This window comes from Streptomyces sp. TRD_SC_5, assembly GCF_056836825.1.
On the sequence record NZ_JBWZZS010000001.1, the window covers coordinates 2,832,259 to 2,888,995 of the forward strand.

Genomic DNA, 56,737 nt, shown 5'->3' on the forward strand with positions numbered 1-56,737 from the left:
GTGCCGAGCCCGAACTGGTCGTGCGTGACCCGGTCCCCGACCGACAGCGCGACCACCGGCTTGTCCGACGTCCGCCGCGTGGCGAATCCCGAAGCGCCGCCGCCCCCGCCTCGCGAGCGCGAGGCCAGCGAGGACGACAGCGACGAAGCGACACCCGACACCGGCCCGGCCGGCGCCTGCGCGCCCTTGCGCTTCCAGGTCAGGTACGTGTCCGGGATCTCCTCCAGGAACCGCGACGGCGGGTTGTACGACGGCTGCCCCCACGCACTGCGCATCGACGCGCGCGTCAGATAGAGCCGCTCGCGGGCGCGCGTGATGCCGACGTACGCGAGCCGCCGCTCCTCCTCGAGCTCCTTGGTCTGGCCGAGCGCGCGCATGTGCGGGAAGACGCCGTCCTCCATGCCCGTCAGGAACACCACAGGGAACTCCAGCCCCTTCGCGGTGTGCAGGGTCATCAGCGTGATGACGCCCGACCCGTCCTCGTCCTCATCGGGAATCTGGTCGGAGTCGGCGACGAGCGCGACCTTCTCCAGGAATTCGGCCAGCGTCCCGGGCTCGTCGCCCTCCCGCTCCTGCTCGAACTCCAGGGCGACGGCGGCGAGCTCCTGAAGGTTCTCGATGCGCGTCTCGTCCTGCGGGTCGGTCGACGCCTGCAACTCGGCGAGGTAGCCGGTCCGCTCGAAGACGGCCTCAAGCACGGTCGCGGGCCCGGCGCCCGACTCGACGATCGTACGGAGCTCCTCCATCAGCGTGTTGAAGCGCTTCACGGCGTTCGCCGAGCGGGCCGCCATGCCGTACGCCTCGTCCACGCGCCGCAGCGCCTGCGGGAAGCTGATCTTCTCGCGCAGCGACAGCGCGTCGATCATCGCCTCGGCCCGGTCGCCGATGCCCCTCTTCGGTACGTTCAGGATGCGGCGCAGCGGAACGGTGTCCTCGGGGTTCGCCAGGACGCGCAAGTACGCCAGCACGTCCCGGACCTCCTTGCGCTCGTAGAAGCGCACGCCGCCGACGACCTTGTAGGGCAGCCCGACGCGGATGAAGATCTCTTCGAAGACACGGGACTGGGCGTTCGTACGGTAGAAGATGGCGACGTCGCCGGCCTTCGCGTCGCCCGCGTCCGTCAGCCGGTCGATCTCCTCGGCGACGAACTGCGCCTCGTCGTGCTCGGTGTCCGCGACGTAGCCGGTGATCAGCGAGCCGGCGCCGGCGTCCGTCCACAGGTTCTTCGGCCGACGGTTCTCATTGCGCTCGATGACGGCGTTGGCCGCGGTGAGGATGGTCTGCGTCGAGCGGTAGTTCTGCTCCAGCAGGATCGTCTTCGCGTCGGGGTAGTCCTCCTCGAACTGGAGGATGTTGCGGATGGTGGCACCGCGGAAGGCGTAGATCGACTGGTCGGCGTCACCCACGACGCACAGCTCGGCCGGGGCGTGCTCGGCACCGGACGGGCCCACCAGTTCGCGTACGAGCGTGTACTGAGCGTGGTTGGTGTCCTGGTACTCGTCGACCATGACGTGACGGAAGCGCATCCGGTAGTGCTCGGCGACGTCCGGGAACGCCTGGAGCAGGTGCACCGTGGTCATGATGATGTCGTCGAAGTCCAGGGCGTTGGCCTCGCGCAGCCGCGCCTGGTACATCGCGTACGCCTGCGCCAGCGTCTTGTCGAAGCCGTCGGCGGCCTGGCCGGCGAAGGTCTCTTCGTCTATCAGCTCGTTCTTCAGGTTCGAGACCTTGGCGCTGAAGGCCTTCGGCGGGAAGCGCTTCGGATCGAGGTCCAGATCGCGGCAGACGAGCGCCATCAGACGCTTCGAGTCGGCGGCGTCGTAGATCGAGAACGAGGACGTGAAGCCGAGCTTCTTCGACTCGCGGCGCAGGATGCGCACGCAGGCGCTGTGGAAGGTGGAGACCCACATGTGGCCGGCGCGCGGGCCGACGAGCTGCTCCACGCGCTCCTTCATCTCGCCCGCGGCCTTGTTGGTGAAGGTGATCGCGAGGATCTGGCCGGGGTGCACACCCCGCTTGGCCAGCAGATACGCGATCCGGTGGGTCAGGACGCGGGTCTTGCCCGAGCCCGCGCCGGCCACGATGAGCAGCGGCGACCCGGCGTGCACGACGGCGGCGCGCTGCTCTTCGTTCAGCCCGTCGAGCAGCGCGGCGGCGTCCACGACGGGGCGCGGCGCACCGTCCCGGTAGTGCGAGTCCCTGGCCGGCGGGGGTACGTCGAAGGCTCCCCCGAAGAGGTCGTGCGGGACCTCCTCCGGGGCGTGGTCCTCGGGGGGCGGCGGGGCTGTGTCCTTTGCGTACTCCGAGTGCTGGAGGTCGGCCAGGAAGCTGTCGTCAAAGAGGCTGCTCATCGTCTACCAAGCTTAGGCGGGACCACCGACAGCCCGCCCCGGATTCTCCCGGCCCGCCGAGATCGGCACGGAGGAATCCCCGCGCCCCGCCGGCGCCCCGCACGCGCCCCGCCAGCGCCCCGCACGCCGGTGCACGTCAGTGCACTCGCAGCCCGACGAGTGTGACCTTGCGCACCCACTGCGACCCTCACCACCGCGCCCGCGTACCGCGCAACGGAACGAACTCGGCCAGGTCACGAAAACGTATCGGGCATATCGAACATCGGGCTTCCCAGCGGTCACAACTCTTGGCTAGCGTGCCGAGTCGGGCGGCTCGTACCCCAGCCGGCGAACAGCGCCGGAGCGGGCAGCCCACGCCGAATTCGGCCTGCCCGCACGGCAGTCCGGAACCGGGGACCCACACGCACCACCTGGGGTGAATCGGTCCGCATTCCCACGGACCGTAGGGCACCTTCCGTTTCTCCGCCCGAACCCGACAGCTAACCCGGTAGGCGGTCCACGGAAGGAGATGCCGGCCTTGGCGTCGCATCGCAAGCCGCGTACCCGGGTTACCCGTGTACGCACCACCGCACCCGCACTGGGTATCACGACAGCCGCCCTCGCCTCCGTCGGCCTGCTCGCCCAGACAGCGGGCGCGGCGCCCGCCGCGCCGACGGCTCCCAAGCCGACCGTCGAAGAGGTACAGAAGAAGGTCGACGACCTCTACCGGCAGGCCGGCACGGCCACGCAGAAGTACAACCTGGCCAAGGAAGCCACCGAGCAGCAGCGGAAGTCCGTGGACGGCCTGCTCGACGCCGTGGCCCAGCGCACCGAGAAGCTGAACGAGGCGCGGCGCAAGCTCGGCAATTACGCGGCCGCGCAGTACCGGTCGGGGTCGGTGACCCCGACCGCCGCGCTGCTCCTCGCGGACAGCCCGCAGGCGTACTTCGACCAGAACCGGCTGATGGACCGGATGACGGAACGCCAGAAGACGGACGTCACCGACTTCGAGAGGCAGCAGGCGGCGGCGTCGAAGAAGCGCGCCGAGGCGACACGGAGCCTGGAGAGCCTCACCGAGTCGCAGGCCTCCCTCAAGTCCTCGAAGCAGGACGTGCAGAAGAAGCTCGCGGAGGCGCGTGAGCTGCTGTCGCGGCTGACCGCGCAGGAGAAGGCGCGGCTGGCGGAACTGGAGAAGAAGCGGGAGGCGGAGGCGCGCCGCAAGGCCGAGGCGAAGGCCAAGGCGGAGGCCAAGGCGGAGGCGGAAGCCGAGGCGAAGCGCGAGCGCGAGCGCGGGCAGGAGAAGGCGCAGCAGGACGAGAGCGACACGGGCACAGGTACGGGATCAGGCACAGACACTGGCGCCGGAACGCCCCCCGGCACGGGCACGTCCCCCGGTACGGGCACGGGCACGGGCGCCAGTGACGCGTACGCCGCCAAGGCCGAGAAGGTGCTGGCCTTCGCCCGCGCCCAGATCGGCAAGCCGTACGTCTGGGGCGCGGCAGGCCCCAGCTCGTACGACTGCTCCGGTCTGACCCAGGGCGCGTGGAAGGCCGCCGGCGTCGATCTCCCCCGTACCACCTGGGACCAGGTGAACGTCGGCACCCGCGTCACGACCGACAACCTCAAGCCGGGCGACCTCGTCTTCTTCTACGACGACATCAGCCACGTCGGCGTCTACATCGGCGGCGGCAAGATGATCCACGCCCCGAAGCCCGGCGCGTACGTCCGCGAGGAATCGATCTACTACATGCCGATCTACGGCAGCGTCCGCCCGGCATAACCCGGGGACGTACAGCCTGCTGCAGGGCCGCATTTGAGTTGGCCTTTTCTCTCATCGTCCTGTCCTTCGGTTGGACAGGACGATGAGAAGCCGATCCCGCCTTCAGCGGCTGCTGTCGAGGGCGGGGCCAACCACTCGGGTGACTGTCGTCCCCCGACGGGGAACTGACCACCGCTCCCGACCGTCTCCTCACCGACACTGCACTCCGCAGCCGCGACGGCCTGCGAACGGCCCGCCGACGCGATCGAACGGTCGGCGGCGCGACGGGCCCAGCCGGAAATACGGGAGCGGCGGGAGCGGCGAGAACGCCGGGGAACGCCGAGAGAGCCGGGAACGGCCGGGCTCAGGACCAGAGCACCGCGATGAAGATATTGGCGACGGTCAGTCCGCCGACCGCCCCGAAGAGCGCCTTCTCGACCTTCTCCTCATCGCGCTTGACGTACACAAGGCCGAGGATCACCACGAGGATCGCGAGCTTGATGCCGATCTTGAGGTTGTTCACTGTCTGGTCGTCGGCCTGGTTGAGGCCCACCAGCGCCACGCCCGTGACCAGCATGGTCAGCGCGCCGTGCAGCATCGCAGGGCTGAAGCGAGCGGTGCCGGCGCCCATCGCCTTCATCTGGGTCAGGAAGCCGCCGAGCAGCGAGGCGATGCCGATGATGTGCAGACCGACGAAGACATTGATGAGTACGTCCATGAACCGGAGCCTAGCTCTGGCCATAGCAGGCCGGTCGGCCAGGTTCCCCTGCCATCGACGTATCGGTCGCGGAAGAGCGGAATGCTGGCTTCCGGGGCGAGTTCGCTTCTCAACCGCGTTCACGCAGAGGCCGAATTCGAGCACTGTCGGTCATTCCGCCGCTTCCCCGTGACCCCCAGGTTTAGCGTCCTTCCCCAGGTGACCGACTCCCCACCGCCGCTCCTCCCCGGAACGGCAGTCGGAAACCCCGCCGAGAGTCCGGCGGCGGCCCGTTCCCCTGTGCGGGCCGCCGCCGGATGCGAGCGGCTCGACGTACAGCGACGTACGACGTCGTACAGGACGGAAGGACGTGGACGCCCTCGTGGCCACGCACCGAAAGCCCAAGCAGCGCACGCTCACCGGCAATACCGCCCGCACCGCCGTCACCTTCGCGCTCGCCGGAGCGGCGAGCGCAACCGCGTTCGACGGCCTCGGGCACGCGGAGCCCGCCCTCACCCCCGCTCAGGTGAAGGCGAAGGTCGACCAGCTGTACCACGAGGCGGAGATCGCCACCGAGAAGTACAACGGCGTGAAGGAGAAGGCGAGGGGCGCCGACGAGTCGCTGAACGAGCTGCGCGACGAGGCAGCCCGCAGGACGGGACGTCTCAACACGGCGCGCAACGCGCTCGGTTCGCTCGCCACGGCGCAGTACCGCACCGGCGCCGTCGACCCGGCGGTGCAGCTCGCGCTGACTTCCGACCCGGACCAGTACCTGGAACGCGCCGCGATCGCCGACCGCGCCGGCGACCGGCAGGCCGCGGCGGTGTCCGGGTTACGGCAGCAGATCGGCGAGATCGCGCAGCTGAGGGAGGAGGCGGGCGACCGGCTGGCCGAACTCAAGTCTCATCAGAAGGACTTGCGCAAGCACAAGTCGAAGATCCAGGACAAGATCGGCACGGCCGAGAACCTCCTGTCCCGCCTCACGGCGGAGCAGCGCGCACAGTACGCACAGCAGGACGGCCACGGAGCCTCGCCCGCGGCCGCCCGCCGAGCCGACGGGGGCAGCCGCTCCGACCGGGAGGCGCCACGCGGCGGCCCGGCGCAGGCAGCGCCCAACTCCCGTGCGGGGCAGGCCGTTTCCTTCGCGTACGGAGCAATCGGCAAGCCGTACGTCTGGGGCGCCACGGGGCCGTCCGCCTTCGACTGCTCGGGCCTGACACAGGCGGCCTGGAAGGCGGCGGGCGTCTCGCTCCCGCGTACGACGTACACGCAGATCAACGCCGGACGTCGCGTCTCACGCTCGGAGCTGGCCCCCGGGGACCTGATCTTCTTCTACTCCGGCATCAGCCATGTGGGCCTCTACATCGGCAACGGCCAGATGATCCACGCACCACGCCCCGGCGCGCCGGTCCGGGTGGCCCCGATCGACCAGATGCCGTTCGCGGGGGCGACGAGGCCGGCGTAGGAACTCACGGCGGCATAGGTTCAGTTCCGACACGGTGTTGGACGGCGGTGCGTCGCAGTCGCCGCCGGTTACGTCGGCGGACCCCGGCGCCGGGGCGGGCGTACCGATGCTGCAAGAGCCCAGGGGGAGCACGGCCCGCCCGCACGCAGCGCGGGACGTTGGGGTCCCGTTGCGGACCTCCAACTCCGTCCCCAGCGGGCTGCGGTACCCATGACCGGACTCCAGATCCACGAGGTGGCAGCTTGCGGACGCCCTGAGGAGCTTCCAGGTGCAGTGCGCGTCCACAAGCTGTTCAACGCCGGGGCGGCCCCAGCACAGCCGCATCGTGCATGGTCTGCGCGAGCCGGACGGCGGGTGCCAGGCCGGTGGGCCATGTCACGGATCCGGAGTCGCTCACGAAGTGGATCACCGCAGCCTCTGGTGACGGTGCGGTGCGGTGCGGTGCCGCTGGAGACGGTGCGACAAGTCGGCTTCGAAAGGCCTGGACGGGGTATGCGGCGTACATGGAGCAGGTGCGTGCACGCAAGGCCGCGCGGCATACAGCGCACGCCGTACGCCATGTGTGCATGCACCTGCACACGCACGTGCACACACCACGACCGTGAACGGAGGGGCCGACATGCCGGGCATCATCAACCGGATCAAGCAGTACGCACGCAGCCCGCAGGGGCGCCGGACGATCGCGCAGGCCCGCACAGCGGCTTCCGACCCCCGGAGGCGCAGCCAGGCGAGGCAGCTGCTGGGGCGGCTGCGGGGCCGGAGGCACTGAGGGCAGGGCGGGGCGGGGCGGGGCGCCGGGTAGGGGCTTCTGCCCCGCTCCAGCACCGCCCCCCGCCCCCGCCCCAGCTCACTCGCTGTCTGTTTGTGTTTGTGTTTGTGTTCCTGCTTCTGTGTCCGCGTCTGCCGTGACCACCCAGTCGACGAGCTGGATGATCACACCGTTGGGGTCAGTGACCTGGAAGAGGCGCTCACCCCAGGGCTCCTCGCGCAGCTCCATGCTGATCTCCACGCCCGCGTTCTTCAGGCGCTCGTACTCCGCGGGAAGGTCGTCGACGGTAAACGCGACGATGACACCGGCGGCACGCTGGTCCCGAAACCCCTCGGGCAACACCTCGATTCCCCGCCGCAGGAAGATCACGCCAGGCGCGTCCTCCCGCTCCAACGACGCGAACCCATCGGCCGCCATGGCCTCCTCGAACCCGAAGTGAGTGGTGAGGAAGCCGGCAGAAGCGGTTACGTCGTCGACGGTCAGCGATATGGCGGCAGCGGTGATCTTCACGTGTCCTCCGGGGAGTTGGTACGGAGGGCAAACATTAGCGGGGGTAACTACAGGAGGGCGTTCTCACCCGAACAGCACGCTTCTGGGGGTTTCGGGCCGTCCCGAGCGCTCGAGTGTCGGTGGGCCGGGGCGCCGCGTCAAGGGCGCTCCCTACGGTCGCGTCGCCTGCGGCGATTTCGCTTCGCTCCACCCTTGACCCACCACCCCGTCCCACCGCTAACGCTCAACAGGGGACGGCCCAAGAAAAATGCCCTGCACGACAACTGGGATACGGGCGCAGGTGGGTTCGGTGGCTTTCGGGTTGGTGGGTGGGGCGCGGTCGGTCTATGGGGTGGTGCGGCCCCAGTCTCAGCGGATGCGGCGACGGCCGTTGGTTCACCATCCCCAAACCAGACGCACACGAACACCCAGGTGGGGTGGACGGCCGACCGTCCGGGCCGACCTGCGGACTCATGGGTGCGCGGGTGGGGCGCGACAGTTGAATGGGGCGACTCGGGCCGGTTCGGCGTCCACCCCGCCCGGTGACCGGTCGAGCTACAAGCACGGGGCCGGGCTTGGTGGGTGGAAGGGAACCCAGGGGCGAGTCGTCGGTCCAGACCGTGGCCCCTTCCCGGGCCGGATGCCACACCAGCGACGCGGAATGCGCCTCGGGTGTTCCTATGTCCGAGCCGACATCCGGTGAGACCGCCAGTTGTCGGCTGGAAGTTCCGCTCGGCCCGGGCAATGACTCAGGTCGCTTACGGGATTCGGCACGGACGTCCGTTGTTGGTGAGCTGCGGTCGCCCGATGCGACGAACTCGACACTTGGCGAATCTGGGCGCCCCTCATACAACACCTGTCACAGGCGTTGCGCTTTCCAGCGTCACGGGAGCGTTTCGACCCATATTCGTGGCGGCGGGACCGATCGGAGGCTGCTGCTGGGGCGGTTGGCTCCATTGGTGTGACTGGGGAGCGTGGTGGGGAGGGCCGCGCCGCTTGCGGGTGGGGGCGGCAACGCGGGGTGGTTCGAGAGCAATTGCCTTGAGGCGGCCGACGCCGATGTGCAACGGTGCGCCCATGTCGAACGACCGTCGTACCCCGCTCCCCAAGTCCGTCGAGGAGGCCATCGCCGCCGAACAGGCAGCCGGCCGCCGGCCCGGCCATCAGCAGCGCCCGCGCCTTCGCTACCTCTACTTCTGGGGCCACCGTCCCACCCCCGGCTCCGCCGCCGGCCCCGGCTGCCTCAGTCAGTGGTGGCCCGTCGAATTCACCGAGGACGGTCACACCTACCGCTCCGCCGAGCACTACATGATGGCGTACAAGGCCCGGCTGTTCGGTGATGCCGAAACCGCCGCCAAGATCCTGCGGGCCAAGTCCCCCGGCGAGGCGAAGACCCTCGGCCGCCAGGTCGCCGGCTTCGACGAGGGGACCTGGCGTGAGCACCGGTACGGAATCGTCGTACGCGGCAGCATCGCCAAGTTCCGTCAGCACCACGCCCTCCTCCAGTACCTCCTCGCCACCCGCGACCGCGTCCTCGTCGAAGCCAGCCCGCTCGACGCGATCTGGGGCATCGGCCTCACGGCCGACGATGCCCGCGCCACGTCACCCTCAACGTGGCGCGGACTCAATCTGCTCGGCTTCGCTCTGATGGATGCCCGCGAGGCGTTCGCCGGCGAAAGGGAATGAACGGGAGCGGTCACGAGGTCGTGCTCGCGCGCCTCGCCGGGAACCCATGCACCCGCGCCGCAAGCACAACCCCCAGCACCGGCACCAGCAGCACCAAGATGCTCCAAGGAAACGAAGAAGAGCCGAAACGGTCCAGGAGTACGCCGCCGACCAGTCCACCACCCGCCATCGCCGCGTTCCACAGGGTCACCAGCATGGCCTGCACCGCATCCGCCGACTCGCCCGCCGCGTCACCCGCAGCGGTCTGCAGCAGCGTCGGGGCGCCGCCCCACCCGAGCCCCCACAGCGTCACCGCGACGTACACCATGGCCGGACTGTCGGCCCGTACCGCCAGAATCGCGGCCGCCACGCCGAACAGCACGACGCTCCCGATGGTCAGCGCCCGCAGCCGGCGGTTGATCCGAGCGCCCACGGCCCAGATGCTCACCAGCGACGCGGCCCCGAAGACCAGCAGCACGAGGTCCGTCGAGTCGCCCATGCCGAGGCGGTCCAGGAACGCGGCGATGAAGGTGTAGAGGATGGTGTGCGCCAGTACGAAGACCAGCGTGACGAACAGGACCGGCGTGACGCCGGGGATGCGCAGAGCCCGCAGAACCGGAGCCCGGCGGCCGTCCTCCCGCCGCTGCCCGGGATAGTCCGGAACCGTCGCAGTGATCCACGCGAGCAGGGCCACCGTCAGCCCGGTCATGAGCAGGAACGCCACCTGCCAGCCCATCGCCTTGCCCAGGAAGGTCCCCGCGGGCACCCCCAGCGACAGCGCCACCGGAATGCCCGCCATGGCGATCGCGATCGCTTTGCCCTGCAGGTGTACGGGCGCCATGCGGCGGGCGTAACCGGCGAGCAGCGCCCAGGCCAGGCCCGCCGCCACTCCGGCGACGAACCGGGCCACCATGGTCAGGGAGTAGTTCTCCGAGAGCGCGGTGACCGTGTTGGCCGCGGCGAATCCCGTCATCGCCGTGAGCAGCAGCCGCTTGCGCCGCCACCCTGCGGTGGCGGCGGTCAGGGGGATCGCAGTGAGCGCGGTACCGATCGCGTAGATCGTCACCGTCTGACCGGTCGCGGACTCGCTGACCCCCAGGTCCGCGCTCATCGCGGGCAGCAGACCGGCGGGCAGGGTCTCGGTGAGGCTGGTGATGAAGACGGCCGTGGCAAGTGCCAGCAGGGCGGGCAGCGGCAGCAGCTTGCGATTCTTGCTCTCGAATTCGGCTTCGGGGCGGGTGAGTTCAGTGGTGTGGTGTGTCATGCGCGTTATGGTCGAACCCTCACATTGATGTGAGGGTCAACTCGACGAGACGGACGACAGGCGTGAGGTGGGTCACATGCGCATCGGTGAGCTGTCGGAGCGCACCAACACACCCCGGCGACTGCTCCGCTACTACGAGGAGCAGGGGCTCATCGCCGCCGACCGTTCCCCCAACGGCTACCGCGAGTACGACGAACGCTTCGTCGACCGGGTCATGCAGATCAGAGGCCTGCTCGACGCCGGGCTGCCCACCCGGATCATCAAACAGATCCTCCCCTGTCTCGACAAGCCCCGCATCATCCACTTCCCCGACGCGACACCGGAGATGCTCGCGACTCTGCAACGCGAACGCGACCGGATGACCGAACGCATCGAGTGCCTCACCCGCAACAGGGATGCCATGGAGGAGTACCTCGACGCGGTGAGCGGCACCAAGGCGTCGTAACCGTCACACCAGCCGGCGTGCCGTGGCCCATCGCGTCAGCTCGTGCCGGTTCGAGAGCTGCAGCTTGCGCAGTACCGCCGACACGTGCGACTCCACCGTCTTCACCGAGATGAAGAGCTGCTTCGCGATCTCCTTGTACGCGTAACCCCGCGCGATAAGCCGCAGCACCTCCCGCTCCCGCTGCGTGAGCCGGTCCAGGTCCTCGTCCACCGGCGGCGCGTCCGTCGACGCGAACGCGTCCAGCACGAAGCCCGCGAGCCGGGGCGAGAACACCGCGTCGCCGTCCTGCACACGGAAGACCGAGTCGACCAGGTCCGTGCCCGTGATCGTCTTGGTCACGTAACCGCGCGCGCCGCCCCGGATCACACCGATCACGTCCTCCGCCGCGTCCGACACCGACAGCGCCAGGAACCGCACCGGGTTCTCCGCCGCCCCCATCAGCGGCGCGCACCGGCGCAGGACTTCGACGCCTCCGCCGCCCGGCAGGTGGACGTCGAGCAGGACCACCTCGGGGCGGGTCGCCGTGATGACCGTGACCGCCTGGTCGACGTCGGCGGCCTCACCGACCACCTCGACGCCGGTCGTCTCGGTCTGCCCGATCTCCGCCTGCACTCCCGTACGGAACATCCGGTGGTCGTCCACCAGCACCACCCGTACCCTGCGTGCCACGCTGCTGCCCTCGGTCGTGGTCGTCTCGGTCATGCGTCCGCCGCCCTCTCCATCTCAAGCTCGACTTCCGTGCCCCCGTCGGGCGCGGAACGCAGCCTCGCCGTGCCGCCGTTGCGCTGCATACGGCCGATGATCGATTCTCGTACGCCCATACGGTCACCCGGCACCGCGTCCAGATCGAACCCCGGCCCCCGGTCCCGTACGGAAACGAAGACCGTCCGGCCCTCGACCTCCGCGTAGACCTGCACCGCCCCGCCCTCGCCACCGTACTTGGCGGCGTTCACCATTGCCTCGCGTGCGGCCTGCATCTGTGCCACCAGCTTGTCGTCGAGCGGGCAGTCGCCGACCACCACGACCTCCAGCGGTACGCCGTGCTTGTCCTCGACCTCCGCCGCCGCCCGCTTGACCGCCTCCGCGAGGGTGGCCGGTTCCTCGGACTCGTCCTTGCCGTTGCCCTCCGGCTTGTAGAGCCAGTTGCGCAGCTCCCGCTCCTGGGCGCGGGCGAGGCGCCGCACCTCTCCCGGATCCTCCGCGTTGCGCTGGATCAGCGTCAGGGTGTGCAGCACCGAGTCGTGCACATGCGCGGCGACTTCGGCGCGTTCCTGGGCGCGGATGCGCATCAGGCGCTCCTCGGACAGGTCCTGGGTCATACGGACCAGCCAGGGCCCGGCCAGGAGCGCTATGCCGGTGATGACCGCGAGCGCCGCCGTCAGTACGTTGCCGAGCTGCGCCGCGGATCCCCGTACCACCAGGAACGCCGTGAGCCCCACGCCGACCAGCGCCACCCCCGCCAGGCCGCGCGCGAGTTGCAGCATCCGGCGGCGGCGGGGCGTCTCCGTCCAGTGGGCGCGGCGCGCGTTGTCCGCCTGACGCCATACGAGTACGACGCCGAGGCCGATCAGCAGGGCCGGCCAGACGTACCGCCCGGCCTGGCCGCCCACCTCGACGTTGGTGACGAAGGTGACGGCGCCGACGAGCACCGCGAAGAGCGCGAAGACCTGGCCCTTGTCGGGCTTGCGCAGCTTGCGGCGCCCGTCGGGTGTGGTCTCGAAGGCCGAGCGCGGCGCGTCCACGCCGCCCACGCCGAGCGGCACCACGAACCAGAAGACGGCGTACAGCAGCGCGCCCAGGCCGTCCGAGAGGAAGAGCCCGAGGAAGACGATCCGTACCCAGACGACCGGCAGTCCGAGATGACCCGCGAGCCCGCGCGCGACTCCTCCGAGCATCCGTCCCTCGGCGCTGCGGTACAGCTTGCGCGGCTGCGGCTCCTCCGGTTCGGGGGCACGGGAGCTCGCGGCTCGGCGGGGCGTGGCGACTGGCATGCCCCGATGGTCACATGTACGGGTGAGGCCGGGCATCAGGGTCGGTCCCTTAAATACCCCTGACCTCGGGACTGCCCTCGGCGTGACCTCGGGACTGTCCTCGGGGTCGAAATCAGGGATCGTCCAGGGTCGGGGCGGGTGCCGATGCGCCGGACCGCCCCTCACCATGGACGTATGACACAGCCGTACGACGCTGCCGCCCCCCCGGGGGCCGCCGAAGAACCGCAGTCGCCGCAGCCGGGCCTGCGCCGCAGCAAGCGGCAGAAGATGGTGGGCGGCGTGTGCGGCGGGCTCGGTCGGCACTACGACCTCGACCCGGTGATCTTCCGCATCGGCCTCGGCGTCCTGGCCGTCACGGGCGGTCTCGGCCTGATCTTCTACGGCTTCGCCTGGCTCTTCGTCCCCCTCGAGGGCGAGGACGAGAACGAGGCCCGCCGGCTGCTGACGGGGCGGGTCGACGGCGCCACCCTCATCGCCGTGCTCTTCGCCCTCGTCGGCTGCGGCCTCTTCCTCTCGATGCTGAACAACGGCAGCGTCCTCGGCTTCGCCGTGCTGCTCTCGATCGCCCTCACCGGCGCCACCTACTGGTCCCAGCGCCGCCGCCTCGTCGACCCCGAGACCGGCCCGGTCGACCCGGTGACCGCGCAGGCGGCCGCCGTCGCGCCGCCCGAGACCCAGGCGCCGCCCGTGCCCGGCGCGCCCTCATGGTGGCGGGACCCGATCATCAAGGACGGCACGACGGGCCCGGTGGGCACCGGTTATTTGTGGGGACCCGAGAACGCGGTCGTCGACGAGGCACCGGACCGGGCCCCCGGCGCGGCCCCCGCCCCCGGCCTGCCCCGTCCACAGCGGCGCGACCCGGGGGCCACGCGCGGGCCGCGCGGCATCGGCGGCCGGGTGTTCCTGCTGGCCGTGCTCGCGGCCGGGCTCGGCACCGGCCTGTCGTGGGACAGGCAACCGCTCGGTACGAGCCTGCAGATCGGCCTGTCCTGCGCCCTCGCCGTCTTCGGGCTCGGGATCGCGGTGAGCGCCTTCCGCGGACGTACGGGCGTCGGCACGATCCTGCTCACCGTGATCACGGCGTTGATGCTGGCCGGCGCCTCCGCGCTGCCCAAGCAGATCTCCACGGACTGGATGCGTACGAACTGGAAGCCCGCCTCGGCCTCGGACGTACGGCCCGCGTACGAGCTCGGGTCGGGCGTCGGCACGCTGGACCTCAGCGCCCTGCGCATCCCCGCCGGCTCGTCGGTGGCCACCCGCGCCGAGGTCGGCGCCGGGCAGCTCAAGGTCGTCGTACCGAAGGACGTGACGGTGGAACTGCGCATGAAGGTGGGGGTCGGCGACATCCAGCTGCCGGGGGAGCGGCGACAGGACTTCGACGTCCGGACGGGTCAGGACCGGAGCCGGACGCTGATGCCGCCGAAGCCGCCGGCACCCCCGACGCAGCCGCCGATGCCGCCCACTCCGCCGGAGCCGCCGCAGGGCAGTAAGCCCGCCGGAACGCTTGAGCTGCATCTGGAAGTCGGCGTCGGACAGGTGGAGGTGGCCCGTGCCGCGAAGTGACACGCACGAGTTCAAGCCCGGCAAGCTGATCAGCGGCCTCGTCGTGCTGGGCACGGCCGCGGCGTACACGGCAGACGCCACGGGCGCATGGCAGATCCCGGCCTACATCGCGCTCCCGGTCGTCTTCTTCGGGCTGCTGCTCGCGGGCGCGGCGAGCTGGGTGACCTACAGCGTGCGCCGACGGCGCGCCGCGAGGGCGGCGTCGACGGAGAAGTACGCCGCGCCCGCCAGCACCAACGGCAACCAGGCCATGAGGTAGATCAGGTCGTTGCCGTAGTAGTACGGATCCGACGCCCAGCTCACTGTCAGCCACAGGCTCAGCGAGATCAGCGCACCGCCGAGCGCGGCGAGGCGCGCCAGGAGGCCGATCAGCGTGCCGATGCCGACGGCGAGTTCACCGAAGCCGATGGCGTAGCCGAAGCCCTCGGGGCTCTTGAGCGCGAGATCGACGAGGGCGGGGACGGCCGAGGTGTCGCGCACGCCGCGCATCATCTCGCCGACCGAGCCGCTGCCGCTCGCGGACATGAACTGGGTGTCCGTGAGCTTGTCGAGGCCGGCGTAGATGAAGGTCACGCCCAGGAAGATCCGCAGGGGCAGGAGCGAGTAGCGGCGGGCCGTGCCCCGCAGGCCGTCACGTCCGTGCGGCCCGTCACCCATGCCCCGGCCTCGGCCCATGCCCGTGCCCGTCATGCCGCCGTTGCCGTTGCCGCCGGTCCGATACCCGTGACTCATCGTGTGGTCCCGCCTCTCCGAAGCGTCAGCGCCGCCCGTACGGCGCGGGCACGATTCTCCCCGCGCCCCTGGAAGAGGGATACGTATGCAGCGGCGATCGGGCTCAAACGGCGGGCCGCGCGTGCCGCTCAGTCGGTGACGTCGATCGTCACCCGGTCGGTCTCCACGCCCGCCGCCGTCACCACCCGCACATCGACGCGCCCCGGCTCGACCTCCACCGGTACAGGCACGGTCAGCACCGTGTCCGTCGGGTTGGCGAAACCGCCGGGCACCGGGATCAGCGGCACATGGACGTGCACCGTCCCGATCCGTACGACCATCCGGGCCAGCCGGTCGGGAGTCCCCGCGCCCGGCGGTACGAAGCCCGCGCCGCGGATCTCGATGTCGTCGCCGGTACGGATGGGCGCGTCCAGATCGCCCGCCTCCCTTGCCCGTACGACGGACAGGACCACCGGACGGCCGCCCTCCGCGAACTTCCCCGCGAAGTACGTCGCCGCCGAGACCGCCACCAGCAGGGCCAGGCCCCACGGCAGATCGGGCAGCTGCTCGGGCCGGCGGGCGAGACGTACCGCCGCGAAGACGACCGCGACCGCGTTCACCAGGACGTACTGGACGTCGGCGAAGCTGCCGCGGCCCGCGTCGTCGGTGAGCAGATCGGCGGCGCGGGGGCGGTCGGCCCGTACCTTCTGCAGACGCTGAGACAGAACGCGGACGGTCACCACGTGGCGTACGACGACGGCGATGGCGCAGGTCAGCGCGAGGACGGTCAGCATGCCGAGGCCACGGGCGAGTTCGAGGCCGGCGATGAGCGCGTCGCGGTCGGCGTGGTCGGAGGCGCCGGCCAGCTGGATCGCGATCACCAGGACCGCGAAGACGATCAGCAGCACCCAGCCCGCGGCGACGGCGCGCGAGGTGGAGAGCCGGTTGTCCTCGCCGATGAGGGGCGCGAGGAGGCCGCCGCGCGCCCGGTGCGTGCGCGCCGCGCCGGTCAGCAGGGCGGCGGTGACGAGAGCGGCGACGAGCCCGGCAGTGCGGGCGGCGGTCCAGCCGGCGCCGATGGCGGTGAAGGCCTGCGCGAGCAGGAGCACGATCACCCCGCCCCACACCACGAACAGCGTGCTGCGCCACACCATGCCGAGCCACGCCTCGCCCGCTTCGCGACTGCGCTCGGCGACCGCGCGGGCCGACTGGGTCAGCTCGTCCGACACCCACTGGCGCGAGGCGCCGGCGGAGTGCGCGACGGCGGCGGGCAGGCCCTGGCCCGCTGCCAGGCCGTCGCGCTTGGTGAGGAACGCGGCGACGGCGCGGCGGTGGCCCTCACGCGCGCCGTGCGGGCAGTCGCCGCACGTGCATCCGCCACTGTGCGTGCTCTGTCTTGCCTCTTGCACAGCCACGGAACTTGCCGCCCTCTCGAACCCGCTGAAGGGAACTTCCCTCCGGTGTAAGGGAATTGTGCCGTACGGAGGGAGGCCCGCGCTCCACCCGAAAGAGTGCTAGGCGAGCAGCTCCGGCTCGGCGCGGCTGATCCGGTGCCACAGCGGCTGGTGGTTGATCCACGCGACGAGGTCGCTGCCCAGTTGGTCCCGCGTGGCGACCGCGTCCTTGTGGTCGATCAGTACGGGCCGCCCCGCCGCCCGTGCGGCGAGCTGCACCTGGCAGCAGCGCTCCATCGCGATGAACCACCAGGCCGCCGCGTCCACCGAGTCCCCGACGGTCAGCAGCCCGTGATTGCGCAGGATGACGGCCTTGTGCGACCCGAGCGCGCCCGCGATCCACCGGCCTTCCGCCTCGTCCACGGAGACGCCGGTGTACGCGTCGTACAGAGCGTGATCCTCGTAGAAGGCGCAGGCCTCCTGGGTGATCGGGTCGAGCAGCTCGCCCAGCGCGGACAGCGCGCGGCCGTGGACGGAGTGGGTGTGCGCGACGGCGACGACGTCGGGCCTGGCCCGGTGGACCTGTGCGTGGACCATGAACGCCGCCTGGTTGACGTGGCGGCGGCCCTCGACGACCTGCCCGTCGCCGTTGACGAGGATCAGGTCGCTCACGGTCATGTCGGCGAAGGCGAGCCCGAAGGGGTTCACCCAGAAGCAGTCGGCGTACTGGGGGTCGCGCGCGGTGATGTGCCCCGAGACGCCTTCCTCGTACCCGTACTGCCCGAAAAGCCTGAGCGCGGCGGCCAGCCGTTCCTTGCGGTACTGGCGTTCCTCGGCGGCGGTCGCGTGGGTGGGCGGCATCGCGAACTGCAGCTGGTCGAGGGGTACGGGCGCCGGTATCTCGTTCATGGAGCGGAAGCTACCGCGCGGTACGGCAGGTGAACAGGGGTGTCTGCCGCTTATTGCGCAGGGTCTACAGCTCGTCGATCGCGGCCAGGTCGATGTCGACGGAGAAGGGAACCGACAGCTTCAGGTGGTCGTGGTGGATGCCCACAAGGCCGTACGCCTTGGTGGCGGGGTCGAGTTCGTAGACGTACACGACGGGACGACCGTCGTCGCCGCGCTCCACTCGCCAGAAGTGGACGATGCCTCCCTGGGCGTAGATCTGCGGCTTGCGCTCACGGTCGCGCTTCTCGGAGTCGGGGGACACCACCTCCACGGCGAGGAGCACGTCCTTGGCCCGGTAGTGCGTCTCCTCCGAGTCGGTCACCGCTGCGGCGCGGATCACCGACACATCGGGCTCGGGGCCCTGCCTCTTGTCGACGACGACGGTCATCTCCCGCCGCACCCGGAGATCCTTCGGGACTGTCGCCCGCAGGCCTGGGACCAACAGGTCCATCGCCAGAGAGTGGAAACTCCTCTGCGGACTCACGAAAACCAGGCTCCCGTCGATCAGCTCGGTGTGCGGCGGGAGGTCGGGCAGCGTCAGCAGGTCGTCCACGGTGTAGCCGTCCTGCGGCGGCACCGGCCACGAGATCTCGGTGGGCAGCGGCTCAGCGGTCATGGTTTCCTCCCATGGACGGGATTCTCGGGCCTGCGGCCAGCGTACCGAGCGGGTACGACAATGCCGCCGCCCAAACGAATGAGCGACGGCATCGTCGTTGACCCTGCGACCAGGGTTACTGGGTTACTCCCACTCGATCGTCCCCGGGGGCTTGCTCGTCACGTCGAGCACCACCCGGTTCACGTCCGCGACCTCGTTGGTGATGCGGGTCGAGATCTTCGCCAGTACGTCGTACGGCATCCGCGTCCAGTCCGCCGTCATCGCGTCCTCGGACGAGACCGGGCGCAGCACGATCGGGTGGCCGTACGTCCGGCCGTCACCCTGGACGCCCACGGACCGTACGTCCGCGAGCAGGACCACCGGGCACTGCCAGATGTCGCGGTCGAGACCGGCGGCCGTCAGCTCCTCGCGGGCGATCGCGTCGGCGTCGCGCAGCAGGTCGAGGCGCTCCTTGGTGACCTCGCCGACGATACGGATGCCGAGGCCGGGGCCGGGGAACGGCTGGCGCTGGACGATCTCCTCCGGGAGGCCGAGCTCCTGGCCGACCATCCGGACCTCGTCCTTGAACAGCTGGCGCAGCGGCTCGACGAGCTCGAACTCGATGTCGTCGGGGAGGCCGCCGACATTGTGGTGGGACTTGATGTTCGCGGTGCCGGTGCCGCCGCCGGACTCGACCACGTCCGGGTAGAGCGTGCCCTGCACGAGGAACGCGACGTCCTCGCCCTCCGCGCCGGCCTCGGCGACGATCTCCGCCTGGGCCTGCTCGAAGACGCGGATGAACTCGCGGCCGATGATCTTCCGCTTCTCCTCGGGGTCGGACACCCCGGCGAGCGCGTTCAGGAAGCGCTCCTGCGCGTCGACGACCTTCAGCTGTACGCCGGTGGCCGCGACGAAGTCCTTCTCGACCTGCTCGGTCTCACCCTTGCGCATCAGACCGTGGTCGACGTACACGCAGGTCAGCTGGTCGCCGATGGCCTTCTGCACGAGCGCTGCCGCGACCGCCGAGTCCACGCCGCCGGACAGGCCGCAGATGGCGCGCTTGGTGCCGACCTGCGCGCGGATCGCGGCGATCTGCTCCTCGACGACGTTGTGCGTGGTCCAGTCGGGCTCGATGCCGGCGCCGCGGTAGAGGAAGTGCTCCAGGACCTGCTGGCCGTGCGTGGAGTGCATGACCTCGGGGTGGTACTGCACGCCGTACAGCTTCTTCGCGTCGTTCTCGAAGGCGGCGACCGGCACGACGTCCGTGGACGCGGTGACGGTGAAGCCCTCGGGCGCGGCGGAACAGGCGTCGCCGTGCGACATCCACACCGACTGCTCGACCGGGGTGCCCTCGAAGAGCGTCGAGCCGGCCTTGGAGACCGCGAGAGGGGTACGCCCGTACTCGCGCGCACCGTTGTCGTCGACGGCGCCGCCGAGCGTCGTGGCCATCAGCTGGAAGCCGTAGCACATGCCGAAGACGGGGACACCGGCCTCGAAGATCTCGCGGTCGAGGGTCGGGGCGCCCTCGGCGTACACGGAGGACGGGCCGCCGGAGAGGATGATCGCCTTGGGGTTCTTGGCCAGCATCTCCGCCACCGGCATGGTGCTGGGGACGATCTCGCTGTAGACGCGGGCCTCACGGACACGGCGGGCGATGAGCTGGGCGTACTGCGCGCCGAAGTCGACAACGAGGACGGCGTCGGGGGCGGCGGGGGGCACTGCTGGCACGGGGCGGCCTTCCGGCGGTGAAGGGTGTCGGGACTGTCAATTCTAACGGGGACGCGACATTCCCCTTGTCTCACCATACGAACCGGGCATCGGTCCGCCCGCCGACGGCAGGCATACTGAATCCATGCACAAGCAGCAGAGCTTCCTCTTTACCTATGGCACCCGGTCCGACCGGTGCCATGGTCGAGCTGCTTGAGCTACTGACAAGCGACTTCACAGGCGCCCCGGGCCGACAAGGCCCGGGGCGTTCTGTCATTTCCGGGCCGGGCCGCCCCGGGGGCCGTACCCCTTCCCATTGCAGGAGTTACGGACATGAGCACCAGCACCAGCACCCCGACCGACACCGCCACCGCCCCCGCCACCGAGAAGACCGGCGCCCGTACCGACGAGGCCGCGAGCCTCATCGGCAATGCCCGGGAGCGCATCGACTCGCTCGACGACAGGATCATCGGTCTGATCCAGGAACGGATGGCCGTGTCGGCCGTCATCCAGGAGGCCCGCATCACCTCGGGCGGGCGCCGCGTGAACCTGTCGCGCGAGATGGAGGTGCTCGGCCACTACAGGGACGCTCTCGGGAAGCCGGGCACGGCGCTCGCGATGACGATGCTGGAGCTGTGCCGGGGCCGTATCTGAGTTCGGGCCCGTCCTCACCCGTACGGCGCGTGACCGGGTCCCACGGGGCTTCGTTGGTCCCGGTGTCCGCACCAGCCAGGGGCGGGCGCGCAGGAAAGAACCACGCGTGGCTCCGCCGGGGCGTGCGGCGTACTGCAAGTGCGTCGTGGGACCTCGCCCCGGCGCGCGTGACCGGTCGGCAGGGGACAGCAGCCCGGTCACCCAAGCCGGTCGGTTCCGGGGACGCCCGGAACCGACCGGCCGTGCCCCCTCTTCCTCCCCCTCCCCCTCCCCCTCCCCCTCCCCCGGATCTTGTCGAAACTGTTGCGCGGTTCATGGCCCAGCCGCACGATGCAAAGGCAGCCCCCGTACGCCGGGCGGTCGCTGCCATCGGTCCACGCCACCCGAGCGCCCCTTGTGCGCCGGGTAGGCCACCGGCGCACGGACCAGCGGCGCACCCCCCGGCGCCGCCCCGCGGCACCGGCGCTGCCCTGACGCCGGTGCTGACGGCCTGGGGCCCCGCGGATCTCCCCCGTCCGCGGGGCCCTTCGCTTGTGCGCGGACGGAGTGCGGGAGGGGCGAATGGTGCGTGTGATGCACGCCACATGAAAAACCCATGAGTTTCTGGGCAACCCTTTACGCCGGTCACAGGTCATCCATGCGAACCAACGGCCACCCGTGCACCCCCAACCACGGCGGCCCTCACATCTCGTGCCGCCACCGCGCGGCACGCCAGACTTTCTGAGGTCTACATGAAGCTTCGCCGTGCCATGGCGATTGCGGCCGCGACGGCCGTCATAGCTCCTGCCGCTTTCCTGGCCGCGCCGGCCGCGTACGCCGATGGTGACCCGGCAGCCACCACGCAGACCGAGACGACGACCGACCCGGACGGCGACACGGACCCGGGCGAGGCCACCGACCCCGGTGCGACCGACCCGGCCCCGGAGACGGACCCGGCCGAGGAGCCCGACCCGGCCGACGCCGACCCGGCCGACGAGGACCCGACGGACCCGGTCGACGAGACCGACCCGGTGACCGACCCGACCGACCCGGACCCGACGAACGAGGACCCGGCGACGGACCCCGAGGGCGAGACGGACCCGGCGACCGACCCCGACGGCGAGACCGACCCGGCCACGGACCCGGCCACCGACCCCGACGGCGAGACCGACCCGGACGGCGAGAAGGACCCGGGCGAGGACGAGGACCCGGGCACCGACCCCGGTGAGGAGGACCCCTCCACCGACCCCGGCGAAGAGCCGGTCATCTGCGAGTCCTCCGACCTCGAGCTCGAGGTCAAGGGCCTGCCGGGCAAGATCGCCGCAGGCAGCGGCTGGCGCGAGTTCAGCCTGAACGTCTACAACTCGTCCGAGACGACCGTCTCGCAGATCGACTACTTCGCCGGCGCGTCCTTCGACAAGGACGGCATGGAGCTCCTCAAGTCCAACCACGTCTCGCTCCAGGCCTTCAACGACGAGACCAAGAACTGGGAAAACCTCGTCGCCCCGGACGGCAGCGTCGTCGGTTACGTCGGCCAGTCCGACGAGATCAAGCCGGGCTACGAGGTCGACATCCCGATGCGGATCAACGTGAAGGCCGAGGCGCCGGCCGGCGCCGCCTTCACCCTCGGCGCCGGTCTCTACATCGGTGACGAGGACTGCTTCGGCTTCGCCGACGTCGCTTACCGGTTCGAGATCGTCAAGGCCGGCACCGACACCGACGGCACCAAGCCCCAGGAGGGCGGCAAGGCCCCGGTCCCGAGCGAGAAGCCGACCGAGAACACGGCCCCGGCCGTGACCGGCAGCCTCGCCGAGACCGGTTCCTCGTCCGCGATGCCGATGTTCGCCCTCGCGGGTGGCGCGGCTGTCGCGCTCGGCGTCGGTGCGATGTTCGTCGTACGCCGCCGTCAGGCCGGTTCCGAGGCCTGACACACGGCCTGGACATCGGCACGACCGAATGACCCGGTGACACACCGGTAGAGCCGGCAAGAGGGGCTGCACTCGGAGGGGGGTGCAGCCCCTTTTGCCTGCCCGTATTACTTACTTCTTCGGCGGGACCGCCGGTATGCCGAGGAACGGCAGCCTCAGTGCGCCGAAGGCCTCCTTCGGCACCGCCGGCGCCTTCGGTTCGATCGCCGCGAGGCGCTCGTACGCCGCGTCCTGCGCCGGGCGCACGTCCGGCTCGCCCTTGTTGGGCCAGTACGACATGGCACGCTCGGCCTGCGCGGTGATCGTCAGCGACGGGTTGACGCCCAGGTTGGCGGAGACCGCCGAGCCGTCCACGACCGAGATGCCCGGGTGTCCGTACAACCGGTGGTACGGGTCGATGACGCCCTGCTCCGGCGAGGCCCCGATCGGGCAGCCGCCCAGGAAGTGCGCGGTCAGCGGCGTACCCATGAGCTCGCCGATGTTGCTGCCCGCGAAACCGTTGATCTCGTCGGCGAGGATCGTCGCGGCGCGCGCCGCCTCGGGGATCTGCTTCGGGTTGGGCGCGCCGTGGCCCTGGCGGGCGGTGAGCAGGCCCTTCCCGATGCCGCCCGGCTTGCGGTATGTCGTCAGGGAGTTGTCCAGCGACTGCATGACCAGGCCGATGATGGTCTTCTCCGACCAACGGTGGTTGGAGAGCGAGCGTGCCGTCAGCAGCGGGTGCCTGGCGACGTTGCCGAGCCAGCCCAGTGCGCGAGGGAACTTCTCGGCGTACGGCACCTGGATGATGGACATCGAGCCCATCGCGTTGGATCCCTTGCCGTAACGGACGGGCTCGATGTGGGTGTTTGCGTTGGGGTGGATCGAGGACGTGATGGCGACGCCCCGCGTGAAGTCGGCCTTCTTCGCGCCGGTTTTCGCGCCGTGCTTCTTGCGGTAGCGGCGGTCGGTGGTCTGCGAGCCGACCAGGGCCTCGGAGTTGGTGCGGGTCAGCTCGCCGAGCTTCGCGGAGATCCGGGGCAGGTCCCCGCGGTCCTTCATCGTGTGCAGGAGCGTCTGCGTGCCGTACGTACCGGCGGCTACGACGACCTGGCGGGCGCGCAGGGTGCGGGGCTTGGCCTTGCGGCGGGCGTCGGTCGGGACGGTGGCGACGCGGTAGCCGCCGTCCGGGTGGTCGGTGAGGCCGACGACGGAGGTCATGGGGTGGACGGCCGCGCCGGCCTTCTCGGCCAGGTAGAGGTAGTTCTCGTTGAGGGTGTTCTTCGCGCCGTGCCGGCAGCCTGTCATGCACTCGCCGCACTCGGTGCATGCCTTGCGGGACGGGCCCGCGCCGCCGAAGTAGGGGTCGGGAACTTCCGCTCCGGGCCCGGCCGTTGAATCACCGTCGGCGTCTTTCCCGTCGCCGTAGAAGACGCCGACCGGCGCCATGTGGAATGTGTCGCCCACTCCCATGGCCTCGGCGGTCGCCTTCAGGTGTACGTCGGACGGCGTCATGGTCGGGTTCAGCCGCACCCCGAGCATGCGCTTGGCCTGGTCGTAGTACGGCGCGAGTTCATCCTGCCAGTCGGTGATGTCCGCCCACTGCTGGTCCTGGAAGAAGGGAGCGGGCGGCACGTACAGCGTGTTGGCGTAGTTGAGGGAGCCGCCTCCCACTCCCGCGCCCGCCAGCACCATGACGTTCCCGAGCAGGTGCACGCGCTGGATGCCGAAGAGGCCGAGCGCGGGTGCCCACAGGTAGTTCTTGATGTCCCAGGAGGTCTTGGGCAGGGTCTCGCGGGTGAAGCGGCGGCCCGCTTCCAGGACGCCGACCCGGTAGCCCTTCTCCGTCAGGCGCAGCGCGGAAACGGACCCGCCGAAGCCGGACCCGACGACGATGACGTCGTAGTCGTACGCGGAGTCGTACGCGGAATCTGCCTCAGCTTCCTGGCTGCGGACAGAGCTCTCCTGTGGCATTGGCGCTCCTCGTTAAAAACCTGGGATCGGCAGAATCAGCGGAAACGCAGGACCTTCAGCGCCTTCAGGCTCGTGCTCATGAACGCCGCGTACTTCTCGTCGTCCATGCCGAAGGACGGGGCCATCGGGATCAGCCGCTGGTGGGCGACGGTCTGGGCCTCGGTGTACTTGAGGATGCCTTCGGAGCCGTGCCGGCGGCCGAGCCCGGAGTCCTTCATACCGCCCATGGGCGCCTGGACGCTGCCGTACGCCGGGGCGTAGCCCTCGTTGATGTTGACCGTGCCGGTGCGCAGGCGGGCGGCGATCGCGTGGCCGCGCTTGCCGTTCTTGGTCCACACGCTCGAATTGAGTCCGTACGCCGTGGCGTTGGCCTGCGCCACCACCTCGTCCTCGTCGGTGAAGCGGTAGATGGAGACGACCGGGCCGAAGGTCTCCTCCGTGCACACGGCCATCGGCGCCTCGACGCCGTCCAGGATGGTCGGCTCGAAGAAGAGCGGGCCGATGTCGGGGCGGGCGACGCCGCCCGCGACGAGCGTGGCGCCCTTGGCGACGGCCTCTTCGACGTGGCGCTTGACGTTCTCCAGCTGGCGTTCGCCGACGAGCGAGCCCATGTCGGCGCCGTACGCGAGGGACGTGCCGAGGCGCATCGCCTTCGTACGGGCGGCGAACCGGGCCACGAAGTCGTCGGCGATCGACTCGTGGACGTACAGCCGCTCGATGGAGATGCACAGCTGTCCGGCGGAGGAGAAGCAGGCGCGGACGGCGCCCGCCGCGGCCTTCTCGACGTCGGCGTCCTCCAGGACCAGCATGGCGTTCTTGCCACCGAGTTCGAGCGATACGCCGATGAGGCGGGCGGCGGCGCCCTGGGCGACCTCGCGGCCCGTACGGGTCGAGCCGGTGAAGGACACGTAGTCGGCGTGCTTGACGACCTCGGGGCCGACGACCGGGCCCTCTCCGAGGACGACCTGGAAGACCTCGGCGGGCAGACCGGCCTCGACGAGGAGGTCACGGGCCCACAGGGCGGTCAGCGCGGTCTCGGTGTCGGGCTTCATCACGACGGCGTTGCCGGAGGCGAAGGCGGGCAGCGCGTCGCCGATCGACAGCTCGAACGGGTAGTTCCAGGGCGCGATCTGGCCGACGACACCGCGCGGCTGGCGCAGCTCGGTGACCTTCGTCAGGGTCGGGATCGCGCCGGTGCGCCGCCTGGGCTTGAGGTACGACGCGGCCTTGCGGCCGTAGTGGCGGGCGGCTATGGCGACGGCCTGGACCTCCTCGTGCGCGTGGAGACGGGCCTTGCCCGTCTCCAGCTGTATGAGGTCGAGCACCTCGGCCTGGCGCTCCAGCACCAGGTCGTGGAAGCGCAGGAGGATCGCGGCGCGCTGCCGTACGGGTATGGCGGCCCAGACGGGCTGGGCGGCGCGCGCCCGCGCGAAGGCGGTGGCGACGTCCTCGGGGGTGGACTCGGGCAGGTCGGCCAGCTTCTCGCCGGTGAAGGGCGTGTGGTTCGCCGTGCGGCCGGAACCGATCACGTCACGCGTGAGCTGGGCGACCACCTCGGGGGTGACCACGTCGGCCGCCGTGCGCGCACCTGCGGGGGCGGCGGCGAGGGGGTTCGTACCGAGGGCGGCTGCGGGGGCCTGCGAGTCCGTCATGAGGGCGAGAGTAAGCCTCCCGCGAGCCTTTTGGTACCCGTCGGTAACGCCTTTTCACGGGGCCCTCACCACCGCGCCAGTGTTCACTGGCAAATAAGCCCTGATCAGGGGCTTGTGCCCGCGATTTATGTTCTAGCCGCGGACGAAGGAGTCGAGGGCGGTGTCGAAGTGCCGCTTGCCGTCCCCCTGCCTGCTGACCGGCGCCGAGACCCACACGCCGTACATCAGGCCGCCCTCCTCCCAGCTCAGGTCGTACGTGTGCCGGTCCTCGTCGCCCGGCTCGAAGCCGTCCCGGACGAACTCCCACAGCGCGGCGGCCAGCCCGTTGTGCGTGGTCCGGGTGACCTTGCCGGCGCGGTAGCCGGGGTGGGTGTCCGGGCCCTTCGCGTGCGCCCGACGCATCGCGCCGAGGGGGCCGTCCGACACGGGGCTCTGCTGGCGTACGCCGATCCTGATGCTCTTGTCCGGCGACATGTACGAGACCCGGCCGTTGTCGGCCGAGCGGTCGTACCCCTCGGGGACGGCGAGCGCGAAGCCCGCCGGGTCGCTCACCCTGCGGTAGCCGGGCGGCGCCGTGCGGCCGGGGCCGGCCGTGCCGGTCGGGGCGTGCTCTCCACCGCCGGGACGCGTCGACACGGTCGAGGTGACCGTGCGGGTGGGCGCCGTGTCCGTACGCCCGCCGCCCCGGCTGTCGCCTTCGCCGTCACCGTCGCGCAGGAAGAGCGTCGCCGTCGCCGCGCCCGCCCCGGCCATCACGGCGACGAGCACGCTCGCGACGAGCGCGCCCCGCACGCCGCCGGATCTGGACCGCGCCGCAGTGAGGGCGAGGGGGACGTGCGGCTGTGTGGCCCGGCCGGCCGCCGCGGCCTCGGGGGCGATGCCGGTCGCGAGAAACGCGAGCAGCAGCCGCTCCGCCTCGGCCGCGCCGAGCCTGCGCTCGGGATCGCGCTCCAGAAGGCGTTGTACGACGGGGAGCAGCGGGCCGGCGGCGGCGGGCGGTGTGATCGGGTCGTGCATGACGGCGCACAGGACGCCGCCGAGCGAGTCGCGGTGGAAGGGGGATTCGCCGCTCACGGCCGTGCACAGCAGTACGCCGAGCGACCACAGGTCGGAGGCCGGGCCCGCTGGACCGCCCTCCATCCGCTCGGGCGCGGTGTACTCGGGAGAGCCGACGAAAGACCCGGGGTCGGTGATCGTCGTACCGCCGTCGAGCCGGGCGATCCCGAAGTCGGTGAGGACGACGCGGCCGCTGCCCGCCTCCAGCAGGACGTTGTCGGGCTTGAGGTCACGGTGCAGTACTCCGCACGCATGGGCCGTGCTCAGCGCGCCGACCAGCGCGAGACCGATCCGCGCGGCCTCGCGGACGCCGACCGGGCCGTCGGCGGCGATCCGCTCCTGGAGCGTATCTCCGTCGATCCGCTCCATGATGATGTACGAGAGTTCGGTGCCGGGGTCCTCGACGATGTCGTGGACGACGATCACATGCGGGTGGACCAGCTGGGCCACGGCCCTGGCCTCGCGCCGCGCACGCTCGCTCCGCAGGTGCGCGTCGGCGGTGGGCAGGCCTGGTTCGTCGCCGCCGAAGTGGAGTTCCTTGACGGCGACCTGCCGGCCGAGCAGCTCGTCGGTCGCCTGCCATACGGTGCCCATGCCGCCGCGGCCCAGCCGTTCGCCGAGGCGGTACCGTCCGGCGATCAGACGGCTGCCGCCCTCGGTTCCGCCGGTGTTCCGGTGTGATTGGTCCACGTTGCCTGCCCCACGTCTATGGCTGCCAGATTACGGAGCGGAACCGGGCCGTGGAACCTCATACCCCTCAGGTGGCCCAATGTGATCGGTCGCCCCGGGCCTGGTGGGGGGCGGAGCGGGGGCCGTGGCCCGCAGGTCGCGTGCCTCCGGGAGGACCGCTCGGCCCGGCCCCCTCAGCCCGTCACGCGGTAGGCCTCCGTGGCCTGTTCGTAGATCTCGGTGATCTCGTCGCGCCGGGATTCCGGGCCGATCACCTGGACGACGTGGTACCGGTCGCCGACGATCATCGCGAGGTTACGGACGTACACATCGCGCCCACTGCTGTCCTGCCAGGTGAACTGGCCCTCGGCCATGGCCTGCTGACCCACGTCGATGCGGCGCAGACCGTTCTGCGTCGACCATGAGGAGTCCCTGACGGGCTGGAGTTCGCGCTCCTTCTTGAGCTGGTAGTCCATCGGGTCGCTGCCGTGCTCCTTGACGGAGTCGCGGCCGGGGACGACCAGCAGCTCGACGCCGTCGCCCCGGTAGCGGACCTGGCCGGCGTCGTTGACCGGCCGCCGCTCCCAGTCCTTGTCGACGGCGATCTGGAACCCCTCGGGGTCCTTGCGGACCTCGTACCCCTTGGCGACATCGGTGGCCGGGACGGAGGTCTGCGGCTGCTGGGAGCCGGGCGCCTGCTGCGGGGGCGGCGGCTTGGACGCGGTCCCGGCCGAGGGGCCGGGGGTGGTGGGCGCAGCGGTGCTCCGGGCATCGCCCGCGTTCTTGGGGTCGCCGCCCCGGCTTCCGTCCTGGCTTCCGCTCTGCTCACCGGCCTTCGGCATGAAGACCATGGCGTAGACGAGCGCGGCGGTCAGGCCGAGGAGGATCAGGAGGAGGAGCGTACGCCCGAGTGAACGCGGGCCGCCGCGCTGCTTCTTCTGGATCCGCGGCTCCTTGATGCGCGGCTCTCGGGGCGGACGGGGCGGCTTGGGCTCCCCCACCGCTCCTCTGGACTTGGTCTTCTTGTGCCGGTGACGACCGTGCACGTCCGACGACCCGCCACGGCGCTTGCGTACGAGCTCGCCCCGGCGGCGCACGATGGGAAGCCGCGCGGCGTCGACGGACGGCAGCGGCACGATGTCCGCACCGGCTTCCGGCTCGGGCGCGGACCGTACCAGCGAGCGGAGCCAGCCCCGCAGCTCCTCGAAGTCGGGCCGCTCGGTCGGGTCCTGACGCAGCAGCGACTCGACGACGGGCCGCAGCGCTCCGCACTCCTCGGCGAAGGCGGGCGGCTCGGCGCAGACGAGCTGCACCAGCTCTATGGCGCTCTCCTCCGGGTACGGCGCATGGCCCTGCACGGTACGGAAGAGGAGCGCGCCCAGGGCCCAGAGGTCGGTGGAGGGGCCGATGGGCGGGGCGAGCTGCCAGTTCTCGTGGACCGACCCGGCCTGCTCGGGCGCCCAGCGCTCGGTGACGGCGCCGACCACGGCGATCCGCGCCTGCCGCGCGCGCTCGGCGGCGAGCGGGGTGGCGGGTCCCCGGTACGCGGGGATCTGCCCGCCGTGCCCGTCCTGGCCGGCCTGGGTGCCCTGGCCGCTCTGACCGCTCGCCACGACCTCGTCCCAGCTCCGGGCCTGGGCGGGAGCGCCGTGGGCCTCGGGGCTGATGTGGCTTTGGCGGTGCGCCTGGTCCTGGCCTTGGCGTCCGCCCGAGCCCGGCACCTGGCCTTGGGCGGGGCCCTGGGCTCGGCGTAGGCCGTCGGCTCGCATTCCGTCGCCGGCGGCGGAGCGGGGGACCGCGCCGTGCCAGGAGTCGTCGAAGCCGCCGGAAGCGGGCGGGCGACGGCCGGCAGCGGCTCCGGAGCCTGCCGGGGCGGCGTTCGGCGCTCCGCCGGGCCCGGAGTGCCAACCGCTCGCGGTGCCTGGGCGGGTGCCCGGGGCGGCACCGGGGCGGGTGCCCGGGGCGGTGCCGTCCGGCTGGGTGCCGGTCGGCTCCGGCGCCGGTTCGATGGCGGGAGTGGGGTCGATGTCGACGTACGGGCTGATCGCGCGCGGGCCCCCGGCCGGTCGTGGCGCCGGGAGCGGGCCTGCGCCGCCCGGGTGCTGCTCCTCGTTGACCCGGGCCGCCGCGCGGGCTCCCGCGCGGTACGCCGCGATGGCCCCCGCGCGCGCGGCGCGGACCTCGGCGGCGGGGCTGCCGCCGCCCGCGGGCACAGCGGTGCGTACGCCAGGGCCGGGATCGGGAGCAGAGGCGTCACCGTACTGCGCGGCCGCCTCGTGCCCCGGAAGCGAACCGGAGCCGTGCGAACCGGAGCCGCCCCAACTGCCGCCGCCTTCATCCGCGTCCACCGCCGGCTCCGCCGGCAACGGCACGGGGGCGTACCCGCAGAGCGCTTCCTCCGCCGCCCCGGCCGCGAGCCCGGTCAGGACGATGCGGCCGTCGTCGCAGACGAGCACCGTGCGTACGGTGATGTTCCGATGGGTCCAGCCATGTGCGTGCAGCACCCGCAGAGCGGTCAGCACGTCGGCGGCGATCTCCGCCGCCCGGTAGGGATTCAGCGGCTTCTCGGCCAGCAGCGCCGCCAGCGGCCGCGCCGCCACCAGTTCACTCACTATCCACAGTGAGCCGCCCTCGGCGAAGACGTCGAAGACCTGGTCGAGCCTGGGGTGGTCGGGAATCTGCGCGGCGGCCTGCGCCGCCTCGATGGCCCGCCGTACGGCAGGATCCGTCGGCCGCCGCGTCGTCAGCCCGGCCGCGCGCCGTCTCGCCGCCGCGCCGCCACCGGCTTCGCCGTCCAGGAATTCCGCGTCCACGACCTCGGGTAACGGCACCTGGCGGACCAGGACTTCCTGGCCGCTGTATGTGTCGAATGCCCTGGTCTCGACCAGTTCGTACGCATCGGAAGGCGGCAACGGAAGGCGGTAGCGGTCGGCAAGCACCCGTCCCGCATAGTCGTCCACGACGCCTCCCCAGAGCGCGCTGTACCCCCGACCCGGTGACCACACCAAGTCGTCAATTCCGGTCGCGTACGGTCAGTCCACGAGGTCTCACGATACGTGGCCGGACCCGGCCGCGCCGCCGGGTCTCGGCAACCCGGCGGTTCCGTACGTCAGTCCTTCGGCTTGAACGTGTCGTGCGCGGTTTTCCGGAGCGTCCGGCACTCGTCGCCGTCCCACTCGCTCGCCTTGCAGGTGACCATGATCGAGTAGCCGCGCTTCGCGTCCACCTTGAAGCCCCGGTTGAGCACGTGCGTCCGCGTCCCGCCGCTGTCGCGCTCGAACTCCCAGTCGGCGGTGGTGGGGTAGCCGTTGTAGTCGACGGGCCGTATCCCGAGGTGCTTGTAGTTGTTGCTGGTCGCGGCGACCCCGACCTGGGCCGCGGCCCAGGCCGCCCGCGCGTCGTCCTGCGGGCTGGAGTTGAAGTCGACCTGGACGCGCGGGAAGCCGCCGTCCTTGTTGTATATGCCGCCGGAGTTCGAGCCCGCAATGTCGTTCCGCTCGAAACCCTTCGGCATCGCCATCGTGAAGTGGAACCGGTCGTCGCTGACCCTCACGTACCCCTCGGGCAGCCCGCCGTCCTTCGGCGGGTCGTCCGTCCTGGCGTCGTCCGCATCGCCCTGGCCGTCGTCGTCGTTGCCGTCGTCGTCGCCCTTGCCGGAGTCGTCGCCCGCAGAAGGCCCGGGAGACTTCTCCCCACTCCCGCCGTCCGCTTCCTTGCCCTTGTCCGTACCGCCCTTGGCGTCGCCGCCGGCAGTGGCGCCGCTCGAAGCGGACGGTTCGCCCTTGGGCTTGCCCTGCTGGTTGCCGTCCGAGCCGCCGGTCAACGCGACAGCGAGCACGGTGCCGAGCACGGCGAGCGCCGCGACGACCGCCACTATCACCAGCGTGCGTCGCGGCACGACATCGGTGAGCGAGGCACGCGCCGGCGGCCTCGCGCCCGCTCCGGGACCCGCCTCGGACCGTGCCTGGGACGCCTGCTTCTGCTTGGCCGCCTGGGCAGCCGCCGCGTTGCGTACGGACTTCAGCGCGCCCCGCACCCGCTCGCCCGTGGCGGGACCGTCGTCCGCCCCGGCGTTGCTCTTGGCCGGCCGCACCGCGCTGAGCACGTCCTCGGGCACGGGCGGCAGCGCCACCACCCGCGTCGCCTCCGGGGACGGCTCGGGCTCGGCGGGCTTGTCGGGCAGGTTGATCACGTCGTTGAGGAGGACGCGCGCGCCCGCCTCGTCGAGCCGCTCGTCGGGGTCCTTGGCCAGCAGGCCGTAGATGACCTCTTCCAGCGGGCCCGCGTTCTTCGGCGGGTCGAGCGGCTCGGTCATCACCGCCGTGAGGGTCGCGATCGCGGAGCCCTTGTCGTACGGCGGGGTGCCCTCGACCGACGCGTACAGCAGACCGCCCAGCGACCAGAGGTCGGCGGCCGGGCCCGGCTTGTGACCACGCGCCCGCTCCGGCGAGATATACGAGGGCGCGCCCACCAGCATGCCGGTCGACGTGATCGACGGGTCGCCCTCGACCTGCGCGATGCCGAAGTCGGTCAGGACGACCCGGCCGTCCTCGGAGATCAGTACGTTGGACGGCTTCACATCGCGGTGCAGGATGCCCTGGCGGTGCGCGGCACGCAGTACGTCGAGGATCGCGAGCCCGACTTCGGCGGCGCGACGCGGCGTCAGCAGCCCGTCCTGGCGCACGACGTCGGCCAGCGACTTGCCCTCGATCAGCTCCATGACGATCCACGGCCGGTCGTCCTCGTCGACCACGTCGTAGACGGTCACGGCACCGTTGTTACGGATCCGGGCGATCGCCTTCGCCTCACGCAGCGTGCGCGTGATGAGCCGGCGCTTCTCCTCGTCGTCGATGCTCGTGGGGAAGCGCAGTTCCTTCACTGCGACGGTGCGGCCCAGCGTCTCGTCGACCGCGCGCCAGACCGTACCCATGCCGCCCCGGCCGAGGACCTCTCCGAGCCGGTACCGCCCGGCGAGAAGACGCCCCTTGGGGTCCTTGGACTGCTCCGCCTCCGACATGCGTCCCCTCTGCGATCCCTGATCTTCGCCCGCGATGGCTGCGTTCCAGGGTGATGCAGTAACACGCCCTGGCAGAGCCTTCATTGTCCCTCACCGCGCGACCGATCGTGGTCCCGGGTCGCCGGGGCCCTTTCACAGCACGAACAAAAGGGACCACGCGCAGGTCAAAGCAGTATCAGGGCAGCTCCACCGAACCTCCCCGCCACCTTGCCGAGTTCGCCGCATTACGGCCAGTCACGGAATCGGCCCGCCGAATCGGCTCACTGGATCGGCGCGATGTCCGGCGCTCCCAGCCGTGCCGCGTCGGCCGTCAGATCGTCCGGCTGGCGCTGCGACTCCCGCTCCGCCTCGACCCGCTTCTCGTAGTGCTCGACCTCCTTCGCGATGTGCTCCTTGTCCCAGCCGAGCACCGGCGCCATCAGCTCCGCGCACTCCCGCGCACTGCGTGTCCCCCGGTCGAAGGTCTCGATGGAGATGCGCGTACGCCGGGTCAGTACGTCGTCCAGGTGCCGCGCCCCTTCGTGCGAGGCGGCGTACACGATCTCCGCCCGCAGATAGTCGTCCGCCGCGCTCAGCGGGTCGCCCAGCGACGGGTCACGGGCGATCAGCTCCAGCACCTCCTCGGCCAGCGATCCGTACCGGTTCAACAGGTGTTCCACGCGCACCACATGAAGCCCCGTCCGCGCCGCGATCCGCGCCCGCGCGTTCCACCGGGCCCGGTACCCCTCGGCGCCCGCGAGCGGCACGTCCTCCGTGACGCACTCGGCGACCCGCTGGTCGAGCGCGTGCACCGCCTCGTCCACGGCGTCCTTCGCCATCACGCGGTACGTCGTGTACTTGCCGCCCGCGACCACGACGAGCCCGGGCACGGGGTGCGCCACCGTGTGCTCGCGCGAGAGTTTGCTGGTGGCGTCCGACTCCCCGGCCAGCAGCGGCCGCAGGCCGGCGTACACGCCCTGCACGTCGTCGCGCGTGAGCGGCACCGCCAGCACCGAGTTCACATGCTCCAGCAGGTAGTCGATGTCCGCGCTGGAGGCCGCCGGATGTGCCTTGTCGAGGTCCCAGTCGGTGTCGGTCGTGCCCACGATCCAGTGCCGTCCCCACGGGATGACGAACAGCACGGACTTCTCGGTCCGCAGGATCAGTCCGGTCGACGAGTGGATGCGGTCCTTCGGCACGACCAGATGAATGCCCTTGGACGCCCGCACATGGAACTGCCCGCGCTCGCCGATCAGCGCCTGCGTGTCGTCCGTCCACACGCCGGTCGCGTTGACGACCTGCTTCGCCCGGACCTCGTACTCGCCGCCGCCCTCCACATCCTGGACCCGTGCCCCGACGACGCGCTCGCCCTCCCGCAGAAAGCCGACGACGCGTGCCCGGTTGGCGACCTGCGCGCCGTACTGCGACGCCGTGCGCACCAGCGTCGTCACATAGCGCGCGTCGTCCATCTGGGCGTCGTAATACTGCAGGGCGCCGACCAGGGCGTCCTTCTTCAGCGCGGGAGCGACCCGCAGGGCGCGCTTGCGCGAGAGGTGACGGTGCATCGGCAGTCCGCGCCCGTGCCCGGACGACACCGACATCGCGTCGTACAGCGCCACACCGGACCCGGCGTACCACCGCTCCCATCCCTTGTGCTGGAGCGGGTAGAGGAACGGCACGGGCTTCACCAGATGCGGCGCCAGCCGCTCCAGCAGCAGTCCGCGCTCCTTCAGCGCCTCCCGTACGAGCGCGAAGTCGAGCATCTCCAGGTAGCGCAGGCCGCCGTGGATCAGCTTGCTCGACCGGCTCGACGTGCCCGAGGCCCAGTCCCGTGCCTCGACCAGTCCGGTCGACAGGCCGCGCGTGACGGCGTCGAGAGCCGTCCCCGCACCGACCACTCCGGCGCCCACGACGAGCACGTCCAGTTCACGCTCGGCCATCGCCGCGAGCGCCTCGGCGCGCTCGGCGGGTCCCAGTGTCGCTGTCCTCACTGCTGCCTCCCGTAGTGGTCGGGGCGGCCGGGATCACATCCCTGCCTCCTCGATTCTGTCTGTGCTGCCCGTCTTCAGCCACCGCCTGTGGATGTCTGTGGACAACACTCCCGCGCCCCGGCCTCACACAATGCCGCATAACGGTCATATTTACGCTTAGTCTGAAATTGCGCTCGCTCGAACTGTCCACAGGGCTTGCGCGTTGCCTCCCCTCCGGCTATTGGGAAGGACGGCCCACCGCCATGCCCGCAGATCTCGCCGTCATCGGTCTCGGCCACCTCGGCCTGCCCCTCGCCCAGGCCGCAGTCGCCTCCGGCATCGACACCATCGGCTACGACACCGACCCACGCCTGCTCACCGACCTCGCCGCTGGGCGCGCCCCGGGCGACGGCTCCCTCACCGCCGCCGACCTGCGCCGCATGCTCGCCGGCGGTTTCCGTACCGTCAGAGCCCCGGCCGAGCTCGGCCGGGTCCGTACCGCCGTCATCTGCGCCCCCACCCCGCTCGGCGCCGACCGTACGCTCGACCTGAGCGCCGTCGGAGAGGCCGCCAAGGCCCTGGCGGCGCAACTGCGCCCGCACACCACCGTGCTGCTCGAATCCGCCGCGTACCCCGGCACCACGGAAGAATTCCTGCGCCCCATCCTGGAAGAGGGGTCCGGACTGCGCGCCGGCCGCGACTTCCACCTCGCGTACTCCCCCAGTCGGGTGGATCCGGGCAGCCGGCTGCCCAGTTACGCCAACACGCCGCAGGTCATCGGCGGCCTCACCCCCGCCTGCACCGAATCGGCCGCCGCCTTCTACGGGCGCCTCACCGACAAGGTGGTCCGGGCGCGCGGACCGCGCGAGGCCGAGACCGTCGGCGTACTCGAAACGAACTACCGGCACGTGAACATCGCCCTGGTCAACGAGATGGCCGTGCTCTGCCACGACCTCGGCGTGGACCTCTGGGACGTCATCCGCTGCGCCGAGACCAAGCCCTTCGGCTTCCAGGCGTTCCGCCCGGGGCCCGGCGTGGGCGGCCACGGCGTACCCGTCGACCCCAACTACATCCCGCACGGCAGCCGCACCCCCGGCCATCCGCTGCGCATGGTCGGGCTCGCGCAGGAGATCAACGGCCGCATGCCGCAGTACGTCATCCAGCGCTGCGCCACGCTCCTCAACGAGCACGGCAAATCCGCGCGCGGCGCCCGGATCCTGCTGCTCGGCATCACGTACAAGCCGGACCTCGCCGACCAGCAGGGCTCCCCCGCGCAGGAGATCGCCACCCGCCTGATGGACCTGGGCGCCCAGATCGGCTACCACGACCCGCTCGTCCCCGACTGGCGCGTACGTGACACCCCGGTCCCCCGCGCCGACTCCCTCTACGAGGCGGCCGCCAACGCGGACCTGACGGTGCTTCTGCAGAACCACCGTACGTACGACCTCCAGGCCCTCGCGGTGAAGGCCCAGCTCCTCCTCGACACCCGAGGCGCGTCCCCGACGGGCGCGAGTCACCGCCTCTGAGCACCGGAGTGCGCGTACAACAATTGTTGGACAGTTGCTTCACGGCGCGCTAGCCTCGAAGTATGGCGACGACCATAGGGTTCCGACCCACCGACGAGGACGAGCGCATCATCCGCACCGCAATGCGCGAAGGCGAGCGCACCAGCGACGTAATCCGGCGCGCGCTGCGATTGCTGGAGCGGGAGGTCTGGCTGAGCCAGGCCCGTGCCGACGCAGAACGGCTGGCCGACGAGGACTTGAACGCCGAAGCGGACGCCTGGTGATCCGAGGTGCCGTGTACCGGGTGGACCTCGGCGACGCGAAACGCGGCCACGAGCAGCGCGGCAGGCGATACGGCCTGGTGCTGAGCCCCACTTCCATGCCGTGGACCGTGGCCACCGTCGTCCCCACGTCGACGAGCGCACAGCAGTCCGTCTTCCGCCCGGAAATCGAGGTCGAGGGAGTCCTGACGCGGCTGCTCGTGGACCAGATCCGCACGGTCGACATCTCATTCATCCACGGCGACCCGGTGCACTACCTGGACCGCGACGAGCTCGCCGAGGTGGAGCACGCGGTCAGCCAGTACCTCGGCCTCTGAACGCCGGCGGGCCCGGACCGTCACCGTGGTCCGGGCCCGCTCGCGTTCGTAGGCAGAAGGTCAGCGCTTGTGCTCGGCCGGGGAGACCGTCACCTCGACGCGCTGGAACTCCTTCAGCTCGCTGTAGCCCGTCGTCGCCATCGAGCGGCGCAGCGCGCCGAACAGGTTCATCGAACCGTCCGGGGTGTGCGACGGGCCGAGGAGGATCTCCTCGGTCGTGCCGACCGCGCCCAGGTCCATGCGCTTTCCGCGCGGCACGTCCTCGTGGACGGCCTCCATGCCCCAGTGGTGGCCGCGGCCGGGCGCGTCCGTCGCGCGGGCCAGCGGGGAGCCCATCATCACGGCGTCCGCGCCGCAGGCGATGGCCTTCGGCAGGTCGCCGGACCAGCCGACGCCGCCGTCGGCGATGACGTGCACGTACCGGCCGCCGGACTCGTCCATGTAGTCGCGGCGAGCCGCGGCCACGTCGGCGACCGCGGTCGCCATCGGGACCTGGATGCCCAGCACGTTGCGCGTGGTGTGCGCGGCGCCGCCGCCGAAGCCGACGAGGACACCGGCCGCGCCCGTACGCATCAGGTGCAGCGCGGCGGTGTACGTCGCGCAGCCGCCCACGATGACCGGGACGTCGAGCTCGTAGATGAACTGCTTGAGGTTCAGCGGCTCGGCGGCGCCCGACACGTGCTCGGCGGAGACCGTGGTCCCGCGGATCACGAAGATGTCGACACCGGCGTCGACGACGGCCTTGGAGAACTCGGCCGTACGCTGCGGAGACAGCGCGGCGGCGGTGACGACACCCGAGTCGCGCACCTCCTTGATGCGCTGGCCGATCAGGTCCGCCTTGATGGGGGCGGCGTAGATCTCCTGGAGGCGGCGGGTCGCGGTCTCGTCGTCGAGCTCCGCGATCTCCTGGAGCAGCGGCTCCGGGTCCTCGTACCGCGTCCACAGGCCTTCGAGGTTCAGTACGCCCAGACCGCCCAGCTCACCGATGCGGATCGCGGTCTGCGGCGAGACGACCGAGTCCATCGGAGCGGCCAGGAACGGCAGCTCGAAACGATAGGCGTCGATCTGCCAGGCGATCGAGACCTCCTTCGGGTCCCGGGTGCGCCGGCTCGGCACGATGGCGATGTCGTCGAACGCGTACGCCCTGCGGCCGCGCTTGCCGCGCCCGATCTCGATCTCAGTCACGTATGTGGCCTTTCCCTCTTGGTATGCCGCTCCAGTATCCCCGACACACACGACAGGGGCGGCTCCGGGAATCTCCGGGGCCGCCCCTCAGCGTGTACGTGCGAGGTTACTTCCTGCTGTAGTTCGGCGCTTCGACGGTCATCTGGATGTCGTGCGGGTGGCTCTCCTTGAGACCCGCGGACGTGATCCGTACGAACCGGCCGTTCTGCTGAAGCTCCGGAATCGTCCGGCCGCCGACATAGAACATCGACTGACGCAGGCCGCCCGCGAGCTGGTGCACGACGGCGGAGAGCGGACCCCGGTAGGGCACCTGGCCCTCGATGCCCTCGGGCACGAGCTTGTCGTCGGCGCCGACGCCCTCCTGGAAGTAACGGTCCTTCGAGTACGACTTCGCCTGGCCGCGGGACTGCATCGCGCCGAGCGAACCCATGCCGCGGTACGACTTGAACTGCTTGCCGTTGATGAACATCAACTCGCCCGGCGACTCCTCGCAGCCCGCGAGCAGCGAGCCGAGCATCACCGTGTCGGCGCCCGCGACGATCGCCTTGGCGATGTCGCCGGAGTACTGGAGGCCGCCGTCGCCGATGACCGGCACACCGGCCGCCTTCGCGGCGAGCGAGGCTTCGTAGATCGCGGTGACCTGCGGTACGCCGATGCCGGCGACGACGCGGGTCGTACAGATGGAGCCGGGTCCGACGCCGACCTTGATGCCGTCGCAGCCGGCGTCGATGAGCGCCTGGGCGCCGTCGCGGGTGGCGACGTTGCCGCCGATGACGTCGACGGACCAGTTCGACTTGATCTTGGAGACCATGTCGCCGACCAGCCGGGAGTGACCGTGGGCCGTGTCGACGACGATGAAGTCGGCGCCCGCCTCGATCAGCGCGCTCGCGCGCTCGTACGCGTCACCCGCGACACCCACGGCCGCGCCGACGAGCAGCCGGCCCTCGGCGTCCTTGGCCGCGTTCGGGTACTTCTCGGCCTTGACGAAGTCCTTGACGGTGATGAGGCCCTTGAGGATGCCCGCGTCGTCGACCAGCGGAAGCTTCTCGATCTTGTGGCGGCGCAGCAGCTGGACCGCGTCGACGCGGGAGATGCCGACCTTGCCGGTGACGAGCGGCATCGGCGTCATGATCTCGCGGACCTGGCGCGAGCGGTCGGTCTCGAAGGCCATGTCGCGGTTGGTCACGATGCCGAGCAGCTTGCCCGCCGGGTCGGTCACCGGCACGCCGCTGATGCGGAACTTGGCGCACAGCTCGTCGGCCTCACCGAGCGTGGTGTCCGGGCGCACGGTGATCGGGTCGGTCACCATGCCGGACTCGGAGCGCTTGACGAGGTCGACCTGGTTGGCCTGGTCGGCGATCGAGAGGTTGCGGTGCAGCACACCGACACCGCCCTGGCGGGCCATGGCGATGGCCATGCGGGCCTCGGTGACCTTGTCCATCGCGGCGGACAGCAGCGGGACGTTCACCCGTACGTTCTTCGAGATGTACGAGGAGGTGTCGATCTGGTCGGGGGCCATGTCCGACGCGCCGGGCAGCAGCAGCACGTCGTCGTAGGTCAGCCCGAGCATCGCGAACTTCTCGGGCACTCCATCGACGTTGGCAGTCATGCCTGACACCTTCCCAAATGGTCTTGCTCGGCGCGGATGTCCATGCTAACGGGATCGTGGGGTGTCTCATTCCACGAGCAAGATCACCCACCGAGTTCGTACGTTCGCACGGGACGCCGACGGCCGTGTGCGGCCCCGTTGCGGCCCGGCTACTGCCCTGCGAGCGCGCGCAGGCGGCTGAGGGCACGGTGCTGCGCGACCCGAACGGCGCCCGGAGACATGCCGAGCATCTGCCCGGTCTCCTCGGCGGTCAGCCCGACCGCGACCCGCAGCACCAGCAGCTCGCGCTGCGCCTGGGGAAGATTCGCCAGAAGTTTCTTGGCCCACTCGGCGTCGCTGCTCAGCAGCGCCCGCTCCTCGGGGCCCAGCGAGTCGTCGGGCCGCTCCGGCATCTCGTCGGACGGCACGGCGGTCGACCCGGGGTGGCGCATCGCGGCCCGCTGGAGGTCGGCGACCTTGTGCGCGGCGATCGCGAAGACGAAGGCCTCGAAGGGCCTGCCGGTGTCTTTGTAGCGTGGCAGCGCCATCAGGACCGCGACGCAGACTTCCTGCGCCAGGTCCTCCACGAAGTGACGGGCATCACCGGGCAGCCGGCTCAGCCGGGTGCGGCAGTACCGCAGCGCCAGTGGGTGGACGCGGGCCAGCAGGTCGTGCGTCGCCTGCTCGTCGCCCTCGACCGCACGTCGGACGAGTGCACCGATCACCGTCGTCTCGTCGTCGCGCATCGGTCCATGGTGCCTTGGTGCCGAGGCATCCGCGGCACCACGTCCGTAGTTGTGCACCGAAGCGTTATGAGCAGGTACGCCGGAACTCATCTCCTGAGCCCTCCCCTCCCGCTCGACCGAATCGTCCCCGAGGAACTCCACCCCTCAAGGATGCGGCATCGGCGGCGGAAAGGGGCACGGGCGTCCGTCACCCCGCCCGCCGGGTGGCGGACGGGGATCGTGACACCCGCGCGGTTGCGCACCGGCCCGGTCCTATCGGACCAGGCCCCAGCGGAATCCGAGCGCGACCGCGTGCGCCCGGTCCGAGGCGCCGAGTTTCTTGAAGAGCCGCCGGGCGTGGGTCTTGACCGTGTCCTCCGAGAGGAAGAGCTCCCGGCCGATCTCCGCGTTGGACCGTCCGTGGCTCATGCCTTCGAGCACCTGGATCTCACGCGCCGTGAGCGTCGGGGCCGCACCCATCTCCGCCGACCTGAGCCGGCGCGGGGCGAGCCGCCAGGTCGGGTCGGCGAGCGCCTGGGTGACGGTCGCCCTCAATTCGGCGCGCGAGGCGTCCTTGTGCAGGTAGCCGCGGGCGCCGGCGGCGACCGCGAGCGCGACGCCGTCGAGATCCTCGGCGACCGTGAGCATGATGATCCGGGCGCCCGGGTCTGCGGAGAGCAGCCGTCGCACGGTCTCGACGCCGCCCAGACCGGGCATGCGTACGTCCATCAGAATCAGGTCCGAGCGGTCGGCGCCCCAGCGGCGGAGAACTTCTTCACCGTTGGCCGCTGTCGTCACGCGCTCGACGCCGGGCACGGTCGCGACCGCGCGGCGGAGCGCCTCTCGGGCAAGCGGGGAGTCGTCGCAGACGAGGACGGATGTCATGACTGTCCTCCGCGGCTCTCACAGCAGCTGCGCGTCACCTTGAGCCTCCAGGCTGGTACATATTTCGTCACCTGTGCGATTGACGCTCTCGGACATCTGCCCGATCGCTTGTTCTTTCAACCGCCTCGCACTCTCAACGACGGTCACTCGAAAGAGTTACGGGTCGGACGGGCGCCATCGGCACTCTACGTGAGGGTTCGGTTGCACAGAAGCGCATCGGGCGTCGCCATGCCCCCTAAGTAAAGCTATGCCCCATTTAGCGGCTTTTCTTCCGTTTTGCTGGTGTCTGTGGCTAGATTCGCAATGAGTCATATTTACATCTACTTGCACAAGTAGATGCCACCTCACGGTCCAGACGCTCTCGATGCATCGATGCAAGGGGACAAGCAATGGCAGATTTCTCCCGCCTTCCCGGACCCAACGCCGATCTGTGGGACTGGCAACTGCTCGCAGCGTGCCGCGGGGTGGACAGCTCGCTCTTCTTTCATCCGGAGGGAGAGCGGGGCGCGGCGCGGAGTGCGCGTGAGAACTCGGCTAAGGAGGTTTGCATGAGGTGCCCGGTACGGGCGGAATGTGCGGCACACGCCCTCGCGGTGCGTGAGCCCTACGGCGTATGGGGCGGACTGACCGAGGACGAGCGCGAAGAGCTGATGGGCCGCGCGCGCAACCGTCTCATCGCGGCGTCAACTGCGCCCGCCGACACACCAACTCCATGAAGGAACGTTTCTCCATCCCCTTGCCGCACGACCCCGGATTCACTCAGCGAGCCGCAGCCAGCGCCAGCTGGTCGAGCGTGGCCGCCACTGCCGGCACCTGAGCCAGGTCCGGAAGCGTGAGCGCCACGATCTCGCGCCGCACGGCGGGCTCCACCGCAACGGTGCGCGCACCCTTCGGGCGTACCGACTCCATCGCCAGCTCGGGCAGGACCGCGACCCCGAGGCCCGCGCCGACCAGGCCGATCACGGCCGGATAGTCGTCGGTCGCGAAATCGATCCGGGGCGCGAAGCCCGCGCTCTCGCACACCTCGACCAGCTGCCTGCGGCATCGCGGGCAGCCCGCGATCCACGGCTCGTCGGCCAGTTCGCCGATGCCGACCTGACCGGCATCCGCGAGCCGGTGCCCCTCCGGGACCAGGCCGACGAGACGGTCGGTGAGCAGCGGGCGTACGACCAGGTCGTTCCAGTCCTCGGTGGCGCCGCCCGGCCCGTACCGGAACGCCAGCGCCACGTCGCAGTCGCCCTCGCGCAGCATCTCGACCGAGCGCGGGGGCTCCGCGTCGACCAGCGAGACGCGGGTGCCGGGGTGGGCGGCGCGCAGGGCGGCCAGGGCGGTGGGGACGAGGGTCGAGCTGCCACTGGGGAACGACACCAGGCGTACGCGTCCGGCGCGCAGGCCGGCGATGGCGGCGACCTCCTCCTCGGCGGCGGTCAGCCCGGCGAGGATGCCGGCGGCGTGCCGGACCAGCGCCTCCCCCGCCTGGGTGAGGCGCATCTCGCGGCCCGTACGGATGAGGAGCGGGGTGCCGGCGGAGAGTTCGAGGGCCTTCATCTGCTGGCTCACGGCGGGCTGGGTGCAGCCCAGTTCGCGCGCGGCGGCGGAGAAGGAGCCGGTGGCGGCGACGGCGCGCAGGACGCGGAGATGACGGGCTTCGATCACCCTTTGAGCATAAGCGACTCTTGGGTTTGCCGCAGAATAATGACGAGCGACTTTGAGTCACGGCCGGTTAGCGTTCGGCCATGCAGCTTCTGACCGTGAACATGGGCCGCGCCGAGGCCGTGGACTACTCCGACGCTCCGAGTGGCACGACCGGCATTCACAAGCAGCCTGTCGACGGACCCGTACGGGTGGTGGCGCCCGGGCCCAAGGGTGTCGGGGCGAGCGGGCTGGTGGGGGACGCGGTGTGCGACACGCGCCACCACGGCGGGAACGACCAGGCGGTGTACGTCTTCGCGCGCGAGGACCTCGACGAGTGGGAACGCGAGCTGGGACGCGCCCTGCCCAACGGCTCCTTCGGTGAGAACCTCACGACCCTGGGGCTCGACGTGAACGGCGCGCTCATCGGTGAACGCTGGCGCGTCGGCCCCGACTTGGTCCTGGAGGTGACGTGCGGCCGCATCCCGTGCCGTACGTTCGCGGACGCGCTGGGTGAGAAGGGCTGGGTGAGGCGCTTCACGCGGCGGGCCGCGCCCGGGGCGTACCTGCGGGTGATCGAACCCGGCGGGATACGGGCGGGCGACCCCGTCGAGATCGTGCACCGTCCCGGCCACGACGTCACGGTGAGCCTGCAGTTCAGGGCCGGGACGACGGAACGCGAGCTGCTGCCGCGCACGCTCGCGGCCGGTGAGGCGCTGCACCCCGAGGCGCTGGAGGCGGCGCGCAAGTACGTCTCCCCACAATCCCAGGCCGCAAAGCCTGGCGGGCAGGCGGGATACGCGGGGCACTAACGTGCCCGGCATGACGACTGCACTGATCACAGGAGCGACAGCAGGCATCGGCGCCGCCTTCGCGCGGCGCCTCGCCACGGACGGGCACAACCTGGTGCTGGTGGCCCGCGACACCGAGCGGCTTCAGGAGCAGGCGACCGAGCTGCACGACCTGCACGGCATCGAGGCGGAGGTACTGACCGCGGACCTGTCGACGGAGGCCGGGATCGCGTCGGTCGAGACACGGCTGTCGGACCGCAGACATCCGGTGGATCTGCTGGTCAACAACGCCGGGTTCGGCAACAAGGGGCGCTTCCTGGAAGTGTCGATGGCCGACGAGCTGACGATGCTGAAGGTGCACTGCGAAGCGGTTCTGCGGCTGACGGCGGCGGCCACGGCGGGGATGAAGGAGCGGGGGCGCGGCGGCGTCGTCAACGTCGCGTCGGTCGCGGCCTTCGTGCCGCGCGGGACGTACGGCGCGTCGAAGGCGTGGGTCGTGCAGTTCACGCAGGGCGCGGCGCGGGACCTGGCCGGCAGCGGGGTGCGGCTGATGGCGCTGTGCCCCGGTTTCGTACGTACGGAATTCCATGAGCGGGCCGGGATGGGGACGGACAACATCCCGGGCTGGATGTGGCTGGACGCGGACAAGCTGGTGGCGGCGGCGATGGGCGATCTGGCGCGCGGGAAGACGGTGTCGGTGCCGGACCCGCGCTACAAGGCGCTGATGGGCGCGGTGAAGCTGGCGCCGCGCGGCCTGCTGGGAGGGATCACCTCTAAGACCGGCAGGAAGTACGGACCTCAGTAGTCGAGGCTGAGTTGAGTGGTTGATCGGTCCTGCCAGGTCACCCGGACGGTGTGGCCGGTGATCCGGACATCGGCGAGGGTGCTGACGGGCGCCGGGGCGGGCTCGGCGGTCAGTGACGCGAGGGCTACGAAGAGCGTGTCGCCCGCTGTGGTGTTGCCGTCGAGGGCGGCGGTACGGGTGCGGGTGGCCATCAGGGTCGAGCCGGTGGCCGACTCGCGGGCGGTGGTGTAGCCGTGGACCGGGTGGAGTTGGGCGCTCACCTGGGCGTCACAGGCCCAGCCGGTCTGGCGTACGGGCGTGCCCGCCCGGGCGCCGGTGACGAGGTGGGCGCGGAGTTCGGCGCGGCCGTGGGCGGCGGTGGCGGACACGACCCGGATGCCGGGAGCGGGCGTGTGCGCGGAGGCGGCCCAGCCGGGGCCGCCCGCCAAGGGCTGGGCGGGGCCGCGCTTCGTCCAGGCGCCGTCGATGCGCAGGGCGAAGTGGTTGTCGGCGCTGTCGTGGGTGGGTCCCGTGCGGGTGGAGTACGCGAAGCGGGCGTAGCCGGGGTCCTCGGCGGCGGTGACGTGGTTGCTGCCGTGGTTGTGGAGGCGTACGAGACCGTCGGCCGCCGTGGACTGGATCAGCATGTTCGGCGGGCCGAGGGTGGTGACGGCGTCCTGGGTCTCGGCGGGCAGCGGGTCCTCGGGGTCGGTCCAGGCCGGGTGGTCGGCGGGGAGCAGCAGGCCGAGGAATCCCTTGGCGGCCCAGTAGGGGGAGGCCGGTCCTGAGTAGCTCTGGATGATCGGGTCGTACGGGCCGTGCCAGCCGAGGGTCAGCAGTCCGTCGGCGCCGGCCGCGCCCCGGTCGAGGAAGTAGCGCAGGGTGCCGGAGGCCAGGCGGCGGGTGGCGCCGGGGGTGAGCGGGGTGTGGCCGGTGAGGGCGCCGAGCCAGGGCGCGGCCGCGGCGGCGAAGCGGTAGGTGAGGGAGCGGCCGTACGGCATGGGGGCGCCGTTGGCGTCGAACATCCTGGTCGCGGCCTCGAGTTGGGCGTGCAGGCGGGGGCCGTAGCGGGCGAGCAGTCGTTGGTCGCCGGCGAGGTGGGCGTGCAGGACGGGATAGAAGTGCAGGGCCCAGGCGTTGTAGTGGTCGAAGGCTCGGTTGGGGCCGTCGCTGTACCAGCCGTCGCCGAGGTGCCATTCCTCGATGCGGGCGAGGGAGCGGTCGACGGTGGCGCGGGCGCGGTCGGTCTCGATGCCGATGTCCTGGAGGAATCCGGCGACGGTGAGGCCGAAGAGCCACCAGTTGTTGTCGACGGGGGACGGGTCGAGGGCGGGCAGCAGCCAGTCGAGGGTGCGGCCGCGGGTTCGCTCGTCGAGGGTGTCCCAGAGCCAGGGGCGGGTGAGGCGCAGAGCGAGGGCGACGGAGGCGGATTCGACGACGGCTTGGCGTACGTCGGCCATCAGCGGCCAGGACTCGGGGGCCTGGCGCGTCAACTCGCTGTCGCTCACCGGGTTTTCGGTGCCCGCGGTGAGGCCTTCGGCGTAGTGGGCGAGGTGGCGGTGCGGGTCGTGGCCGGATGCGCCCGCGACGCGGAAGGCGGCGAGCAGGAACGTACGGGCGTAGCCTTCGAGGCCGTCGGAGCGGGGGCCGGACCGGCTGGCGCGCGGGCCCGGCAGGTTGATCAGGGCGTGGCGCGGGGACGCGTAGGGGCGTACGGCGAGCAGGAGTTGGTCCGCCGCCGCTTCCCAGTCGTCGCGGTTCCCGAACGGCATGATGCTCCCCTGGACGGCTGTGGGCGGCCGACTGCTGCGTCGCCGGACTCCAGGCCGGAATCTAGAAGCTGGATTGATCGAACGTCAATGGATTGCGGTTGAATGATCGAAACTCCTATCGTTCGATCACGCTGTTTCTGTGCCACACACTGCGAGGGGGACTGCCGCCGTGCGCGAGAGTGCTGCTGAACGTCACGACCGACTGCTTGGCCTGGTACGGGAGCGGGGCTCGGCCCGCGTCTCGGACCTGGCCGGCCTGCTGGGCGTGTCGCCCGTCACGGTGCGCCGGGACGTGGAGGAGCTGGCCGGGCGCGGGCTGCTCGACCGGGTGCACGGGTCGGTGTCGTGGCCGAGGGAGCAGGGTGTCCCGGGTGCCACGCCGTCCGGTGGCGGCCTGGTGCTCGGCATGCTGGCGCCCTCGGCGACGTACTACTTCGCCGAGGTCATCCGGGGTGCGCACGAGGCCGCGGCGCGGGCCGGGGCCCGGCTGATCCTGCGCATCTCGGACTACCGCCCCGAGGAGGACCACGCCCGCACCGAGGGGCTGCTGGCGGCGGGCGCCGAGGGGCTGCTGATCGCGCCGGGCTGGCGGCGGCCGGGCGACCCGGCGGCGTACGGCGACTGGATCACGTCGCTGCCCGTGCCCACTGTGCTGCTGGAGCGGCAGCCGGCGGCGGGCTCGCCGCTGGACGGGATCGACCGGGTCTGCTCGGACCACCGGCACGGGGTGCTGCTGGCCGTGCGCCACCTGATGGAGCTGGGGCACGGGGCGCCGCTGCTGATGGCACGCGACGACTCGCCGACCGCTCTCGCGGTGCGTTCGGGGTACGCGGAGGCGCTCGGCGTGCTGGGGGTGAAGGAGCCGCGGGACGTGATCGATTCCGTACCCGCGGAGGCGCACCCGGACCGCTTCGAGGCGGCGGTGCAGGCCCTGCGGGCGGCGGTCGGGTCGGGGACGGCGACCGCGGCACTGATCCACAACGACGTGGACGCGATCCAGGTGGTGCAGCGGCTCGCGGAGCTGGGTGTGCGGGTGCCGCGAGATCTGGCACTGATCGCGTACGACGACGAGGTGGCGGCGCTCGCGGACACCCCGCTGACGGCGGTGGCGCCGCCGAAACGCGAGGTGGGACGGCTCGCGACCGGGCTGCTGGTGGAGCGGCTCGGGCAAGGGCGGGGCGCGGGCGGGGAGGAGCCGCGCCGGCATCTGGCGTTGCTTCCGCAGTTGCGCGTACGGGCTTCGTGCGGAGCCTCATCGATCTGATCTTTTTTCGATCAATCAATCTTTCGCTCTTGACTTCGCTCAGCACTGCCTCAAGGATCACGGCCAACGCAATGTCGCCGCCCGTTCAGGAGCCGTGCCGTGAGCCCAAGTTGGAACAGAACGTGCCATGTCATAGTCGGCGCCGCCACCGCCCTCGCCGTTCTCACGGCCTGCGGCGGCAACGGCGAGGACGAGAAGAAGTCCGCCGCCCCGGGAAGTGACGGCAAGCCCGTCTCGATCACCTTCTGGGGCTGGGCCAAGGGCTCGAAGGAGGTGGTCGACGCCTTCAACGCCTCGCACAAGAACATCCGGGTGAAGTACGAGGAGATCCCCTCCGGCAACGCCGGCGGCTACGCCAAGATCTCCAACGCCGTGAAGGCGGGCAACGCCCCCGACCTGGTCTCCATCGAGTACCCGATGCTCCCGGAGTTCGTCAGCCAGGGCTCGGTGCAGGACATCAGCGGCCACCTCAGCGACGACGTGAAGAAGAAGTTCCTGCCGCAGTCGGTCGAGCTGACCACCCTCGGCGGCAAGAACTGGGCCGTCCCCTTCGACGCCTCGCCGCAGGCCTTCTACTACCGCAAGGACCTGTTCAAGAAGTACGGCGTGGAAGTCCCCAAGACATGGGACGAGTTCCAAGGCGCCGCCGAGAAGGTCAAGAAGGCCGACAAGAAAGCGCGCATCGGCACCTTCTTCCCCGACGACCCGACCACGTTCCAGGCGATGGCCTGGCAGGCCGGCGCCCAGTGGTTCAAGGCCGAGGGCGACACCTGGAAGGTCGACACCACCGACGCCGCGACCACCAAGGTCTCCAAGTACTGGCAGGGACTCCTCGACGACGACCTGGTCCGCAACAACGCCTCCTTCAGCCCGGAGTGGACCAACTCCCTCAAGAGCGGCGGCACCATCGGCTACCTCGGCGCCTCCTGGGGCGCGGGAGTCCTGTCGGGCACCCTGCCCGAGCAGAGCGGCAAGTGGGCCGTCGCGCCGATGCCGTCCTGGGACGGCAAGCCGGCCAGCGGCATGCTGGGCGGCTCGACCTTCGCGGTGACCAAGGACAGCGAGAAGACCGAGGCCGCCATCGAGTTCGCGAAGTGGATGACGACCACCGAGGACGGCGTCAAGGCCCGGATCGCCTCCGGTACGTCGAGTGCCTTCCCGGCAGCGGCCGAGCTGCGCCCGGTGGCCAAGGCGGCCTTCGACGCGCGGTACTACGGCGGGCAGGACATCTACCAGGTCTTCGAGGACGCCGGCGCCTCCATCACCCCCAACTGGGCGTGGGGCCCGAGCACCGGCACCACGAACACCGTCATCAAGGACGGGTTCGGCAAGGTCGCGAACGGCGGCGCGACGATCGCCGACGCGGTCGAGGCCGGACATGAGGCGACCGTCTCAGAGCTGAAGAAGCGCGGCCTGAAGGTAGAGGGCTGAGGAACAACGTGAAGGCCCGCACCCGTACCAATGCCGCCGCCGGCGTCCTGCTGACTCCCTTCTTCGCCCTCTTCACCCTGGTGATGGTGGTGCCGATCGGATACGCGGTCTGGCTGAGCCTGTTCACCGAGAAGCAGTCGGGACTGGGCTTCGGCGGAACGCGGACCGTCTTCAGCGGCCTCGCCAACTACACGGCGGCGCTGGGTGACCCGGCCTTCCGCGAGGGCTTCGTCGTACTCCTCGGGTACTGCGTGTTCTACATCCCGCTGATGATCGGTGGAGCCCTCGCACTCGCCCTGCTCCTCGACTCCACGCTCGCCCGCGCCCGCCGCTTCTTCCAGCTCGCGCTCTTCCTGCCGCACGCCGTCCCGGGCATCATCGCCGCGCTGATCTGGGTCTATCTCTATACGCCCCAGCTCAGCCCGGTCGTCGACGCCATGGAGGCCGGCGGCATCGGCTTCGACTTCTTCTCACCCGAAGGCGCCCTCCCCTCCGTCATCAACATCGCGCTGTGGGAATGGCTCGGCTACAACATGGTGATCTTCTACGCCGCCCTCCAGGCCGTGGACCGCTCCGTACTCGAAGCGGCCACGGTGGACGGGGCGGGCGCCTGGCGCATCGCGTTCAGCATCAAGGTCCCGCTGATCCGCGCCTCGGTCGTGATGGTCGCGCTGTTCACGGTCATCGGCTCGCTGCAGCTGTTCACCGAGCCGCTGATCATCAACAAGGGCACCGGATCATCCGTCACCTCCACCTGGACGCCGAACATGTACGCGTACACCGCGGCCTTCGACCGGGGCGACTACGGGCTCGCGGCCGCCGCCTCCGTGCTCCTCGCGCTCACCGCCGCGCTGCTCTCCTTCGCGGTCACCCGCTTCACCGGCCGGAAGGGCAAGAAGGCATGAGCTCTCCCACGACGAACAGGTGGCTGTCGAAGACCGCCGTCAACGGCGCGCTCGTCCTCGCCACGGTCTACATGCTTCTCCCTCTCGTCTGGCTGGTCACCGCCGCCACCAAGGACACCGGCGGCCTGCTCGCCGGAAACGCCTTCTCCTTCGAGGACTTCAACCTCGGCGCGAACCTCTCCGCCCTGGCGACGTACAGCGACGGCGTCTACTTCCGCTGGTACTTCAACAGCCTTCTCTACGCGGGCGGCGGCGCCGTGGTCAGCTCGCTGATCAGCGTCGCCGCGGGCTATGCCTTCGACAAGTACCACTTCAGGGGCAAGGAGAAGCTCTTCGGCGTCGTCCTGCTGGGCGTGCTGGTCCCGACCACCGCGCTCGCCCTGCCGATGTACCTGCTCGCCAGCGAGCTGGGCATCGTCAACACCTACTGGGCCGTGCTCGTCCCCGTACTGGTCCACCCCTTCGGCGTCTACCTCGCCCGGGTCTTCAGCGCCGGCTACATCCCGGACGAGGCCCTCGAAGCCGCCCGTATCGACGGCGCCGGCGAGCTGCGCACCTTCTGGTCCATCGGTATGCGCATGATCATGCCGGGCTTCGTGACCGTCTTCCTCTTCCAGTTCACCGCGATCTGGAACAACTTCTTCCTCCCCCTGGTGATGCTCTCGGACCAGAAGCTCTTCCCGCTGAGCCTCGGTCTGTACGCGTGGAACAGCAACGCCCACGGCGAGCCGGAGTTCTACCCCCTCGTCGTCACCGGCTCCCTTCTCGCCGTCATCCCCCTGATCGTCGCCTTCGTCTCCCTCCAGCGGCACTGGAAGGCCGGGCTCACCGCCGGAAGCGTCAAGTGACCGAAGAGGAGCTTGAGTTCCACCATGCACCACGCCACTGACAATCAGCCGACTCAGCCGACCCTGCTTCTCACCATGGGCCCCGGCATCGCGGAACGCCTGTTCACCGACCGCCACCGCACCCGCCTGGCCGAGCTGGCGCGCACCGACCCGTACCTCATCGCGCACGACCTCGCCGCTCCCGCGCCGCACATCGCCGAAGCCCTCGCCGAGGCCGAGGTGCTCTTCACCTGCTGGGGCGCCACCCCGCTCAGCGCCGGCGTCCTCGACGCCGCCCCGAACCTCCGCGCCGTCATCCACGCGGCGGGCTCCGTAAAGCACCACATCACCCAGGCCTGCTGGGACCGTGGAATCGCCGTGACCTCGGCGGCAGCGGCGAACGCCCTGCCCGTGGCCGAGTACACGCTCGCCGCGATCCTCTTCGCCGGCAAACGCGTCCTGTACTCCGCCGCCCGCTACCGCGCCCTGCGCGCCGACCACGACTGGCGCGCGGAACTCGACGGCGCCGGAAACCACCGCCGCACCGTAGGCATCGTCGGCGCCTCGCGCATCGGCCGCCGCGTCATCGAGCTGCTCCGCCCCTTCGACCTGGACGTCCTGCTGTACGACCCGTACGTCGACCCGCGCGAAGCCACCGCGCTCGGCGTCGAGCTCGCGCCCCTCGACGGCCTGTGCGCACGCAGCTCCGTCGTCTCGGTCCACGCCCCGCAGCTCCCGGCGACCCACCACATGATCAGTACCTGCCAGCTGGCCGCGATGCCCGCCGGGGCCACCCTGATCAACACCGCTCGCGGCTCCCTCATCGACGAGGACGCGCTGCTCCCCGAGCTGGCCTCCGGCCGCCTCAACGCCGTACTCGACGTGACAGATCCCGAACTGCCGCCCCGGGAATCGCCGTTGTACGACCTCCCGAACGTGCTCCTGACCCCTCACATCGCGGGATCGCTCGGCGACGAGCTCCACCGCATGGCCGACCAGTCCCTGGACGAGCTGGAGCGTTACGCGGCGGGCCGCCCCTTCGCGGACCCGGTCCACCCGGCGTCCCTGCACCACTCGGCCTGACCGGGCACAAACCGCATATCTTACTAAACTGGACGTGTCCCATCCCATGCTCGGGAGGCGAGGCGTCATGAAATTCGTACAGATAATCGACTACAAGACTGAGCGGTCCGAGGACATGAACCAGCTCATGGACCGGTGGGCCGAGCAGACCAAGGGCAAGCGGACCGCCACGCACAACATCATCGGCAAGGACCGGGCCGAGACCAACCACTACGTCGAGATCGTCGAGTTCCCGTCGCACGAGGAGGCGATGAAGAACTCCCATCTGCCGGAGACCGACCGCACATTCCAGGAGATGGTGGCGCTCTGTGACGGAATGCCGTCGTTCACGGACCTTGATGTGGTCCGCGACGAACAGCTGAACAAGGACCTCTGCAACCGCTTCTTCCAGGAGATCGCCGTCGGAGGCAACCTCGGCGCGATCGACGAGGTGTTCACGGCCGACTACCGCGACCACGACGTCATGAAGGAAGAGGACGTCACGGTCGGGGCCGATGTCATCCGCAGCGATGTGACCGGCTGGCGCGACGGCTTCGACTTCCGCTTCGACGTCGACAGGCAGGTGTGCGAGGGCGACGACGTGGTGACGCTGTGGACCTGGACCGGCACCCACAAGGGCGACTTCATGGGCATCGCTCCCACGGGCAAGCAGTGCACCATGACCGGCACCACGGTCTTCAGCTGCCACGACGGGAAGATCCGCGAAGGCTGGTGGCACATGGACGCCATGGGCCTGATGCGGCAGCTCGGGGCGCTCGGCTGACTCGGCCGGCTCGGCTGAACGAAACGGCGAGGCCCCCGTTCCCACCGCTGAGCAGCAGCGGGAACGGGGGCCTTTGTGCGACGTGCGACGTACGACGTCGATGTACGAACGTCAGTGGCTGTGGCCGTGGCCGCCGTGGCCGGCGTCCGCCTCGTCCTCGGCCGGCTTCTCGACGACCAGGGTCTCGGTCGTGAGCAGCAGCGACGCGATGGACGCGGCGTTCTCCAGCGCGGAGCGGGTGACCTTGACCGGGTCGATGACGCCGGCCTTGACCAGGTCGCCGTACTCGCCGGTCGCGGCGTTGAAGCCGTGGCCCTTGTCGAGCTCGCTCACCTTGGCGGTGATGACGTAGCCCTCGAGGCCCGCGTTCTCGGCGATCCAGCGCAGCGGCTCGACGACGGCGCGGCGGACGACCGCGACACCCGTGGCCTCGTCGCCGGTCTTGCCGAGGCCGCCCTCGAGCACCTTGGCGGCGTGGACCAGAGCGGAGCCACCACCGGAGACGATGCCCTCCTCGACCGCGGCGCGGGTCGCGGAGATGGCGTCCTCGAGACGGTGCTTCTTCTCCTTCAGCTCCACCTCGGTGGCGGCGCCGACCTTGATCACGCACACGCCGCCGGCCAGCTTCGCGAGGCGCTCCTGGAGCTTCTCGCGGTCCCAGTCGGAGTCCGTGGACTCGATCTCGGCCTTGATCTGGTTGACACGGCCGATGACCTCGGCGGAGTCGCCGCCGCCGTCGACGATGGTCGTGTCGTCCTTGGTGACGGTCACGCGGCGGGCTGAGCCCAGCACGTCGAGACCGGCCTGGTCGAGCTTGAGGCCGACCTCTTCGGCGATGACGGTCGCACCGGTGAGGGTGGCGATGTCGCCGAGCATGGCCTTGCGGCGGTCACCGAAGCCGGGAGCCTTCACCGCGACGGCGTTGAAGGTGCCGCGGATCTTGTTCACGACCAGGGTCGACAGGGCCTCGCCCTCGACGTCCTCGGCGATGATCAGCAGCGGCTTGGAGCCACCCGACTGGATGACCTTCTCCAGCAGCGGCAGCAGGTCCTGGATCGAGCCGATCTTGCCCTGGTGGATCAGGATGTACGGGTCGTCGAGGACGGCCTCCATACGCTCCTGGTCGGTCACCATGTACGGCGAGAGGTAGCCCTTGTCGAAGGCCATGCCCTCGGTGAAGTCGAGCTCCAGGCCGAAGGTGTTGGACTCCTCGACGGTGATGACGCCGTCCTTGCCGACCTTGTCCATCGCCTCGGCGATGAGCTCGCCGACCTGCGAGTCCTGGGCGGAGAGCCCGGCCACGGCAGCGATGTCGGACTTGTCGTCGATCGGACGGGCGTTCGCGAGGAGGTCCTCGGAGATCGCCTTGACCGCGGCGTCGATGCCCTTCTTCAGGGCAGCCGGGGAAGCGCCGGCGGCGACGTTGCGCAGGCCCTCGCGGACCAGCGCCTGGGCCAGCACGGTGGCGGTGGTGGTGCCGTCACCCGCGATGTCGTTGGTCTTGGTCGCCACCTCCTTCACGAGCTGGGCGCCCAGGTTCTCGTACGGGTCGTCGAGCTCGACCTCGCGCGCGATGGTGACACCGTCGTTGGTGATGGTGGGGGCGCCGAACTTCTTGTCGATGACGACGTTGCGGCCCTTGGGGCCGATCGTCACCTTCACCGTGTCGGCAAGCTTGTTGACGCCGCGCTCGAGGGCGCGACGGGCGTCCTCGTCGAACTTCAGAATCTTCGCCATGGAGCTTCTCTGTCCTCTCAAACGAAATGCGCCCCGGGCCGCCCGGCTGTCGCTGGGGGCCAGGGGCGCAATTCAAGCAATCTTCGGGCGAATTACTTCTCGATGATCGCGAGCACGTCGCGAGCCGAGAGGACGAGGTACTCCTCGCCGCTGTACTTCACCTCGGTGCCGCCGTACTTGCTGTACAGCACGACATCGCCGACGGATACGTCGAGCGGCAGGCGCTCGCCGTTCTCGAAGCGGCCCGGGCCCACGGCCAGGACGACGCCCTCCTGGGGCTTCTCCTTGGCGGTGTCCGGAATGACCAGGCCAGAGGCCGTGGTCTGCTCGGCGTCGAGCGGCTGGACCACAATGCGGTCCTCGAGCGGCTTGATGGCAACCTTGGAGCTGGTGGTCGTCACGGTCCGGTCTCCCCCTTCGGAGATCTCACGGGGTTAACTGATGTGGGGTGGCGACCAGGTGGATCCGTCGTCGCGGGTGCCGGACCTGCCCGTCGCTACTGTTGGCACTCACCGGTGGAGAGTGCCAACGCCGAGACTATGACGCGGTTAGCACTCGGTCAAGCGGAGTGCCAATCCGGCGCCGCCGTACGTGTTGACGACGGGCGCGCGCACGGGCTCGCGCACGGCTCGCACACGGGCCGGTCGCGGTTGGATCTCGATACCGCCAACGCCCCGGCGGACCGTCGGGTTCCGTACGACAGTGCGGTCATGCCTGCCGCCCGCAGCACTCAGGAGCACCGCCCCGTGTCCGGCTGGGGCGACGCCGCCCTCGCCGTCTTCGTACTCGCGGTCGACGCGGTGGCCTGCTTCACGGCCGTCGTCCTGCTCTGGGGCGAGGGCGCCGGCGAAGTGGCCGCGCTGATCACCTTCGGCGCTCTCGCCGCCGCTTTCGGCCTCACGGCGTACGGCTTCGGGAACGGCGGCCGGGCGATCACGGCCTGGGTCCAGCTGCTGGCCGCCCTGCTGCTCGGCGCGACGGTGCTCTACGGCGCGGCCCGGACGTACGCCGACGCGCACCCGGAGCCGGCGCCCACGCGGACGTACGACCCCGGCGGGACCGGCCACCAGTGCCGCAGCGGCGGCGACAGCAGCGAGTGCAGGGACAGCGGCGGCTGAGCGCCCCCGCCCAGCTCCCGCCCCGCACCGGCGTCAGAGGTAGTCCTCCAGCCGCGCCACGGCGAACCCCTGCTCCTGGATCCGGCGCAGTATCCGCGATGTCATCTCGGTGATCGTCGAGCCCTTGAGCTCGCCGGGCCCGCGGAAGTGCGCGAGCACGATGTCGCCGGGCCGCAGCCGGTCGCCGTGCGCGTACCGCAGGTCGTTGATCTGCATCGACGCCCCCCAGAGCACCACCGCCTCGGCCCCGCAGTCGCCCGCCGCCCGCAGCGTCTGGGCGTTGTACGCCCCGTACGGCGGCCGGAAGAGCCGCGGCCGCGCGCCGAAGCGGGCCTCCAGGCGGTCCTGCTGGCCGCAGATCTGGGCGCGCTGTCCGGCGTACGGGAGACCGGGCAGATAGGCGTGGCTGACGGTGTGGTTCTGCACCGTGCTGAGGCCGCCGCCCGCGCGCCGCAGCCGGTCGAAGTGGTCGTACCCGGGCGAGGCCACGGTGTTCGTCAGGAACATGCTGATCGGCAGATTGAGCTCGTCCACCATCCGCACGAACTCCGGATCCCGCTCGGCCCCGTCGTCGAAGGTGAGGAAGACGACCTTGTCGCGGGTGGGTACGCGGTCCACGACGAAGGGATGTTCCGGTTTACGGACCGGGGGCGCCGGCGCCGCGCGGAGCGGCGCCCGCAGTCCCCACCGCGCGTACGCCCCGGCGTGCGGGGCCGGCGGGGCGTGCGCCGCGAGAGCCTCGGACCCGGCTGCCCGCACTTCGGGGGCGACGCTGCGCACCGCCTTGCGCCCCAGCCGCTCGATCGGGTCCACGGACTGGGCGCAGCCGGTGAGCGCCAGCGCACCGGCCGCCAGCAGCCCGGCCGCCAGCCGGTGCGCGCGCCTCACAGGTAGTCCTCCAGCCTGGCGACGGCGTAACCCTTGGCGGTGACCGTCTTCATGACCCGCCGGATCATGTCCGGCATGGTGCCCTTCCAGTCCCCCTGGCCCCGGAAGTGCGTGAGGATGATGTCGCCGGGATGCAGGTCGCGGTCCCACTCCCGCCACTCCATCCGGTCGGGGAACGCCTCGGCGGCCCACAGCGGTACGGCCTTGATGCCGCAGGCGCGGGCGGCGCGCAGGGTGTCGGCGTTGTAGTTGCCGTACGGCGGCCTGAAGAGCCGGGGCCGCTCGCCGTACCGCTTCTGGATGATGTCCTGCATCCCGCAGATCTCGCGCTTCTGCTGGGCGTAGGAGAGGCCGGGCATGTAGCGGTGGTTGAGGGTGTGGTTGTGCAGGGACACGCCGCGGCCCTGCATCCGCTCGAAGTAGCCGTAGTTCTCGCGGACCAGGTAGTTGCTGAGGAACGCGCTGTAGGGGATGCCCAGCTCGCTCATCATCTTCAGCAGCTTCGGATCCTTCTCCGCGCCGTCGTCCATGGTCAGAAAGACGACCCGCTCCTTGACCGGGACGGTCGTGAAGACGGGCGGCAGCCCCGGGCCGGCGCTGAAGCCCTTGC

General features: G+C 70.6%; 49 protein-coding genes and 1 riboswitch (2 of these 50 running past the window's edge). Of the genes, 22 read left to right on the plus strand and 27 right to left on the minus strand.

The features are described from left to right. Positions 1-2,351, minus strand: the 5' portion of a protein-coding gene (gene pcrA, locus AC1P0E_RS12995) for a DNA helicase PcrA (RefSeq protein WP_482742342.1). Its footprint begins 109 nt before the window's first position; the window shows 2,351 of its 2,460 coding nt (coding positions 1-2,351); it begins with the start codon at positions 2,349-2,351; its stop codon lies beyond the left edge, outside the window. Between the two features lie 344 nt (positions 2,352-2,695). Continuing rightward, positions 2,696-2,861, plus strand: a riboswitch (cyclic di-AMP (ydaO/yuaA leader). Positions 2,862-2,868: 7 nt separating this feature from the next. Here pcrA and AC1P0E_RS13000 point away from each other — a divergent pair. Further along, entirely contained in the window at positions 2,869-4,110 is a 1,242-nt protein-coding gene (locus AC1P0E_RS13000) for a C40 family peptidase (RefSeq protein ID WP_482742343.1), read from the plus strand. A gap of 343 nt (positions 4,111-4,453) precedes the next feature. Here the strand turns inward: AC1P0E_RS13000 and AC1P0E_RS13005 are convergent, their stop codons facing one another. Further along, positions 4,454-4,807 (minus strand): hypothetical protein, encoded by a 354-nt coding sequence (locus tag AC1P0E_RS13005; protein WP_482742344.1) that lies wholly within the window; start codon positions 4,805-4,807, stop codon positions 4,454-4,456. A gap of 349 nt (positions 4,808-5,156) precedes the next feature. Between AC1P0E_RS13005 and AC1P0E_RS13010 the strand changes: the two genes are divergently transcribed. Together AC1P0E_RS13010 and AC1P0E_RS13015 are read left to right on the plus strand one after the other, a co-directional pair. After that, complete coding sequence (locus tag AC1P0E_RS13010; RefSeq protein ID WP_482742345.1) at positions 5,157-6,251, plus strand: C40 family peptidase; 1,095 nt, start codon at positions 5,157-5,159, stop codon at positions 6,249-6,251. A gap of 619 nt (positions 6,252-6,870) precedes the next feature. Next, positions 6,871-7,020: a hypothetical protein gene (locus AC1P0E_RS13015; protein ID WP_482742346.1), complete on the plus strand. Its 150-nt coding sequence runs from the start codon at positions 6,871-6,873 to the stop codon at positions 7,018-7,020. 78 nt (positions 7,021-7,098) lie between these two features. On the opposite strand, the gene AC1P0E_RS13020 is transcribed toward AC1P0E_RS13015, so the two are convergent. Beyond that, positions 7,099-7,530 carry a VOC family protein gene (locus AC1P0E_RS13020; RefSeq protein ID WP_482742347.1) on the minus strand — a complete coding sequence of 144 codons (432 nt, stop codon included), beginning with the start codon at positions 7,528-7,530 and terminating at the stop codon, positions 7,099-7,101. A gap of 1,056 nt (positions 7,531-8,586) precedes the next feature. Between AC1P0E_RS13020 and AC1P0E_RS13025 the strand changes: the two genes are divergently transcribed. After that, positions 8,587-9,195, plus strand: coding sequence for an NADAR family protein (locus AC1P0E_RS13025; protein ID WP_482742348.1), 609 nt, complete (start codon positions 8,587-8,589; stop codon positions 9,193-9,195). 10 nt (positions 9,196-9,205) lie between these two features. Here AC1P0E_RS13025 and AC1P0E_RS13030 read toward each other — a convergent pair whose 3' ends face one another. Further along, complete coding sequence (locus AC1P0E_RS13030) at positions 9,206-10,438, minus strand: MFS transporter (RefSeq protein WP_482742349.1); 1,233 nt, start codon at positions 10,436-10,438, stop codon at positions 9,206-9,208. Between the two features lie 76 nt (positions 10,439-10,514). On the opposite strand from AC1P0E_RS13030, the gene AC1P0E_RS13035 reads away from it, so the two are divergent. After that, positions 10,515-10,883, plus strand: coding sequence for a MerR family transcriptional regulator (locus tag AC1P0E_RS13035; protein WP_482742350.1), 369 nt, complete (start codon positions 10,515-10,517; stop codon positions 10,881-10,883). Positions 10,884-10,886: 3 nt separating this feature from the next. Here AC1P0E_RS13035 and AC1P0E_RS13040 read toward each other — a convergent pair whose 3' ends face one another. Together AC1P0E_RS13040 and AC1P0E_RS13045 are read right to left on the minus strand one after the other, a co-directional pair. After that, positions 10,887-11,585 (minus strand): LuxR C-terminal-related transcriptional regulator, encoded by a 699-nt coding sequence (locus tag AC1P0E_RS13040; RefSeq protein WP_482742351.1) that lies wholly within the window; start codon positions 11,583-11,585, stop codon positions 10,887-10,889. Further along, complete coding sequence (locus AC1P0E_RS13045; RefSeq protein ID WP_482742352.1) at positions 11,582-12,874, minus strand: PspC domain-containing protein; 1,293 nt, start codon at positions 12,872-12,874, stop codon at positions 11,582-11,584. The genes AC1P0E_RS13040 and AC1P0E_RS13045 overlap by 4 nt, the downstream gene beginning before the upstream one ends. A 174-nt stretch (positions 12,875-13,048) precedes the next feature. On the opposite strand from AC1P0E_RS13045, the gene AC1P0E_RS13050 reads away from it, so the two are divergent. After that, on the plus strand, positions 13,049-14,437 hold the full coding sequence (locus AC1P0E_RS13050) for a PspC domain-containing protein (protein WP_482742353.1): 1,389 nt from the start codon (positions 13,049-13,051) through the stop codon (positions 14,435-14,437). Beyond that, positions 14,424-14,696: a hypothetical protein gene (locus tag AC1P0E_RS13055; protein ID WP_482742354.1), complete on the plus strand. Its 273-nt coding sequence runs from the start codon at positions 14,424-14,426 to the stop codon at positions 14,694-14,696. The genes AC1P0E_RS13050 and AC1P0E_RS13055 overlap by 14 nt, the downstream gene beginning before the upstream one ends. On the opposite strand, the gene AC1P0E_RS13060 is transcribed toward AC1P0E_RS13055, so the two are convergent. The 5 genes from AC1P0E_RS13060 to guaA all read right to left on the minus strand — a co-directional run bounded on the left by AC1P0E_RS13060 (position 14,603) and on the right by guaA (position 19,813). Continuing rightward, positions 14,603-15,094: a DoxX family protein gene (locus AC1P0E_RS13060; RefSeq protein ID WP_482745741.1), complete on the minus strand. Its 492-nt coding sequence runs from the start codon at positions 15,092-15,094 to the stop codon at positions 14,603-14,605. The genes AC1P0E_RS13055 and AC1P0E_RS13060 overlap by 94 nt on opposite strands. Positions 15,095-15,297: 203 nt before the next feature. Next, complete coding sequence (locus AC1P0E_RS13065) at positions 15,298-16,563, minus strand: hypothetical protein (protein WP_482742355.1); 1,266 nt, start codon at positions 16,561-16,563, stop codon at positions 15,298-15,300. Between the two features lie 99 nt (positions 16,564-16,662). Continuing rightward, positions 16,663-17,451: a class II aldolase/adducin family protein gene (locus AC1P0E_RS13070; protein ID WP_482742356.1), complete on the minus strand. Its 789-nt coding sequence runs from the start codon at positions 17,449-17,451 to the stop codon at positions 16,663-16,665. A gap of 64 nt (positions 17,452-17,515) precedes the next feature. Continuing rightward, on the minus strand, positions 17,516-18,106 hold the full coding sequence (locus tag AC1P0E_RS13075) for a Uma2 family endonuclease (RefSeq protein ID WP_482742357.1): 591 nt from the start codon (positions 18,104-18,106) through the stop codon (positions 17,516-17,518). Between the two features lie 123 nt (positions 18,107-18,229). Beyond that, a complete protein-coding gene (gene guaA, locus AC1P0E_RS13080; RefSeq protein ID WP_482742358.1) occupies positions 18,230-19,813 on the minus strand; it encodes a glutamine-hydrolyzing GMP synthase in 1,584 nt (527 codons plus the stop codon). A gap of 312 nt (positions 19,814-20,125) precedes the next feature. Between guaA and AC1P0E_RS13085 the strand changes: the two genes are divergently transcribed. Then, positions 20,126-20,446 (plus strand): chorismate mutase, encoded by a 321-nt coding sequence (locus AC1P0E_RS13085; protein WP_482742359.1) that lies wholly within the window; start codon positions 20,126-20,128, stop codon positions 20,444-20,446. Positions 20,447-21,177: 731 nt separating this feature from the next. Beyond that, positions 21,178-22,353, plus strand: coding sequence for an LAETG motif-containing sortase-dependent surface protein (locus AC1P0E_RS13090; RefSeq protein ID WP_482742360.1), 1,176 nt, complete (start codon positions 21,178-21,180; stop codon positions 22,351-22,353). Positions 22,354-22,464: 111 nt separating this feature from the next. Here AC1P0E_RS13090 and AC1P0E_RS13095 read toward each other — a convergent pair whose 3' ends face one another. The 6 genes from AC1P0E_RS13095 to AC1P0E_RS13120 all read right to left on the minus strand — a co-directional run bounded on the left by AC1P0E_RS13095 (position 22,465) and on the right by AC1P0E_RS13120 (position 34,667). Further along, positions 22,465-24,303, minus strand: a complete 1,839-nt coding sequence (locus AC1P0E_RS13095) for a GMC oxidoreductase (protein WP_482742361.1) — start codon at positions 24,301-24,303, stop codon at positions 22,465-22,467. A 35-nt stretch (positions 24,304-24,338) separates the two neighbouring features. Beyond that, positions 24,339-25,955, minus strand: coding sequence for a succinic semialdehyde dehydrogenase (locus AC1P0E_RS13100; protein ID WP_482742362.1), 1,617 nt, complete (start codon positions 25,953-25,955; stop codon positions 24,339-24,341). 132 nt (positions 25,956-26,087) lie between these two features. Beyond that, positions 26,088-27,605, minus strand: a complete 1,518-nt coding sequence (locus AC1P0E_RS13105) for a serine/threonine-protein kinase (RefSeq protein ID WP_482745742.1) — start codon at positions 27,603-27,605, stop codon at positions 26,088-26,090. 269 nt (positions 27,606-27,874) lie between these two features. After that, positions 27,875-30,640, minus strand: a complete 2,766-nt coding sequence (locus tag AC1P0E_RS13110; RefSeq protein WP_482742363.1) for a protein kinase — start codon at positions 30,638-30,640, stop codon at positions 27,875-27,877. A 149-nt stretch (positions 30,641-30,789) separates the two neighbouring features. Continuing rightward, complete coding sequence (locus AC1P0E_RS13115; protein ID WP_482742364.1) at positions 30,790-32,697, minus strand: serine/threonine-protein kinase; 1,908 nt, start codon at positions 32,695-32,697, stop codon at positions 30,790-30,792. A 260-nt stretch (positions 32,698-32,957) separates the two neighbouring features. Continuing rightward, positions 32,958-34,667 carry a glycerol-3-phosphate dehydrogenase/oxidase gene (locus AC1P0E_RS13120; RefSeq protein ID WP_482742365.1) on the minus strand — a complete coding sequence of 570 codons (1,710 nt, stop codon included), beginning with the start codon at positions 34,665-34,667 and terminating at the stop codon, positions 32,958-32,960. Positions 34,668-34,909: 242 nt separating this feature from the next. Between AC1P0E_RS13120 and AC1P0E_RS13125 the strand changes: the two genes are divergently transcribed. The 3 genes from AC1P0E_RS13125 (at position 34,910) to AC1P0E_RS13135 (ending at position 36,749) form a co-directional block, all read left to right on the plus strand. Then, positions 34,910-36,172 (plus strand): nucleotide sugar dehydrogenase, encoded by a 1,263-nt coding sequence (locus AC1P0E_RS13125; RefSeq protein WP_482742366.1) that lies wholly within the window; start codon positions 34,910-34,912, stop codon positions 36,170-36,172. A 62-nt stretch (positions 36,173-36,234) separates the two neighbouring features. Beyond that, positions 36,235-36,435 (plus strand): hypothetical protein, encoded by a 201-nt coding sequence (locus tag AC1P0E_RS13130; RefSeq protein WP_482742367.1) that lies wholly within the window; start codon positions 36,235-36,237, stop codon positions 36,433-36,435. Next, positions 36,432-36,749 carry a type II toxin-antitoxin system PemK/MazF family toxin gene (locus tag AC1P0E_RS13135; protein WP_482742368.1) on the plus strand — a complete coding sequence of 106 codons (318 nt, stop codon included), beginning with the start codon at positions 36,432-36,434 and terminating at the stop codon, positions 36,747-36,749. The genes AC1P0E_RS13130 and AC1P0E_RS13135 overlap by 4 nt, the downstream gene beginning before the upstream one ends. Positions 36,750-36,809: 60 nt before the next feature. On the opposite strand, the gene AC1P0E_RS13140 is transcribed toward AC1P0E_RS13135, so the two are convergent. The 4 genes from AC1P0E_RS13140 to AC1P0E_RS13155 all read right to left on the minus strand — a co-directional run bounded on the left by AC1P0E_RS13140 (position 36,810) and on the right by AC1P0E_RS13155 (position 41,132). Then, positions 36,810-37,934, minus strand: coding sequence for a GuaB3 family IMP dehydrogenase-related protein (locus tag AC1P0E_RS13140; protein ID WP_028812319.1), 1,125 nt, complete (start codon positions 37,932-37,934; stop codon positions 36,810-36,812). A 106-nt stretch (positions 37,935-38,040) separates the two neighbouring features. Continuing rightward, the gene (guaB, locus tag AC1P0E_RS13145) at positions 38,041-39,543 is read right to left on the minus strand and encodes an IMP dehydrogenase (protein ID WP_482742369.1); all 1,503 of its coding nucleotides are present in this window, start codon (positions 39,541-39,543) and stop codon (positions 38,041-38,043) included. 149 nt (positions 39,544-39,692) lie between these two features. Further along, the gene (locus tag AC1P0E_RS13150; RefSeq protein WP_028812321.1) at positions 39,693-40,268 is read right to left on the minus strand and encodes a sigma-70 family RNA polymerase sigma factor; all 576 of its coding nucleotides are present in this window, start codon (positions 40,266-40,268) and stop codon (positions 39,693-39,695) included. Between the two features lie 252 nt (positions 40,269-40,520). Beyond that, positions 40,521-41,132, minus strand: coding sequence for a response regulator transcription factor (locus AC1P0E_RS13155; protein ID WP_003948568.1), 612 nt, complete (start codon positions 41,130-41,132; stop codon positions 40,521-40,523). A gap of 389 nt (positions 41,133-41,521) precedes the next feature. Between AC1P0E_RS13155 and AC1P0E_RS13160 the strand changes: the two genes are divergently transcribed. After that, complete coding sequence (locus tag AC1P0E_RS13160; protein WP_482742370.1) at positions 41,522-41,848, plus strand: WhiB family transcriptional regulator; 327 nt, start codon at positions 41,522-41,524, stop codon at positions 41,846-41,848. 43 nt (positions 41,849-41,891) lie between these two features. Here the strand turns inward: AC1P0E_RS13160 and AC1P0E_RS13165 are convergent, their stop codons facing one another. Then, a complete protein-coding gene (locus AC1P0E_RS13165) occupies positions 41,892-42,788 on the minus strand; it encodes a LysR family transcriptional regulator (RefSeq protein WP_482742371.1) in 897 nt (298 codons plus the stop codon). Positions 42,789-42,868: 80 nt separating this feature from the next. On the opposite strand from AC1P0E_RS13165, the gene AC1P0E_RS13170 reads away from it, so the two are divergent. Next, positions 42,869-43,576 carry an MOSC domain-containing protein gene (locus AC1P0E_RS13170; RefSeq protein ID WP_482742372.1) on the plus strand — a complete coding sequence of 236 codons (708 nt, stop codon included), beginning with the start codon at positions 42,869-42,871 and terminating at the stop codon, positions 43,574-43,576. 10 nt (positions 43,577-43,586) lie between these two features. Beyond that, positions 43,587-44,360 (plus strand): SDR family NAD(P)-dependent oxidoreductase, encoded by a 774-nt coding sequence (locus AC1P0E_RS13175; protein ID WP_482742373.1) that lies wholly within the window; start codon positions 43,587-43,589, stop codon positions 44,358-44,360. Here the strand turns inward: AC1P0E_RS13175 and AC1P0E_RS13180 are convergent. Next, the gene (locus AC1P0E_RS13180; protein ID WP_482742374.1) at positions 44,354-46,111 is read right to left on the minus strand and encodes a DUF2264 domain-containing protein; all 1,758 of its coding nucleotides are present in this window, start codon (positions 46,109-46,111) and stop codon (positions 44,354-44,356) included. The genes AC1P0E_RS13175 and AC1P0E_RS13180 overlap by 7 nt on opposite strands. A gap of 169 nt (positions 46,112-46,280) precedes the next feature. Between AC1P0E_RS13180 and AC1P0E_RS13185 the strand changes: the two genes are divergently transcribed. The 6 genes from AC1P0E_RS13185 (at position 46,281) to AC1P0E_RS13210 (ending at position 52,384) form a co-directional block, all read left to right on the plus strand. Then, positions 46,281-47,375 carry a LacI family DNA-binding transcriptional regulator gene (locus AC1P0E_RS13185; protein WP_482742375.1) on the plus strand — a complete coding sequence of 365 codons (1,095 nt, stop codon included), beginning with the start codon at positions 46,281-46,283 and terminating at the stop codon, positions 47,373-47,375. Positions 47,376-47,474: 99 nt separating this feature from the next. Further along, a complete protein-coding gene (locus tag AC1P0E_RS13190) occupies positions 47,475-48,806 on the plus strand; it encodes an ABC transporter substrate-binding protein (protein WP_482742376.1) in 1,332 nt (443 codons plus the stop codon). Positions 48,807-48,814: 8 nt separating this feature from the next. Then, positions 48,815-49,711, plus strand: coding sequence for a carbohydrate ABC transporter permease (locus AC1P0E_RS13195; RefSeq protein WP_482742377.1), 897 nt, complete (start codon positions 48,815-48,817; stop codon positions 49,709-49,711). Continuing rightward, complete coding sequence (locus AC1P0E_RS13200) at positions 49,708-50,559, plus strand: carbohydrate ABC transporter permease (protein WP_482742378.1); 852 nt, start codon at positions 49,708-49,710, stop codon at positions 50,557-50,559. Before AC1P0E_RS13195 ends, AC1P0E_RS13200 begins: the two co-directional genes overlap by 4 nt. 24 nt (positions 50,560-50,583) lie before the next feature. Further along, entirely contained in the window at positions 50,584-51,621 is a 1,038-nt protein-coding gene (locus AC1P0E_RS13205; RefSeq protein WP_482742379.1) for a hydroxyacid dehydrogenase, read from the plus strand. A 67-nt stretch (positions 51,622-51,688) separates the two neighbouring features. Then, on the plus strand, positions 51,689-52,384 hold the full coding sequence (locus AC1P0E_RS13210) for an ester cyclase (RefSeq protein ID WP_482742380.1): 696 nt from the start codon (positions 51,689-51,691) through the stop codon (positions 52,382-52,384). Between the two features lie 111 nt (positions 52,385-52,495). Here AC1P0E_RS13210 and groL read toward each other — a convergent pair whose 3' ends face one another. Then, positions 52,496-54,121, minus strand: coding sequence for a chaperonin GroEL (gene groL / locus AC1P0E_RS13215; protein WP_482742381.1), 1,626 nt, complete (start codon positions 54,119-54,121; stop codon positions 52,496-52,498). Positions 54,122-54,213: 92 nt separating this feature from the next. Further along, positions 54,214-54,522, minus strand: a complete 309-nt coding sequence (gene groES, locus AC1P0E_RS13220) for a co-chaperone GroES (protein WP_028812332.1) — start codon at positions 54,520-54,522, stop codon at positions 54,214-54,216. 309 nt (positions 54,523-54,831) lie between these two features. Between groES and AC1P0E_RS13225 the strand changes: the two genes are divergently transcribed. Continuing rightward, complete coding sequence (locus AC1P0E_RS13225; protein WP_482742382.1) at positions 54,832-55,239, plus strand: DUF6234 family protein; 408 nt, start codon at positions 54,832-54,834, stop codon at positions 55,237-55,239. A 33-nt stretch (positions 55,240-55,272) separates the two neighbouring features. Here AC1P0E_RS13225 and AC1P0E_RS13230 read toward each other — a convergent pair whose 3' ends face one another. Both AC1P0E_RS13230 and AC1P0E_RS13235 read right to left on the minus strand, forming a co-directional pair. Beyond that, complete coding sequence (locus tag AC1P0E_RS13230; protein ID WP_482742383.1) at positions 55,273-56,127, minus strand: polysaccharide deacetylase family protein; 855 nt, start codon at positions 56,125-56,127, stop codon at positions 55,273-55,275. After that, positions 56,124-56,737, minus strand: the 3' portion of a protein-coding gene (locus tag AC1P0E_RS13235; protein ID WP_482742384.1) for a polysaccharide deacetylase family protein. 307 nt of this gene lie beyond the right edge of the window; the window shows 614 of its 921 coding nt (coding positions 308-921); its start codon lies beyond the right edge, outside the window; it ends in the stop codon at positions 56,124-56,126. Before AC1P0E_RS13235 ends, AC1P0E_RS13230 begins: the two co-directional genes overlap by 4 nt.

What these genes read in the sequence shown, in the direction of transcription:
- AC1P0E_RS13180 (WP_482742374.1), bottom strand. Translation starts at nt 46,111, where the DNA reads ATGCCGTTCGGGAACCGCGACGACTGGGAAGCGGCGGCGGACCAACTC.
- AC1P0E_RS13005 (WP_482742344.1), bottom strand. Translation starts at nt 4,807, where the DNA reads ATGGACGTACTCATCAATGTCTTCGTCGGTCTGCACATCATCGGCATC.
- AC1P0E_RS13035 (WP_482742350.1), top strand. Translation starts at nt 10,515, where the DNA reads ATGCGCATCGGTGAGCTGTCGGAGCGCACCAACACACCCCGGCGACTG.
- AC1P0E_RS13075 (WP_482742357.1), bottom strand. Translation starts at nt 18,106, where the DNA reads ATGACCGCTGAGCCGCTGCCCACCGAGATCTCGTGGCCGGTGCCGCCG.
- AC1P0E_RS13040 (WP_482742351.1), bottom strand. Translation starts at nt 11,585, where the DNA reads ATGACCGAGACGACCACGACCGAGGGCAGCAGCGTGGCACGCAGGGTA.
- AC1P0E_RS13095 (WP_482742361.1), bottom strand. Translation starts at nt 24,303, where the DNA reads ATGCCACAGGAGAGCTCTGTCCGCAGCCAGGAAGCTGAGGCAGATTCC.
- AC1P0E_RS13060 (WP_482745741.1), bottom strand. Translation starts at nt 15,094, where the DNA reads ATGGGTGACGGGCCGCACGGACGTGACGGCCTGCGGGGCACGGCCCGC.
- AC1P0E_RS13070 (WP_482742356.1), bottom strand. Translation starts at nt 17,451, where the DNA reads ATGAACGAGATACCGGCGCCCGTACCCCTCGACCAGCTGCAGTTCGCG.
- AC1P0E_RS13170 (WP_482742372.1), top strand. Translation starts at nt 42,869, where the DNA reads ATGCAGCTTCTGACCGTGAACATGGGCCGCGCCGAGGCCGTGGACTAC.
- AC1P0E_RS13150 (WP_028812321.1), bottom strand. Translation starts at nt 40,268, where the DNA reads ATGCGCGACGACGAGACGACGGTGATCGGTGCACTCGTCCGACGTGCG.
- AC1P0E_RS13205 (WP_482742379.1), top strand. Translation starts at nt 50,584, where the DNA reads ATGCACCACGCCACTGACAATCAGCCGACTCAGCCGACCCTGCTTCTC.
- AC1P0E_RS13050 (WP_482742353.1), top strand. Translation starts at nt 13,049, where the DNA reads ATGACACAGCCGTACGACGCTGCCGCCCCCCCGGGGGCCGCCGAAGAA.
- guaB (WP_482742369.1), bottom strand. Translation starts at nt 39,543, where the DNA reads ATGACTGCCAACGTCGATGGAGTGCCCGAGAAGTTCGCGATGCTCGGG.
- AC1P0E_RS13015 (WP_482742346.1), top strand. Translation starts at nt 6,871, where the DNA reads ATGCCGGGCATCATCAACCGGATCAAGCAGTACGCACGCAGCCCGCAG.
- AC1P0E_RS13225 (WP_482742382.1), top strand. Translation starts at nt 54,832, where the DNA reads ATGCCTGCCGCCCGCAGCACTCAGGAGCACCGCCCCGTGTCCGGCTGG.
- groL (WP_482742381.1), bottom strand. Translation starts at nt 54,121, where the DNA reads ATGGCGAAGATTCTGAAGTTCGACGAGGACGCCCGTCGCGCCCTCGAG.
- AC1P0E_RS13025 (WP_482742348.1), top strand. Translation starts at nt 8,587, where the DNA reads ATGTCGAACGACCGTCGTACCCCGCTCCCCAAGTCCGTCGAGGAGGCC.
- AC1P0E_RS13200 (WP_482742378.1), top strand. Translation starts at nt 49,708, where the DNA reads ATGAGCTCTCCCACGACGAACAGGTGGCTGTCGAAGACCGCCGTCAAC.
- AC1P0E_RS13130 (WP_482742367.1), top strand. Translation starts at nt 36,235, where the DNA reads ATGGCGACGACCATAGGGTTCCGACCCACCGACGAGGACGAGCGCATC.
- AC1P0E_RS13030 (WP_482742349.1), bottom strand. Translation starts at nt 10,438, where the DNA reads ATGACACACCACACCACTGAACTCACCCGCCCCGAAGCCGAATTCGAG.
- AC1P0E_RS13115 (WP_482742364.1), bottom strand. Translation starts at nt 32,697, where the DNA reads ATGTCGGAGGCGGAGCAGTCCAAGGACCCCAAGGGGCGTCTTCTCGCC.
- AC1P0E_RS13210 (WP_482742380.1), top strand. Translation starts at nt 51,689, where the DNA reads ATGAAATTCGTACAGATAATCGACTACAAGACTGAGCGGTCCGAGGAC.
- AC1P0E_RS13155 (WP_003948568.1), bottom strand. Translation starts at nt 41,132, where the DNA reads ATGACATCCGTCCTCGTCTGCGACGACTCCCCGCTTGCCCGAGAGGCG.
- AC1P0E_RS13085 (WP_482742359.1), top strand. Translation starts at nt 20,126, where the DNA reads ATGAGCACCAGCACCAGCACCCCGACCGACACCGCCACCGCCCCCGCC.
- AC1P0E_RS13045 (WP_482742352.1), bottom strand. Translation starts at nt 12,874, where the DNA reads ATGCCAGTCGCCACGCCCCGCCGAGCCGCGAGCTCCCGTGCCCCCGAA.
- AC1P0E_RS13105 (WP_482745742.1), bottom strand. Translation starts at nt 27,605, where the DNA reads ATGGGCACCGTATGGCAGGCGACCGACGAGCTGCTCGGCCGGCAGGTC.
- AC1P0E_RS13160 (WP_482742370.1), top strand. Translation starts at nt 41,522, where the DNA reads ATGGCAGATTTCTCCCGCCTTCCCGGACCCAACGCCGATCTGTGGGAC.
- AC1P0E_RS13100 (WP_482742362.1), bottom strand. Translation starts at nt 25,955, where the DNA reads ATGACGGACTCGCAGGCCCCCGCAGCCGCCCTCGGTACGAACCCCCTC.
- AC1P0E_RS13125 (WP_482742366.1), top strand. Translation starts at nt 34,910, where the DNA reads ATGCCCGCAGATCTCGCCGTCATCGGTCTCGGCCACCTCGGCCTGCCC.
- AC1P0E_RS13175 (WP_482742373.1), top strand. Translation starts at nt 43,587, where the DNA reads ATGACGACTGCACTGATCACAGGAGCGACAGCAGGCATCGGCGCCGCC.
- AC1P0E_RS13090 (WP_482742360.1), top strand. Translation starts at nt 21,178, where the DNA reads ATGAAGCTTCGCCGTGCCATGGCGATTGCGGCCGCGACGGCCGTCATA.